49 protein-coding genes (2 of these 49 running past the window's edge) are annotated in these 57,671 nt (G+C 49.2%); 8 read left to right on the top strand and 41 right to left on the bottom strand.

What is annotated here, in order from left to right:
* The 3 genes in view from hisA to hisIE are tightly spaced (each overlapping or abutting the next) and all read left to right on the top strand, a layout consistent with a single transcriptional unit that may run on beyond the window.
* Positions 1–638, top strand: partial view of a 1-(5-phosphoribosyl)-5-[(5-phosphoribosylamino)methylideneamino]imidazole-4-carboxamide isomerase gene (gene hisA, locus ACTU3N_RS13620; protein WP_443086674.1) — the 3' portion only. Its footprint begins 100 nt before the window's first position; 638 of the gene's 738 nt are visible here — the last part of the coding sequence; its start codon lies off the left edge, out of view; the stop codon is at positions 636–638.
* Positions 620–1,396, top strand: a complete 777-nt coding sequence (gene hisF, locus ACTU3N_RS13615; RefSeq protein WP_443086673.1) for an imidazole glycerol phosphate synthase subunit HisF — start codon at positions 620–622, stop codon at positions 1,394–1,396. The genes hisA and hisF overlap by 19 nt, the downstream gene beginning before the upstream one ends.
* Positions 1,390–2,001, top strand: coding sequence for a bifunctional phosphoribosyl-AMP cyclohydrolase/phosphoribosyl-ATP diphosphatase HisIE (gene hisIE, locus ACTU3N_RS13610; RefSeq protein WP_443086672.1), 612 nt, complete (start codon positions 1,390–1,392; stop codon positions 1,999–2,001). Before hisF ends, hisIE begins: the two co-directional genes overlap by 7 nt.
* A gap of 36 nt (positions 2,002–2,037) precedes the next feature.
* Here the strand turns inward: hisIE and wzzB are convergent, their stop codons facing one another.
* From wzzB to ACTU3N_RS13425, 37 genes are all read right to left on the bottom strand, one after another.
* Positions 2,038–3,021: an LPS O-antigen chain length determinant protein WzzB gene (wzzB, locus tag ACTU3N_RS13605; RefSeq protein WP_443086671.1), complete on the bottom strand. Its 984-nt coding sequence runs from the start codon at positions 3,019–3,021 to the stop codon at positions 2,038–2,040.
* Between the two features lie 162 nt (positions 3,022–3,183).
* Positions 3,184–4,350: a UDP-glucose 6-dehydrogenase gene (gene ugd, locus ACTU3N_RS13600; RefSeq protein WP_443086670.1), complete on the bottom strand. Its 1,167-nt coding sequence runs from the start codon at positions 4,348–4,350 to the stop codon at positions 3,184–3,186.
* Between the two features lie 258 nt (positions 4,351–4,608).
* Positions 4,609–6,015: an NADP-dependent phosphogluconate dehydrogenase gene (gene gndA / locus ACTU3N_RS13595; protein ID WP_443086669.1), complete on the bottom strand. Its 1,407-nt coding sequence runs from the start codon at positions 6,013–6,015 to the stop codon at positions 4,609–4,611.
* 160 nt (positions 6,016–6,175) lie between these two features.
* Positions 6,176–7,645: a glycoside hydrolase family 1 protein gene (locus ACTU3N_RS13590; RefSeq protein ID WP_443086668.1), complete on the bottom strand. Its 1,470-nt coding sequence runs from the start codon at positions 7,643–7,645 to the stop codon at positions 6,176–6,178.
* A gap of 73 nt (positions 7,646–7,718) precedes the next feature.
* On the bottom strand, positions 7,719–8,588 hold the full coding sequence (gene rfbA, locus ACTU3N_RS13585; protein ID WP_443086667.1) for a glucose-1-phosphate thymidylyltransferase RfbA: 870 nt from the start codon (positions 8,586–8,588) through the stop codon (positions 7,719–7,721).
* 94 nt (positions 8,589–8,682) lie between these two features.
* Positions 8,683–9,675: a hypothetical protein gene (locus ACTU3N_RS13580; protein WP_443086666.1), complete on the bottom strand. Its 993-nt coding sequence runs from the start codon at positions 9,673–9,675 to the stop codon at positions 8,683–8,685.
* On the bottom strand, positions 9,672–10,211 hold the full coding sequence (locus ACTU3N_RS13575) for a serine O-acetyltransferase (protein WP_443086665.1): 540 nt from the start codon (positions 10,209–10,211) through the stop codon (positions 9,672–9,674). The genes ACTU3N_RS13580 and ACTU3N_RS13575 overlap by 4 nt, the downstream gene beginning before the upstream one ends.
* The gene (locus tag ACTU3N_RS13570; RefSeq protein WP_443086664.1) at positions 10,204–11,352 is read right to left on the bottom strand and encodes an O-antigen polymerase; all 1,149 of its coding nucleotides are present in this window, start codon (positions 11,350–11,352) and stop codon (positions 10,204–10,206) included. Before ACTU3N_RS13570 ends, ACTU3N_RS13575 begins: the two co-directional genes overlap by 8 nt.
* A 1-nt stretch (position 11,353) precedes the next feature.
* Positions 11,354–12,325 (bottom strand): glycosyltransferase, encoded by a 972-nt coding sequence (locus ACTU3N_RS13565; RefSeq protein ID WP_443086663.1) that lies wholly within the window; start codon positions 12,323–12,325, stop codon positions 11,354–11,356.
* A complete protein-coding gene (locus ACTU3N_RS13560) occupies positions 12,315–13,574 on the bottom strand; it encodes an O45 family O-antigen flippase (RefSeq protein ID WP_443086662.1) in 1,260 nt (419 codons plus the stop codon). Before ACTU3N_RS13560 ends, ACTU3N_RS13565 begins: the two co-directional genes overlap by 11 nt.
* The gene (locus ACTU3N_RS13555; protein ID WP_443086661.1) at positions 13,567–14,385 is read right to left on the bottom strand and encodes an NAD-dependent epimerase/dehydratase family protein; all 819 of its coding nucleotides are present in this window, start codon (positions 14,383–14,385) and stop codon (positions 13,567–13,569) included. Before ACTU3N_RS13555 ends, ACTU3N_RS13560 begins: the two co-directional genes overlap by 8 nt.
* Positions 14,382–14,921, bottom strand: a complete 540-nt coding sequence (rfbC, locus tag ACTU3N_RS13550) for a dTDP-4-dehydrorhamnose 3,5-epimerase (protein ID WP_443086660.1) — start codon at positions 14,919–14,921, stop codon at positions 14,382–14,384. Before rfbC ends, ACTU3N_RS13555 begins: the two co-directional genes overlap by 4 nt.
* A gap of 65 nt (positions 14,922–14,986) precedes the next feature.
* Positions 14,987–16,912: a polysaccharide biosynthesis protein gene (locus ACTU3N_RS13545; protein WP_443086659.1), complete on the bottom strand. Its 1,926-nt coding sequence runs from the start codon at positions 16,910–16,912 to the stop codon at positions 14,987–14,989.
* 217 nt (positions 16,913–17,129) lie between these two features.
* Positions 17,130–18,026, bottom strand: coding sequence for a hypothetical protein (locus ACTU3N_RS13540; RefSeq protein ID WP_443086658.1), 897 nt, complete (start codon positions 18,024–18,026; stop codon positions 17,130–17,132).
* Positions 18,027–18,172: 146 nt separating this feature from the next.
* Positions 18,173–19,117, bottom strand: a complete 945-nt coding sequence (locus tag ACTU3N_RS13535; protein ID WP_443086657.1) for an NAD-dependent epimerase/dehydratase family protein — start codon at positions 19,115–19,117, stop codon at positions 18,173–18,175.
* A gap of 78 nt (positions 19,118–19,195) precedes the next feature.
* Positions 19,196–20,278 (bottom strand): dTDP-glucose 4,6-dehydratase, encoded by a 1,083-nt coding sequence (gene rfbB, locus ACTU3N_RS13530; protein WP_443086656.1) that lies wholly within the window; start codon positions 20,276–20,278, stop codon positions 19,196–19,198.
* 395 nt (positions 20,279–20,673) lie between these two features.
* Positions 20,674–21,567, bottom strand: coding sequence for a GalU regulator GalF (galF, locus tag ACTU3N_RS13525; protein WP_443086655.1), 894 nt, complete (start codon positions 21,565–21,567; stop codon positions 20,674–20,676).
* Positions 21,568–21,747: 180 nt separating this feature from the next.
* A complete protein-coding gene (gene wcaM / locus ACTU3N_RS13520) occupies positions 21,748–23,160 on the bottom strand; it encodes a colanic acid biosynthesis protein WcaM (protein WP_443086654.1) in 1,413 nt (470 codons plus the stop codon).
* A gap of 10 nt (positions 23,161–23,170) precedes the next feature.
* A complete protein-coding gene (gene wcaL / locus ACTU3N_RS13515; protein WP_443086653.1) occupies positions 23,171–24,391 on the bottom strand; it encodes a colanic acid biosynthesis glycosyltransferase WcaL in 1,221 nt (406 codons plus the stop codon).
* Entirely contained in the window at positions 24,388–25,668 is a 1,281-nt protein-coding gene (wcaK, locus tag ACTU3N_RS13510; protein WP_443086652.1) for a colanic acid biosynthesis pyruvyl transferase WcaK, read from the bottom strand. The genes wcaL and wcaK overlap by 4 nt, the downstream gene beginning before the upstream one ends.
* 31 nt (positions 25,669–25,699) lie before the next feature.
* Positions 25,700–27,178 carry a colanic acid undecaprenyl disphosphate flippase WzxC gene (gene wzxC / locus ACTU3N_RS13505; RefSeq protein WP_443086651.1) on the bottom strand — a complete coding sequence of 493 codons (1,479 nt, stop codon included), beginning with the start codon at positions 27,176–27,178 and terminating at the stop codon, positions 25,700–25,702.
* Between the two features lie 9 nt (positions 27,179–27,187).
* Positions 27,188–28,582, bottom strand: coding sequence for an undecaprenyl-phosphate glucose phosphotransferase (gene wcaJ / locus ACTU3N_RS13500; RefSeq protein ID WP_443086650.1), 1,395 nt, complete (start codon positions 28,580–28,582; stop codon positions 27,188–27,190).
* Positions 28,583–28,639: 57 nt separating this feature from the next.
* A complete protein-coding gene (gene cpsG, locus ACTU3N_RS13495) occupies positions 28,640–30,010 on the bottom strand; it encodes a colanic acid biosynthesis phosphomannomutase CpsG (protein ID WP_443086649.1) in 1,371 nt (456 codons plus the stop codon).
* Positions 30,011–30,086: 76 nt separating this feature from the next.
* Positions 30,087–31,523: a mannose-1-phosphate guanyltransferase gene (gene cpsB / locus ACTU3N_RS13490; protein WP_443086648.1), complete on the bottom strand. Its 1,437-nt coding sequence runs from the start codon at positions 31,521–31,523 to the stop codon at positions 30,087–30,089.
* Positions 31,520–32,827, bottom strand: a complete 1,308-nt coding sequence (wcaI, locus tag ACTU3N_RS13485; RefSeq protein ID WP_443086647.1) for a colanic acid biosynthesis fucosyltransferase WcaI — start codon at positions 32,825–32,827, stop codon at positions 31,520–31,522. Before wcaI ends, cpsB begins: the two co-directional genes overlap by 4 nt.
* Entirely contained in the window at positions 32,824–33,297 is a 474-nt protein-coding gene (locus tag ACTU3N_RS13480; protein WP_443086646.1) for a GDP-mannose mannosyl hydrolase, read from the bottom strand. Before ACTU3N_RS13480 ends, wcaI begins: the two co-directional genes overlap by 4 nt.
* Before the next feature lies 1 nt (position 33,298).
* Entirely contained in the window at positions 33,299–34,264 is a 966-nt protein-coding gene (gene fcl, locus ACTU3N_RS13475) for a GDP-L-fucose synthase (protein ID WP_443086645.1), read from the bottom strand.
* A 2-nt stretch (positions 34,265–34,266) separates the two neighbouring features.
* Complete coding sequence (gmd, locus tag ACTU3N_RS13470; RefSeq protein ID WP_443086644.1) at positions 34,267–35,388, bottom strand: GDP-mannose 4,6-dehydratase; 1,122 nt, start codon at positions 35,386–35,388, stop codon at positions 34,267–34,269.
* Positions 35,389–35,413: 25 nt separating this feature from the next.
* Entirely contained in the window at positions 35,414–35,968 is a 555-nt protein-coding gene (wcaF, locus tag ACTU3N_RS13465; protein ID WP_443086643.1) for a colanic acid biosynthesis acetyltransferase WcaF, read from the bottom strand.
* A gap of 22 nt (positions 35,969–35,990) precedes the next feature.
* Positions 35,991–36,737, bottom strand: a complete 747-nt coding sequence (gene wcaE / locus ACTU3N_RS13460) for a colanic acid biosynthesis glycosyltransferase WcaE (protein ID WP_443086642.1) — start codon at positions 36,735–36,737, stop codon at positions 35,991–35,993.
* A 13-nt stretch (positions 36,738–36,750) separates the two neighbouring features.
* Positions 36,751–37,971 carry a colanic acid polymerase WcaD gene (gene wcaD, locus ACTU3N_RS13455; RefSeq protein ID WP_443086641.1) on the bottom strand — a complete coding sequence of 407 codons (1,221 nt, stop codon included), beginning with the start codon at positions 37,969–37,971 and terminating at the stop codon, positions 36,751–36,753.
* Positions 37,946–39,163, bottom strand: coding sequence for a colanic acid biosynthesis glycosyltransferase WcaC (gene wcaC / locus ACTU3N_RS13450; RefSeq protein ID WP_443086640.1), 1,218 nt, complete (start codon positions 39,161–39,163; stop codon positions 37,946–37,948). Before wcaC ends, wcaD begins: the two co-directional genes overlap by 26 nt.
* Positions 39,160–39,651 carry a colanic acid biosynthesis acetyltransferase WcaB gene (gene wcaB / locus ACTU3N_RS13445; protein WP_443086639.1) on the bottom strand — a complete coding sequence of 164 codons (492 nt, stop codon included), beginning with the start codon at positions 39,649–39,651 and terminating at the stop codon, positions 39,160–39,162. Before wcaB ends, wcaC begins: the two co-directional genes overlap by 4 nt.
* Complete coding sequence (gene wcaA, locus ACTU3N_RS13440) at positions 39,651–40,496, bottom strand: colanic acid biosynthesis glycosyltransferase WcaA (RefSeq protein ID WP_443086638.1); 846 nt, start codon at positions 40,494–40,496, stop codon at positions 39,651–39,653. The genes wcaB and wcaA overlap by 1 nt, the downstream gene beginning before the upstream one ends.
* 101 nt (positions 40,497–40,597) lie before the next feature.
* Complete coding sequence (gene wzc, locus ACTU3N_RS13435) at positions 40,598–42,766, bottom strand: tyrosine-protein kinase Wzc (protein ID WP_443086637.1); 2,169 nt, start codon at positions 42,764–42,766, stop codon at positions 40,598–40,600.
* Between the two features lie 2 nt (positions 42,767–42,768).
* On the bottom strand, positions 42,769–43,212 hold the full coding sequence (gene wzb / locus ACTU3N_RS13430; RefSeq protein ID WP_443086636.1) for a low molecular weight protein-tyrosine-phosphatase Wzb: 444 nt from the start codon (positions 43,210–43,212) through the stop codon (positions 42,769–42,771).
* A gap of 6 nt (positions 43,213–43,218) precedes the next feature.
* Positions 43,219–44,361: a polysaccharide export protein gene (locus ACTU3N_RS13425; protein ID WP_443086635.1), complete on the bottom strand. Its 1,143-nt coding sequence runs from the start codon at positions 44,359–44,361 to the stop codon at positions 43,219–43,221.
* A 689-nt stretch (positions 44,362–45,050) separates the two neighbouring features.
* Between ACTU3N_RS13425 and ACTU3N_RS13420 the strand changes: the two genes are divergently transcribed.
* Positions 45,051–46,628 carry a TerC family protein gene (locus tag ACTU3N_RS13420; RefSeq protein ID WP_443086634.1) on the top strand — a complete coding sequence of 526 codons (1,578 nt, stop codon included), beginning with the start codon at positions 45,051–45,053 and terminating at the stop codon, positions 46,626–46,628.
* Positions 46,629–46,663: 35 nt separating this feature from the next.
* Here the strand turns inward: ACTU3N_RS13420 and asmA are convergent, their stop codons facing one another.
* From asmA to udk, 3 genes are all read right to left on the bottom strand, one after another.
* Positions 46,664–48,514, bottom strand: coding sequence for an outer membrane assembly protein AsmA (asmA, locus tag ACTU3N_RS13415; RefSeq protein ID WP_443086633.1), 1,851 nt, complete (start codon positions 48,512–48,514; stop codon positions 46,664–46,666).
* Between the two features lie 26 nt (positions 48,515–48,540).
* Positions 48,541–49,122: a dCTP deaminase gene (gene dcd, locus ACTU3N_RS13410; protein WP_443086632.1), complete on the bottom strand. Its 582-nt coding sequence runs from the start codon at positions 49,120–49,122 to the stop codon at positions 48,541–48,543.
* Between the two features lie 70 nt (positions 49,123–49,192).
* Positions 49,193–49,834: a uridine kinase gene (udk, locus tag ACTU3N_RS13405; protein ID WP_443086631.1), complete on the bottom strand. Its 642-nt coding sequence runs from the start codon at positions 49,832–49,834 to the stop codon at positions 49,193–49,195.
* Positions 49,835–50,118: 284 nt separating this feature from the next.
* Between udk and ACTU3N_RS13400 the strand changes: the two genes are divergently transcribed.
* Positions 50,119–53,448 (top strand): diguanylate cyclase, encoded by a 3,330-nt coding sequence (locus ACTU3N_RS13400; RefSeq protein WP_443086630.1) that lies wholly within the window; start codon positions 50,119–50,121, stop codon positions 53,446–53,448.
* Between the two features lie 202 nt (positions 53,449–53,650).
* Here the strand turns inward: ACTU3N_RS13400 and alkA are convergent, their stop codons facing one another.
* Positions 53,651–54,499 carry a DNA-3-methyladenine glycosylase 2 gene (alkA, locus tag ACTU3N_RS13395; RefSeq protein ID WP_443086629.1) on the bottom strand — a complete coding sequence of 283 codons (849 nt, stop codon included), beginning with the start codon at positions 54,497–54,499 and terminating at the stop codon, positions 53,651–53,653.
* Between the two features lie 133 nt (positions 54,500–54,632).
* Between alkA and yegD the strand changes: the two genes are divergently transcribed.
* The 3 genes from yegD to ACTU3N_RS13380 all read left to right on the top strand — a co-directional run.
* Positions 54,633–55,985 carry a molecular chaperone gene (gene yegD / locus ACTU3N_RS13390; protein WP_443086628.1) on the top strand — a complete coding sequence of 451 codons (1,353 nt, stop codon included), beginning with the start codon at positions 54,633–54,635 and terminating at the stop codon, positions 55,983–55,985.
* A 179-nt stretch (positions 55,986–56,164) separates the two neighbouring features.
* Positions 56,165–57,394, top strand: coding sequence for an MdtA/MuxA family multidrug efflux RND transporter periplasmic adaptor subunit (locus ACTU3N_RS13385; protein ID WP_443086627.1), 1,230 nt, complete (start codon positions 56,165–56,167; stop codon positions 57,392–57,394).
* On the top strand, positions 57,394–57,671 hold the start of the coding sequence (locus ACTU3N_RS13380; protein WP_443086626.1) for an MdtB/MuxB family multidrug efflux RND transporter permease subunit. Its footprint extends 2,845 nt past the window's final position; only the first 278 of its 3,123 coding nucleotides appear in the window; it begins with the start codon at positions 57,394–57,396; the stop codon falls past the right edge of the window. Before ACTU3N_RS13385 ends, ACTU3N_RS13380 begins: the two co-directional genes overlap by 1 nt.

Here is a 57,671-nt window from a genome sequence, read left to right as displayed (position 1 = left end):
GCTTACAGGAATATGCCGCCCAGGGCGCTAATGTTTTACATCTTGTTGATCTAACCGGTGCTAAAGACCCGGCTCGTCGGCAAATAACCTTGCTACAAAAATTGATAGCCGGGGTGAATGTCCCGGTGCAGGTCGGCGGGGGGGTGCGCAGCGAAGAGGATGTCGCGGCGCTGCTACAAGCGGGTGCAGCACGGGTTGTCGTCGGTTCAACAGCGGTAAAATCACCGGAGATGGTGAAAGCGTGGTTTCGTCGCTTCGGTGCTGAAAAACTCGTGCTGGCGCTGGATGTTCGTATTGACGACCAGGGCAATAAGCAGGTGGCGGTTAGCGGCTGGCAGGAAAACTCCGGGGTCACGCTGGAAGCACTGGTGGAGACCTATCAGCAGGTTGGGTTACAGCACGTGCTTTGTACGGATATTTCGCGCGACGGTACGCTGAAAGGCTCGAATGTCAGCCTTTATCAGGAGATTTGCGCACGTTTCCCAGGCGTCGCGTTTCAGTCATCCGGCGGCATCGGCTCCCTTGATGATATCGCCGCCCTGCGCGGCACGGGCGTGCGCGGCGTGATTGTCGGTCGTGCGCTGCTGGAAGGTAAGTTCACGGTGAAGGAGGCGATTCAATGCTGGCAAAACGGATAATACCTTGTCTCGATGTGCGTGATGGCCAGGTGGTAAAAGGCGTGCAGTTTCGCAATCACGAAATTATTGGCGATATTGTCCCGCTGGCAAAACGCTATGCGCAAGAAGGCGCCGACGAGCTTGTTTTTTATGATATTACGGCTTCCAGCGATGGTCGTGTGGTGGATAAAAGCTGGGTCACGCGCGTTGCTGAAGTGATTGATATTCCCTTCTGTGTGGCGGGCGGGATTAAGTCTGTTGAGGACGCGGCCAAAATTCTCTCTTTTGGCGCAGATAAGATTTCTATTAATTCCCCGGCGCTGGCGGACCCGGAGCTGATTACCCGGCTGGCCGATCGCTTCGGGGTGCAGTGTATCGTGGTGGGTATTGATACCTGGTTTGACGAAACCACTGGTAACTATCACGTCAATCAATATACCGGCGACGAGAGCCGTACCCGTATCACCCAATGGAAAACGCTGGAGTGGGTGCAGGAGGTGCAAAAGCGCGGTGCCGGGGAGATCGTACTGAATATGATGAATCAGGACGGCGTGCGTAACGGTTACGATCTTACGCAGTTGAAAAAGGTGCGCGACGTCTGCCATGTGCCGCTGATTGCCTCCGGCGGGGCCGGGACCATGGAACATTTTCTGCAAGCTTTCCGGGATGCCAATGTCGACGGCGCGCTGGCCGCTTCGGTGTTTCACAAACAAATTATTAATATTGGTGAATTAAAAAATTACCTGGCCTGCCTGGGCGTGGAGATAAGGGTATGTTAACAGAGCAACAGTTTTCCCAACTGGACTGGGAAAAAACGGACGGGCTGCTGCCCGCCGTGGTGCAGCACGCCGTTTCCGGCGAAGTATTGATGCTTGGGTATATGAATAAAGAGGCGCTGGCAAAAACGTGCGAAAGCGGCAAGGTAACTTTTTATTCACGCACAAAAGCGCGCTTGTGGACGAAAGGCGAAACGTCCGGCCACTTTCTGAATGTTGTGAACATCGCGGTGGACTGTGATAACGATACGCTGCTGCTGCTGGTTGATCCTGTTGGTCCAACCTGCCACAAAGGCACCTCAAGCTGCTTTGGCGAGAACAGCCATCAGTGGCTTTTCTTGTACCAACTAGAAGAACTGCTGGCTGCACGCAAAACTGCCGACCCGGCAAGCTCTTACACGGCTAAACTGTATGCCAGCGGTACCAAGCGTATTGCGCAAAAAGTGGGCGAGGAAGGTGTGGAAACCGCGCTCGCCGCCACAGTGCATGACCGCGAAGAGTTAACTAACGAAGCCTCTGACCTGCTTTATCACCTGCTGGTGCTGTTGCAGGACCAGCAGCTGGATCTCACGGCAGTGATTGAGAATTTACGTAAGCGACATAAATAAAGATAAAACCGGGCGCTGGGGCCCGGTTTAAACATTTTATGCTTTGGATCTGTAATTTCTCACAGCATTTCGCGCCAGCACAACTCCTGCGCCAATCATGCCGCCAAGCAGTACGGCAAGCACCATGATTAATGCTCTCTTCGGACTGTCTTTGCGAAGCGGCAGGTCAGGCTTCATCACATAGCGATAAGCATGCACATTGGAAGCATTAGGAACGAGCGTTCTGATATCCAGCAAGTGCTGCCTGGTCTTGTAATAATCATCTGAGAAAACCAGCGGTCGGGAAGCTTCATTCTTGATCATGGCATCAAGTGCTGCACTACCAAGCAAGAAAAGCGTGTCCTGGGTGACATTCTGCGTTTGCTGTACCTGCGGAGTCTGAATATTGGCGTCTCGTGCAACAGTGAGGCCAAGAGCTATCTGCTTCAGGCGCAGCGCTTTTTGTTCTTCAGCCACTTTTTCCTGCGTTGCCAGCGACTGGGCGAGATCCTCGCTATAAGACTTAATATTCGCTCTCAGGTCATGATCAAGCTCTTTCGCCACCTGTTCATCAACTCGCTGAATGTACTGAGCGAGTTTTTGCCGGGCTTCTTTTGCCGTTTGCGCCTGATAGATAACCTTAAGCGGCAACGGCTGACCCGTGACGGAGGGATCAAGCGTCAGTTTTTCTGGCTCTTCCTGATTTTGCAGCGTAGCGGCAAGGGCAGAGAAAGCAGAACTAAAACGTCCAATTGCTTGCTGCTGGATATCGTTAATTTTGAAATCAGAATTGCCACTGAGCACACGCATGGCGTTGGTATAATCTGCAATCTGCCCGGCATCCGGCATGGTGATCACTGCTGTGGAGGTCCATTTTTCTTTAGCAACGCTAAGATATGCTCCAGCTATGATTACGCCGAGAATGATAAAAATGGCGATCGTCCATTTCCCGCGCCATAGCTGAATTAAAAGATCTATCAAATCAATCTGCTCAGGTTCACTACCTGACCGCGCGATAACATTATTGTTTTCGTATGACATGGTAACCTTGTGAAAAAGCAAAATAAAATTACAGCCAGCAACTTAAGCTGTTACGGCTATTTTTACTATAGGACAAGATGATTTTAGACATTTATTATGAAAAGAAGAACTAATTATTACTTTATTGAATAATTAAAGCGACCCTGACGAGCCGCTTTAAGGTCAATCATTACCAAACAGGTCGCGGGTATAGACTTTTTCTTCCACATCAGCCAGTTCTTTGGCCATACGATTAGAGATAATAACGTCAGATTCCTGTTTGAACGCATCAAGATCGCGTATTACGCGAGAGTGGAAAAACTCATCTTCCTGCATCACAGGCTCATAAACAATTACCGTCACGCCTTTCGCTTTGATGCGTTTCATGATCCCCTGAATCGAAGAAGCACGGAAGTTATCGGAGCCGCTCTTCATAATTAAACGGTAAATTCCGACAACTTTCGGCTTGCGTGCAAGAATTGAATCAGCAATGAAATCCTTACGCGTGCGGTTAGCATCCACGATCGCAGAGATGATATTGTTCGGCACTGATTGATAATTGGCCAGCAGCTGTTTCGTGTCTTTTGGCAGGCAGTAACCGCCATAACCAAAGGAAGGGTTGTTGTAGTGGTTGCCAATACGCGGGTCGAGGCAAACCCCTTCGATAATCTGACGCGTATTCAGGCCGAGACTTTCTGCGTAGCTATCCAGTTCGTTGAAGTAAGCCACGCGCATTGCCAGGTAGGTATTGGCAAAAAGTTTAATAGCTTCAGCTTCCGTTGAATCGGTAAACAGAACCTGAATATCTTTTTTGATAGCGCCCTGCTGCAACAGACCGGCAAAAATCTCGGCACGCTCTGAACGCTCACCGATAACGATTCGCGACGGATGCAGGTTATCGTATAGCGCCTTCCCTTCACGCAGGAATTCCGGCGAGAAAATAATGTTATCAATACCCATTTTTTCTTTGATGGACTGAGTAAAACCAACGGGAACGGTCGATTTAATGATCATCACCGCCTGCGGGTTAATCTCATGGACATCACGGATGACCGCTTCGACAGAACTGGTATTGAAGTAGTTAGTTTTAGGGTCGTAATCTGTTGGCGTGGCAATGATAACGTAACTGGCATCGCGATAGGCGTCGTTTTTGTCTGTCGTCGCGCGGAAATTAAGCGGTTTATTCTGCAGATAATCCTGGATTTCTTTATCAACGATGGGAGAAATTTTCTGATTCAGCATATCCACTTTGGATTGCACGATATCCAGCGCCACGACCTCATGATTCTGTGCAATCAGAATTCCGTTAGAGAGGCCAACGTACCCTGTTCCGGAGATGGTAATTTTCATTTGATAAGCAACTTATGTCAGTGTGATAACCGGAGATGGCGCATTAATGCCACCGCTGTATTCAATAACTGTTTGGTTTTTTACCGCTAATGTTGAGTAACGTCAAGGTGGGGAAAAATAGATACGACGAGATTAAATTTTGTTTACAGATGATTTAAAATTAAAAATCAGAATATTATTTTTAAATAGCATTACTAATCGAAAAAAAAGCCCGATTGCAGTAATCGGGCTTTATGCATCATTCAGGTGAATATCGGATTAATCCAGCCACTCGGTGTGGAAAACTCCGTCTTTATCAGTGCGTTTATACGTATGAGCACCGAAGTAATCACGCTGTGCCTGGATCAGGTTCGCAGGCAACACCGCAGAACGGTAGCTGTCGTAATAAGCAATTGCCGCAGAGAAAGTCGGCACCGGAATACCGTTTTGCACTGCGTAAGCAACTACATCACGCAGAGCTTGTTGGTAATCATCCGCGATTTTCTTGAAGTACGGCGCAAGCAGCAGGTTGGCGATTGCCGGTGTTTCAGCATACGCATCAGTAATTTTTTGCAGGAACTGCGCGCGGATAATGCACCCTGCGCGGAAGATCTTCGCAATCTCACCGTAGTTCAGATCCCAGTTGTGCTCATCTGAGGCAGCGCGCAGCTGAGAGAAGCCCTGGGCGTAAGATACGATTTTGCCAAGGTAGAGAGCACGGCGCACTTTCTCGATAAATTCAGCTTTGTCAGCCGCCGGTTTACCCTGCGGGCCGGACAGCACTTTGGATGCTGCAACGCGCTGATCTTTCAGGGAAGAGATGTAACGAGCAAACACCGACTCTGTGATCAGCGACAGCGGTTCGCCGAGATCCAGCGCGCTCTGACTGGTCCATTTACCAGTGCCTTTGTTGGCCGCTTCATCAAGAATCACATCAACCAGGTATTTACCGTCTTCATCTTTTTTAGTGAAGATATCTTTGGTGATATCGATCAGATAACTACTCAGTTCGCCCTGATTCCACTCACTGAAAGTTTTCGCCAGCTCTTCGTTAGAAAGGTTCAGACCGCCTTTCAAAAGCGCATAGGCTTCCGCAATCAGCTGCATGTCACCATATTCGATGCCGTTATGCACCATCTTCACGTAGTGGCCTGCACCGTCCGGACCAATATAGGTCACACAAGGCTCACCGTCTTCTGCTACAGCAGCAATTTTAGTCAGAATTGGTGCAACGAGTTCGTAGGCTTCTTTCTGGCCGCCAGGCATGATGGATGGGCCTTTCAGCGCGCCCTCTTCGCCACCGGAAACGCCGGTACCGATAAAGTTAAATCCATCAGCCGAGAGTTCGCGGTTACGGCGGATCGTGTCCTGGAAGAATGTATTACCACCATCAATAATGATGTCGCCTTTATCGAGGTAAGGTTTCAGTGAGTCGATGGCTGCATCGGTACCAGCACCCGCTTTAACCATCAGCAGGATGCGACGCGGGGTTTCCAGCGATTGAACAAATTCTTCAACGGTGTAGTAAGGAACCAGCTTTTTGCCCGGATTTTCGGCAATCACTTCTTCAGTTTTTTCGCGCGAGCGGTTGAAAACGGAAACGGTATAGCCACGGCTCTCGATGTTGAGCGCCAGGTTGCGCCCCATCACGGCCATACCAACAACGCCGATTTGTTGCTTGGACATTACATACTCCTGTCAGGTTTGGTCACTGTTCGTAGAAAACGATCAGCCATTGATTTAATTATATTAACTTAGTTTGCAAAGATAAAGGTAGTAGATAGAAGCGGTATTGTGGATAAAAAGCGATATATGCAGAGGATACCCACCGCTATCAAAGGCAGAATCATTTATTAGCTTTGCAGCTATTAATTTGAGAATAATTTTTTATCAACGTCTGGTATCTATAATATGACAATTTTGGCATGCGCGTTAAATTCCTATCATTAAAATCAACGCTAATTAAACCAAACTTATTATCATATCCCCATAACCACTCGAAGTTATCTAATAAACTCCAATAAAGATACCCAACAATGTTAATATTGTTCTGCCGCGCTTGCATTACAGCGTGGATATGTTTTTCCAGATACTCTGCGCGCAAGGAATCTTCAATTACTGCACCATTTCTGACTTCATCCTTGTTTCCAAACCCCGCGCCATTCTCAGTGAGAATATATGACTGTTTTCCGTATCTCTGGTCAAATTTTTTAAGCATATCAACCATGTCATTGGGAGAAACAGGCCCATTATAAGCGGGTTTAATGTCAGGATTGGGACGATTACCAACACCAAAAGGTTGATCATTATCATCTTTAACCAAAGTTGGACCATAATAATTGACTCCAATAAAATCAGGTTTGCTTGCTTTTATTAACAGCATATCCTTATTATTCACCACAAAGCTAGGCTCGGCGTTTTGATACATCTTCTGAATTGATTGTGGATACTTTCCTTTGAAAAGAGCATCTAGAATCCAATGGTTATGTAAATCATTACAAATATCTGCCGCTTTTGAATTCTTGTTTTTTGGGTCGATACATGGTGAAAGATTTAGAGCGAGGCCTATTTTCCCGGCATGGTTGCTACGACGAAATGACTTAACGGCCAAGGCATTAGCCAAAAGAACATTATGCAAAGAAATGGCTTGCCTACTACGAGATTTCACAGAAAGGACTGATTCATAAGGATGTACTTTATTTTTTACTAAATTATCAGCTAATGGTTCCAATGTGAATACATAGCCCTCAGGCTCATTAAAAGTTATGAACACTGGAACAGTGTCACCAAATTTTTTAAAAATAATTTGAGCGTATTTATCAAACCAGAAAGGAGAATCCGGGTTTGCCCAACCGCCCCGATTATATAATGCTAATGGCATATCCCAGTGATAAAGAGTAACTATAGGTTTTATACCATTTTCTTTAAGATCAGCAATAAGTTTAGCATAGTATGCAATGCCCTGAGGATTAAGCACCTCACCATCAGGCATAACTCTGGACCATGATATAGAAAAGCGATAAGAATTAACCCCAAGCTCTTTCATCAACTTGATATCTTTCAAATAAACTTCTCTCGAGATCTGGTTAGTCGCTATATCACCATTTTCAGATTTCCCAATAGTATATTTAGTGACATTGTTATGAGTAAAGTAATCCCAATTCGATGGACCTTTCCCTTCAGCATTCCAGCCACCTTCAACTTGATAAGATGAAGATGCAGTACCCCAAAGAAAATCACACTTTTTATCTTTACCATAAGTCTGATTAGTTGCAAATAATGCTATTACACAAAAAGACAAGTAAACATTAGTCATAGAAGAAGCTCATGAAATAGTTTTTATCATGCTCAAAAAGCAGAAAAGAACTAAAAATTAAAAGAATGAATAATTAAAAGTCCTTAACAAGATTAAGTAGATATTGGCCATAATTTGTTTTGGACATTGCCTCTCCTTCAGTAAGAACTTCTGCGGCAGTTAGCCATCCCTTACGGTAAGCAATCTCTTCCAGGCAAGCAATTTTAAAGCCTTGTCTTTTTTCAATAGTATGAATAAATTGAGCAGCTTCAATCAAACTGTCATGGGTTCCTGTATCCAACCAAGCAAAGCCACGTCCCAGTAATTCTACCTGTAATTTACCTTGTTCAAGATACATCTGATTTAACGTAGTGATCTCTAATTCACCACGACTAGAAGGTTTAACCTGCTTAGCCATTTCAACAACTTTTTCGTCATAGAAATATAAACCAGTAACAGCCCAAGGTGATTTTGGTTTTAACGGTTTTTCTTCAATACTGAGAGCGCGGAACTGATCATCGAACTCAACTACACCAAAGCGCTCAGGGTCCATGACCTGATAACCAAATACAGTAGCCCCCTCTTCCATCGCGGCGACAGATTCTAATTTTCGACCGAAGCTTTGTCCGAAAAATATATTATCACCCAAAACTAGAGCGCATTTATCGCCATCAATAAAATTTTCACCAATAATGAAAGCCTGAGCCAGCCCATCTGGAGAGAGTTGAACAGCGTAAGTTAAGTTGATACCAAAACGCTGCCCATCGCCCAGAAGTCGTTGAAAAGCACTAAGATCCTCCGGCGTAGTAATTACCAAGATGTCACTAATACCTGCCAACATTAATACTGATAATGGATAGTATACCATTGGCTTGTCATAAATAGGTAACAACTGTTTTGATACACCCCGAGTAATGGGGTGAAGACGTGTACCCGAACCACCAGCAAGAATAATACCTTTCATTTTTTACCCTTTAAATATCATTTAGTTGTAGCTTCAAATGAACTCACCTATCCTTTAGAGAAAGTGCAGCTATTATTTATTAAATATAGATAATTCATGAGCAAATAGCTCTGACCCAGGCGTCTATACTGTATTTTTCGATAACCGTATTATCAACCTTCTTAAATGGAACGTTAAAAAAATCTTCATCGATAAATTTAGTGGTTCGGTCCAAAAAAAAGAAATTCTCAGGGCAATAAAAGGCGTAACATGACACACTATTATTAGTTGTTATCATTTTTCTTTCCAGAGGTAAGCATTCGATTGTGCGCATCGTCAGACCGGTTTGCCCCGGATGCTGAATATCCAGAATTGCATCTGCGCTCCTGAAAAAATCAGCAACCTCATTTTTGCTTCTGGACTTAAGAGTAAAAGAATAAAGCTTGTATTTTTTTATATTAGATATATTTTTAAAAATAAATCCGGCAAGTATAATCAAGGAGGGGAAGTATAATATAAAATCAAGACGATATTTGTCTTTATATCTACTATAAATTTCCCCCAGTAGCTGATATCTATCACTATGCACTGAGCCAAGAAAAGCTATTTTAGGTTTACCTTTTCTGCCTGCTAGCTGCGATTCAGCAGCTGAATTGCTAAACTCAGGTGAGAAAAAAAGCGGTAGATGCGTCATCGAAGAAAAGTTCTTTGCATCCTGATCATCAAAAGTATAAACCTTATCAAATAAATATAGATATTGCTGTATATGCGCATAATTACGAATAGAATCCCAAGCGTAATAGACAAATTTTGCTCTTGTATATTTTTTTTTAAGTTTTAATAAAAGCCTCTGAGTTAGTGACTCACCTTTAAGGACAAAAACGTAATCATAATCATCCAATGTCTGCGATAAAATGATATCGATATGCTTATTTATTGTCCATCGAACAAATCTGCTTTTTTTCCAAAGACGGAGAATCATTTTAAAGAAAACATTATTGAACGGCTTTTCATCAAAGTAATCCACGGTTGCGCCAATCCTTTTTAAAGCATCCGTAATCTCATTTTCATAATTAAAAAAACGGGGGCAAATAAATAGCACTTTCATTTAGAAACTCTTTTGATAACCGCAGGTACTCCTGCGAGTAAGACATTATCTTCACATGATTTCGTCACAACAGCATTTGCCGCAATAATAACATTATTGCCGATATGAATTCCTCCCAATACTTTGGCACCAGACGCAACTAATACATCATTCCCTAACACAGGTCGATTTGCCGGATTGAATGGGATATCAATATTTTTGGCACCCAATGTCACATTCTGGTATATCGTAGCGTTACAACCAATTTTTGCCGCACCTATAACTATCCCTTGTGAATGAGGGATGAAAAGACCACCACCTATTTCACAATTTGGCGCAATTTCAATGCCAAAAATAATGAAATTCATTAACGAAAATAATTTGGAGAAAAAAGGTATTTTTTTTCTATAACAAAAACTACTCATGCGATAAAGTATTACAGGTGTAAGTCGCATACAAAAAAAACTCACCACAAGGTCAATAATTAATGCCCGGGAGTCGATTTTCCTTGTTAGAGTATTATATCTTTTAATATCGGATTTAATAAACTCAAACATTTACTTCGCTCTTTGTTTTGATCTTTATTCTTATAAGAAAAAGGGTAAGGATAAAGAGTAGAAAATAGGTTTGTATAAAAAAAATATTATAAAACCCACTAAAGATAACACACTGGATGGCTATCGTATAAGGATAGATGCTATATCGATATGATTTCAGAATATTATTATAAGCAATATTGAATAAGCATAGCATGGTGAATACAATACAAATTGAGCCAGCTATGCCTAAGTCCGGAACGAGTTTTTCAAACATTGTTGACACATTAGCATTGGCATCAACAAGTATCATAGAATCATGGAAACCCAAATCTGAATATATCAAATTCCTTATAACACTCGGAAACAAGTCTTGGAAACTAGTGAAATCATATGCTGGGATAATGTGTGGGAGGTTATATGTTAGGTTCGCCAACCCTGCGGTAATATATACATAAAACCAAGTAAAACCTGACGGGAGAAGAGTAAGAATTGCACCATCTGAAGATAACATATAGTTGTAAGGATTTTCAGCACCACGAATATCACCAACAACACCAAATAATAATACTACCGTGATTACGAGCGAAAAAACCGCGATTAAAACCCTGATAGTTATTCTTTTATATATGAAGTAAAGAAAAAAAACTTCTACTAAACCCGACATTAATATCCCTCTACGGAATACTAACATTTCCCAGATACACATTAGGAGTAAAACCATGAGTAATATTTTTTTTCGGCTTAACAGGAAATGATAAAAAATGGAAGGAAAGACAAACAAAAAAATCATGTTAACGATGCCATGATAGGTCGGTATTCCAAATTCTGTATAATTATATCCATCTTTTAATTGTAATAACATTGGGATACCACCTGCTACTATAGCATCGGGAATAATAGCCAAGCACCATATAAAAAACCATCGCTTAGTAACTTTATAAGACGGCATAACTTCTTTAAGTCGTACCGAATTTATAGTCCTAAAGCGTAAAAAAGGTAACGCAAAAATAAAGCCAAGAACTATATTTATTAATAAGAAGAGTACTACATCGCTACTCATCGGAGTGATATTGGTAGTAAGTCCAAGAGAATAAAGAATAATAGTAAATAACCAAATTACTGCATAGATAAATCCAGGCGATAGTAAAAAAATACTCATATTATTTTCCCCTAATCCTAATGCGTCCCCCTTCTATATACGAAAGCGCTAAAATTGCTTTGTAAAAGAAATCCGGAATGCAAATTTTACTTTTGTCCATGCGTTCACAGAATTTAAGCATTATACGTTTAAAGCTAACTACAGGAAAGTAATGTATGCCTGAAACGATTAATTTATGGGCAACTCTCTTATCCGCCAGCAATAACTCAAATGATGAAAATAAGCAATCACCAATACATTCAGGATGTTTTTTAATCAACAAGGGAAAAGAACATGATGCATAAGTGACCATACGTTCCGAAGCCCGGCGGATAGTCGGAATATCACTATCTTCAGCAAGTACAGTTGGTAAAAAATAAAAAGGGTAACCTGCCTTAGAGATGCGAATACCCAATTCTTCATCTTCGCACCCATAATGTCGAAAATCTTCGTCAAAAGCACCAATCTCTTCCAGAATATCTCTAGTAATAAGAATACCATCACTCGCAAAATATCGTGTACTAATACGCTCCTCCTGAACCCCTCTAGCCCCCAGATACCGACTGTCAAAATATCTAATATAATTACTTTCAGTAACCCTTTGAGGTGATATCCGTATATTTATACGAGCACAAACAAAATCCTTACCTCGAAAAAAAGACATTGCATTCTTGATGGCATTTTTTTCCAGAATATTATCAACATCAAGAAACATAATTACGCGAGCTGTAGCTAGTAAGTAGCCAATATTTCTTGAAAAGGCTCTTCCAGAGTTTTGCGAATTTCTGTGAAAGATCAAATTGGTTGAACCTGCAAATTTATGCATATAACTTTCCACAACATTTGCAAGTGAAACGGGGCTGCAATCATCAATAAGGATAACTTCAACATTCTGGTCTGGATAATCATTTTCTAACAAACCATCCAAGAATCGAGCCACTTTTTCAGGCGCACAGTATGCTGGGACTACAATTGAAATTTTTTCATCGTGCATTTTTTATACATCTCACAGAGAATAAAATATTAACACCATAAATAATAAACAGACTCCAGAATATATTTCTGACGCCATAAAAATGATAAATAACTGGTATAAATATTAATACATACAGAAATGAGCATAACCACTTTAAAATCAGTTTTTTAAGTTGCTTAGTTCGTATCAAAACCATACTTAAGACCTGATCTATTGCCAGGACGGGTGTCAACCAGATAAACAATGACAGATAGCCACTGGAATGCAGTAATTTACTCCCATAAAAAACATTGATAATCAAGTCAGCAAACAAAGTCGAAGCCAACGCACCAATACTTGTGACAACTAAAGTAGCAAATATGCAGAATTTTAGATTTTCTTTTATTTCCCTGATATTACTATATTTAAAAATAAATATAGGCGCTATTGCCTGCACGAATAAAATACAAATAGCATACCAATTATCTACCAGCTGTAATGCCGCTGTATAATTAGAATACATCTCACCTGTAATTTTCCCCTCGAGAAATACCCGGTCAAACTTCATTGTTAACTGCTGCATGCATAAACAGAACCATACAGCCAAGCCTAATTTTAGTAACTCGAATATACTGGAATCAACTTTAACTAATTTCCAATTCGTAGCTTTTTTAAAAAAATAAAAGATAAAACAACATGGCAGCAAGGATTCTATAACCCACGCAATCCATAAATAGTCAATAGGCAAGTGTATCTTTACACCAATATACACGACCAGTAACTTTAAGAGAGAAGCAAGGATTAGAATTTGACATGGTAGTTTTAAACGAGCAAGACTCTGATACCATGTTAAACCAACAATCATGACCTCACGAAACGCAACAGAGACTGCCAAGCCTATAATAAATACCCTGTTAAGACCATTTGCAGTTACTATCGCCCATATAATCATAGCGAAGGCCACAAAAATACCCGCACCCAACCTCAAAAAGATCACATTACTGATTATTTTATCAATTCTATCTGGATAATCTAGTAGCTTAGGTATAACGACCTCAGAACCGCAAATCCACGTACCTGTCATGAAAATAGCGAAAATTACAAGCGCATATTGCCAACTACTAAAATCACCAAAGCTATAGTTATTAATTAAGAGTTTGTTTATGATAACAATGACTAAAAGCTGGGTTAACCGCTCTAATCCCAGAAAGAAAAAATTGAAGAACGTTTTTTTCTTATTTTCATCGTTCAGCAGCTTAGTGATAATTGAAAGTACCGAGCTAACCATTAGACAAAATCTTTTTAAAATTATTTATCATAGTTTCGATATCAGTTAAAATATGCGCATATTCATAATTGAACTCATTAACCGTTCTACTAATATTCGTAACAGGAAAATATTCGCCTTTATAACCTTCATGCCAAGTAACGGTACAATGAGTTTTTTCCTTAATAATATCAGCAATTTCAGCGGCAGTTGTGTTAGTACCTGAGGCAATATTGTATACATTATGCTGGTTATTTTTACTTATTAGATAGACTAATTTTGCGACATCAGATACCGCGACATAATCTTTAGCATAATTCGGGGTTACAAACATATCGATATGACCATTAGTGATTGCATTACGTATTATACTTGGTAGAAAAAGATTACTTTTTAAAGCTAGTCCATAAACGTTAGAAGGCCGAACAACGATCGTTTCGCGGCCACTCCGCAGGCATAATTCCTCACTAACTAATTTTGTCAGATTGAATAATCTACGGTTGTCGTTCGTGCAAATTTTTAGATCATTGTTTTCTGAAGAGCCTTCCTGCTCCATGTATAGCCGCGTTGAAGATATATAAATTAATTTATTGAAGATGGCCTTTTCTAATAATTGTGCAAGCAGTGTTGTATTGGACTCCAGAACTGCGAATGGTTCCTTTCCACAGTCTCCATTACCCGCGGCATAAATAACTATTCCTAAGTCTTCTTTAAAAAGCATTTCATCGCCGCGGGCAGGTATAACAACCTCTTCCCCGGCCCCCCTTAGCTGCGACACAATTTCACTACCGATAAAACCTTTACCACCAATTACTGTATAATGTGTACTCATAATGTATTCCGGTATTGTGCCAATGAGATCAATTTCATGTCTTTCTCAGATAATAGTGGTGCAGTTATAGGCCATTCAATACCAATATCAGGATCGTTCCAAATAATCCCTGTTTCATCGCTCGGATCATAGAATTCTGTACATTTATAATGAAAATCCGCAAAATCACTAAGCACACAAAAACCATGAGCAAAGCCAGGGGGTATATAAATTTGATTGTTTTTTTCTGCAGAAAGCACTATCCCCATATGTTGCCCAAAGGTAGTTGAATCAGGACGCAAATCGACCGCCACATCATATACAACACCGGTTATTACGCTAACCAATTTGCCTTGCGGTTTAGTTCGCTGAAAATGTAAGCCTCGTAAAACATTTCGGGAAGAGCGAGAACGATTATCCTGTACAAAGTCTTCTTTTATACCGGCCTGTTGATATTTCTGTTTATGCCATGTTTCCAGAAAAAAACCTCTTGAATCACCAAATACTTTGGGCTCGATAATAACACAACCATCAAGTGGCGTTTTTATAACGTTCATTATAACTTCCTAGATTTTATAATAGACACTTCAATCAAACTTTAGAATGGAATTATTATCTCATTCTAAATAGTTAACTGATTGGCTGTACTATTTTTTGCCTCATGAATTTCTATTTCAGACCACAGTAAGTCACATATGTCATCAACTGGTGTGAATGACGTTGGCGCATTTAATAAAATTTCACGAATTTTTTTGTAGTCATAAGAATCACTGGCACTTTTCAAATTATCAAGAATTTTTGACATATCGTCCCAGGGCACCATGATTTCGTTTGCAGTTTTTATTCTGGGATGTATTGTTGTTGTGACGTTATGCCCTATTAATAACTCTTCATAGAGTTTTTCACCGGGTCTTAATCCAGTGGTAAATATAGCAATGTCCCCGTAAGGGTTCGATTCGTCACGCACTGAAAGCCCATTTAATGCAACCATCCTATGCGCAAGATCTATTATCTTAACAGGCTCTCCCATATCCAGTACAAAAACATCGCCCCCATTTCCCATAGCTCCCGCTTGTATAACTAACTGTGCAGCTTCAGGGATGGTCATAAAATATCTGGTTATTTCCGGATGCGTTAATGTAATGGGACCACCTGCTGCTATTTGTTTTTCAAAAAGAGGGACAACCGAACCTGATGAACCCAATACATTGCCAAAACGCACCATACTAAAACATGTTTTAGACGTTTGAGAGGCTAAAGCTTGCAGAATAAGCTCAGCCATTCTTTTTGTTGCGCCCATTGTATTTGTCGGACGAACAGCCTTATCCGTTGAAATAAGAACGAAGCTCTCAACATCACATGATAGAGCTGCTTGGGCACATGCCAAAGTGCCAAATATATTATTACGAACACCAGCAACAACATTGAACTCGACCAAGGGCACATGCTTATACGCCGCTGCATGATAAATAGTTTGGACATTGAATTTCTTGATTACTTTTTCAAGATGATTTTTATCTTGAACATTTCCTAAAATTGGAGTTATTTCGACAGAGTAATTTTTTTTGGCATTTAACTGCCTTAGTTCTGCTTCAATTGTATATAATGAAAATTCAGACAATTCGAAAAGAATTAATTGTGTGGGCTTATTTTGCAAAATCTGCCTACATAATTCCGAGCCTATAGAACCGCCAGCTCCGGTCACCATAACTATTTTTCCGCTAATATTCCGTGTAATCAAGTCGGGGATTGGTAAAACCGGGTCGCGGCCCAAGAGATCAGTTATTAAAACTTTGCGAAGAGAATCAATTCTTGCCTTACCCTCAACCAAGTCAACCATACCCGGTATAGAGAGAACTTCACAGGGCAGACGTTCTAATTTTTTAATTACTTCATTTTTCTTTACGCGATCAATACTCGGCATAGCGAGTAATATTTTTTTTACTTCATACTTCTCAATTAACCATGGCAGTTTTTCCGGAGAGAAAACTGTAACACCATGTATCACTTGTCCATGCAGACGATAATTATCATCTACGAATGCCACAGGAAAGTATTCATCCATTTGGCTTAATGCCGGTAGTAGTTGTCGTCCTGATGCACCTGCGCCATATATTATTACACGTGTACCCACTCTAAATTTCCGCGTGACCAACATTCTCAAAAACAATCGAGAACCGGCGATTAGCAATACCCCAAAAGAAAAATAAATAAAAGGTATTGTTCTGGGTAAATATAAATTTGTATAAAACGCTGCAATGATTAAAAATACAGACGACACAGCCATTCCTGACGCTACAGCGACTAATATCTTAGCAGTGATATAGCGAATTACTGCGCGATATAATCCTAGTTTTATAAATAACATCAGAGTAATGCATATGATCGACCCAATAAGAAACCAATGGGGTACACTTTTCAGCGGAGTCATTGAATCAATGCGTACCCAGAATGAAAACCAAAAAGCAGCCATTAATAATATTATATCAACAGCTAAAGCAATCGACCTTTTTACTGGTCTCGGTAAAGAGATTAAGTAAGTCAACATAGAGATAACAAATAGCCTCTTTGAATCTTATTATTCGACCTTAAAAATTATACTCCAAAGGGAGATACAGGCTCCCTATGGACCGTACAATCACCAGATAACCGAAATCAAGTAAACATGTCCGCATAGTCCCTCTCTATTAAATAACAAATCCCTTCTGAAGGAAAAAATGCCCAGATTCATTTTATTCGCTGCGTATAAATCGAACGTGTTTTTTTCACTTTTGGCCAATAGTATCTTTATCTTTTATTCCCGCGCCACATTTAAGTGAAATGAGAATGAGCGGTGTCCATGCAATAACAATGCCGATGATGCCATCGATTATTCCTGATGCGATTAAAAGAGCAATAGGTAGAAGCCATACTACATTTATCATTGTTACTGCTATCGTTACTGGCTTATGGTCATTGTACTTTCTCGCCAGTATTTGATAACAATGGCTTGCGTGAGCTTCGTAAAATTTTTTACCTTTTAATACCCTGCAGATTAAAGTGACCGTCGCGTCCACGATGAATACACCTAGAATACAAATTTCGGCAAAGAAGAATTGGCTATTAAGGTTTGCTATATGTAAGACAAACAAGCCTATGAAAATACCTAAGAAACCACTCCCTGCATCCCCCATAAATATTCTTGCTTTTGGAAAGTTCCATAACATGAATCCAAATACAGCACCACCTAGCAATATACTTAGAATAAACTCATCTGTAGAAAAGAAATTCGGAATATTCAAGTACAATATTAATGCAGATGAAATTGCAAACGTTATAGCTTCCGCACTGGCCAATCCGTTGATGCCATCCATGAAATTATATAAGTTAAGCATCCATACAAGATATATTAACCCAATAATCATTCCGATAGTATTAAGGGAGACATCGTGCTGAAATATGTTTATTAATGGGAAATGATTTAAAAATGCCAAGCCGATCGCCGCAGCAGCAAAATGTGCTAATAACCGCCATCTAGCAGCAATGTGTCCATGATCGTCGAGAAATCCTGTTATTGCAACGATTAGTCCTGCACAAAAGAAACTCAACACCGTAAACAGAGAAAGGATATGACTTAAAAAAAGTGCAATCATGATAATTAAAATAGTTGCAACAATCGCCACTCCACCACCTCGCGGAGTCGGTATTGCATGAGAGCTGCGATGGTTGGGTAAATCTATAACATTGTGTTTTATTGCATATAGTCTGAGATAGCACGTTAGAGAAAAAGAACTTACCGACGCGAGACAAAATATCACTAATTCAAACATTAACGGTTACCCTTATTATAATACTCAGCGGTTTTGCGCATCGTTTCATTGAGTGTCACCGTTGGTGTCCAGCCGAGTTGTTCACAAGCTTTGCTGGCATTGACCTCTAAATCACCAAATAGTTGCTCATAGATAGAGCCTTTCCCAATCACTGATAAACATAATTTCATTATACTTTTGGGGAAGGTGATTAACATTGGTGACTTACCCATACCCGAGGAAAATACCTGAATTATCTCTTCAGTAGAAGGATTTCCCTTATCCGCTAAAAGATACAATTGATCTTTCGCTTTGGCATTATTAATACACTCAATGATGAAACTAACTACATTATCTAAGGAAACCATCGCTCGTTTATTTTGAACTCCTTTAAAAGGTAATGGTATGTTCTTAGATACTAGATTCAATAATCTCTGAATATTTCCAGGTGCATTTATTCCACAAATTAACGCGGGGCGAATAATGGTGATAGACATGTTGCCACCAATGAAATATTGCATAAGCTTTTCTTCAGCTTCATATTTCGAAATAGCATATTCAGAAACAGGATTTGGGGCAGAATTCTCAGTGAAAGGAACACCATTAGTTAAATTTCCATTAACGCCAATTGAACTAACAAAAATAAAATGCTTAACATTACATTCCGCTGCATCTTGTGCCAGCTTGAGCGTTGCATCACGATTGACTCCCCTAAACTCTGCTAGTTTATCAGCTACAGTGTCCTTTAAAATATGAGCACGACCCGCAGTGTGTATAACAATATCGCAGCCTTGCAGAATATGCTTCCAGTCTGTCTCTGAAGATATATCACCTAAATTAAAAATACCCTCATCGACGTTTTCACACTGCCGTGTTGAAATAATAACCTCATGGTCCATTGTTTTAAGTTCTCTAACCAGATTACTGCCAAGAAAGCCCGTGCCTCCAGTAACTAAAATTTTCACACCATTTCCCTCTTTTTGGTTAGATTTTGGTTAGAGCATTACTTAGTAGTTTGAAGATGATAATTTCTCACTTCGCTGTTAGCGTTCCTGATAATTTTGTTCAATCCAGCTTTTATATGCGCCGCTTTTTACATTTTCCACCCAGCGCTGGTTATCTAAATACCATTGCACTGTTTTGTGAATCCCCGATTCAAAAGTTTCCTGCGGTTTCCATCCTAATTCGCGGCTAATTTTTTCAGCGTCTATGGCATAGCGGCGGTCATGACCTGGACGGTCGGTCACATAGATTATCTGCTCCCGGTAAGAGTTTGCTTTCGGCATAATTTCATCTAACAAATCGCAGATTGTATGAACCACATCGATATTTTTCTTTTCATTATGACCACCGATGTTATAGGTTTCCCCCACTACACCTTTTGTTACTACGGTATAAAGCGCTCGCGCATGGTCTTCAACATATAACCAGTCACGAATCTGATCGCCTTTACCATAGATGGGCAATGGTTTACCATCGAGAGCATTTAAAATAACCAGTGGTATTAACTTTTCAGGGAAATGATATGGCCCATAGTTATTAGAGCAATTCGTTACAATAGTTGGTAAGCCGTAAGTGCGCAACCACGCGCGCACTAAATGATCGCTGGAGGCTTTCGATGCAGAGTAAGGGCTGCTTGGCGAATAAGGCGTTTTCTCAGTGAATAGTGGCAGAGCCTTCTCGTCAGACACTTCATCAGGATGGGGCAAATCACCGTAGACTTCATCCGTAGAAATATGGTGGAAGCGGAACGCAGCTTTACGCGCTTCATCCAGTTCAGCCCAATATTTACGTGCCGCTTCCAGCAACACATAGGTCCCGACAATATTTGTTTCTATAAAATCAGCAGGGCCGGTGATGGAACGGTCAACGTGGCTTTCAGCCGCCAGATGCATAACCGCATCTGGTTGATGTTGCGCGAATATGCGCGCCATTTTTGCCGCATCACAAATATCTGCATGCTCAAAAGAATAACGAGCATCGCCAGAAATCTCGCTCAATGATTCCAGATTACCGGCATAGGTTAATTTATCAACATTGACCACAGAATCCTGGGTGTTATTAATGATATGACGAACTACAGCAGAACCAATAAAGCCTGCACCACCAGTGACCAGAATTTTCACGTGACTTTTCCGCTTTTAACGTATGAAATTTTAACTAATTAGAGGCGAAGAGAAAGATGATGCCATCAATTAAAGACACGCTACCGCCCCAGGCTTTCAGCTACCAGTAGACTGCAAGACACCACCAGCAATTTTGAACGCAATACACCCAGAAAGGGCTTGATTTAGCCCTGTCCAGGCACGTTTTGCTAAAGGGCTATTCTCCACGTAAACGTACCTGGAAACAAGGGATAATCTTATTGTCGAAACGACAATAAGCATTTGGCGTCTCAATTTTACTACTTGATTTTCAAGCAAAATAAAAGGGACAGTAAGAATTAGCTTACGCGTCGCAACGCTTATAGCCACTCTTTACTGCCCCTGGAATAATTTCAGCAAAAAACTATTAAAATGCTTTATTGCGCGAGCATTTTCTGAATGCTCTGGCGGAATTTTTGCCCTTCTTTGAGGTTACGCAGTCCGTAGTTTACGAATGCCTGCATATAACCCATTTTCTTTCCGCAATCATAGCTCTCGCCGGTCATTAACATAGCATCGACGGATTGTTTATTCGCCAGTTGCGCAATAGCGTCAGTTAATTGAATACGTCCCCAGGCACCGGGTTCTGTTTTTTCCAGCTCGGCCCAGATATCCGCAGAAAGCACATAACGCCCAACAGCCATCAAATCGGAATCCAGCGTCTGCGGTTGATCGGGTTTTTCAATAAACTGTACGATACGGCTTACTTTACCTTCATTATCCAGCGGTTCTTTGGTCTGGATCACAGAGTATTCGGAGAGGTCACCTTTCATACGTTTTGCCAGCACCTGGCTGCGACCGGTCTCGTTAAAACGCGCTAACATTGCCGCTAAATTATAGCGCAGAGGATCGGCAGTTGCCGTGTCCAGAATAATATCCGGCAGAACAACAACAAACGGGTTATCACCAACGATTGGGCGCGCGCAAAGAATCGAATGCCCCAACCCCAAAGGTTGTGCCTGGCGCACGTTCATGATGGTTACGCCCGGCGGGCAAATAGATTGTACTTCCGCCAGAAGCTGGCGCTTAACACGCTGTTCCAGCAATGATTCGAGCTCATAGGAGGTGTCGAAGTGGTTCTCGACCGCATTTTTCGACGCGTGCGTTACCAGAACGATTTCTTTGATCCCTGCAGCAACAACTTCATCGACAATATACTGAATCATCGGCTTGTCGACGATAGGTAGCATCTCTTTAGGAATCGCCTTAGTGGCTGGAAGCATACGCATTCCAAGACCCGCTACCGGAATAACTGCTTTCAAATTAACCATTATTTCTTCCACCTATAAATAATTGGATGAATTATAAACCTTTAACTTATTTTCGCCAGTGCGTTTGCAATGAGAGTCAGTGAAAGATATTACGCCGAACGTCACAACATGACTGTAGATGTAATCCTAAGCCCAGCACCAAATCACCAGGATTTATCGTAAAAGCCGCAACAAAGCGGCTTACAAGCGTTTTTCAGGCAAAGTGAAGTTCAAATTATCAACATGCACCACATGCTGATCGACCCGGTCGATATCCACCGAACTCTGCCCTTTTTCATTTACCGCATGGATATTAGCCAGCGACAATAACGTATCCTGTTTCGCCATAAAGCGGCCACGCACGTCTTTACGTAAGTCAAACTTAATTTTCAAAGCCGGTCCCGTGGCAGCTTCCTGCATCACGTTGATATTACGCAAGAAAAGATGCTGCGGTTTGTTATGGAACTCAAGCGTAGCGCGCTGCATTTTCAGGTTAGTGATGGCCACAAACGAGGTGGCGTTACCGGACGAGATCTGGATGCCGCGCAGCTTGTATTTACTGTCGCTATTGTCCATGCGTATATCGTTGAGCTTGAAATTTTGCGGTATGGATAAATAATTGCCTTTGATAACCCCATAGCCAATCAGCATGCCTGCGCTGTTTTCCATCGTAACATCGTCAATTACGAAATTATCACAGCCGTAAATGGCTACCGTGGCATTATCGATTCCCGCTTTTTTACTGAAATCCGGGGTGATATTTTTTGCTTTAACATTGCGAATTACAAAGTGCTTACCGTTCTCCACATGTACCAGTTGGCGACAGTTGCTGCCGGTAATATTCGCAACGACAAAGTTTTTGACGGCTTGATCTTCCGGGTAATCGTTATCGTAGGTGCTTCCCGCCAGCCCGATACCGATGCCCCAGTTTATTTTGCCATTGGTGCAATCAATATTATCGATAACATGGTCAGAAATAAGGATGTTACGGTCATTGATCGCCACGTTCCATTCGATAGCATCCCCCTGCAAGTGGCTAAAGTGGCAATGGGTGATACGCGCACCGTCGAGCTGGTTATGAAACCCCTGGCGCAGGATAGCGTAGTTCGCTTTGGTCACGGTGAGCTTATCAATCAGCAGGTTGCGCATCACGCGCTTCTCCTTACCACCGATATAGATTTGCGTAACCGGACCGTAACCGCTCATGGTGAGGCCCTGAATGGTGCAGTCGGAACCGCGCACATCAAGCGTGATATTATAAAGGCTACCGCCCTCTTCACCGATAACCCGGCTGCCGTTTTGCAACACCAGCCGCCCGCGACCGCTACCTTTAAGCGCACCGCGAACCAGCAACGTTTTCCCTTCAGGAATAAAAATCCCGGTATTGATATTTTCACAAACCAACCCGGCGGGAACAACAACCGTTTCGCCGTCCGTGAAAGCTTCTTTAAGCGCCGCAGGCCAGTCGTTGCGGTTGTAATTTGTCAGGTCAACGGTTTCGTTGCGCCCCAGCGCGCGTGCAGCAGAGGTATGCAGCAGGGGTAGCGCCGCCAGCGCAGAGCCAGCGGCGAGGAAAGAACGTCGGGTCAGCGCTGTGATTTTCTTTGCGGTCATAACACCTCTGTCAAAGGGTTTGCAACAGGCTTGCCAGTTGTTGATTGATAATTTGCTGATTGAAGTCGCTCTCGACTTTTTCCCGCGCGCGGGTGACAATAGGCGCAAGATCGTTCTTTTCCATTACGCCAAACGATGCCAGGCGCTGAGCCAGCGCTTCGGCGTCATTTTCCGGCACCAGCCAGCCAGAATGCCCGGCATCGATAAGCTCCGGAATGCCGCTATGTACCGTCGATACCACCGGGATGCCCACCGCCATCGCTTCCATCAGCGCAACCGGGATCCCTTCCATATCACCGTCGGCACCGGTTATCGAAGGCAGCAGAAACACATCCGCTTCATCCAGCATCGCTTTCACTTCATGACTTGGCTTAAAGCCAGGCATTTCAATCACATCTTCAAGCTGAAACTGCTCAATAAGCGTACGCAAGCGCCGCTCCCACGGGCCAATGCCGAGGATGCGGTATTTAAAATCGACGCCGCCCTGTTTTAACAAACGGCACGCTTCAATGGCGACATGCAGCCCTTTTTTCTCCGTCAGACGTGCCACCGAAATAATTTGCAGCGGCGAACCGGGCGCTTTTACCGGACGCAGGCTAAAACGCGCCATATCCACGCCCATGCGCGAGACGGCAATTTTCTGCTCCGGGCAGCCCATGTTTTTCAGCCTGCCCGCCCATAAATCGCTTATCGGCAGCATCAAATCGCCACGCTGAAACAACTGTTGATACTCTGGCGTATAGTGATTGAGCACTTCACGGTGCGACACATCAATCCCGTGAAAGACTGTCGCGATTTTCCCTTTCAGCACGCCCAGCTCGCGCAGCTTGGCAGCCGTAACGCCTGCCGGGCCAAAATGCGCGATAAACACGTCGGCATGAAACGCTTGCGGCGCCAGGCCACAAATTGCCGGCAGGATCAGGTTGCGCGCTTCGTCACCGTAGCGCGATGTATTCAGCGCCTTCCAGGTAGAAGCTTTCCACATACCGCGCGCCATCGCCTGCGCACGGTAGCTCAGTTTCCCCATCCGTCCCTGCGGTTCGGCCAGCAGCCAGTGCGTTTTTTCTGCCAGTTTGTACTCGGTATAGGCCGCGTGGGTGTTATTCATATCGCCCTTATGCAGGGCAACAATTTCCACCTCAAAACCCATATTGATAAACGCAACAATCTGGTTGAGCACAAAGGTTTCGGACGATAAGGGGAATTTCAGCAAAAAGAAGCCGACTTTCATTTCTCCCCCCGCACGCGATCCAGTACGGATTTCACCATAGTCATTCCTTGCTCACGCTCCGCTGCCACAGCAATGGCCAGGCGTTGGTTAATCGCAGGAAGCTGGCCCAATGTGTCAGCTGCCATCGCGGCGAGCGAACCATCCAGCAGATGGCGAATATCGACCGCCATTTCCGGCATGCCCAGCTGTTGCATGATGCCTGCGGATTTGTGTTCATAATTGATGGCAATCGCTGGCGTGCCAAAATTCATTGAAATGATGGCAGAGTGCAGACGTGTACCGACGGTTAAATCACAGGCGGCGAGGATTTTCCCCATCTCTAAATCATTCAGCTCATCCATAACGACGTGATAGCGTGAAGGATCGCTGACGTACTGGCGCAGATTGAGCGCGACCATCCGGTCATCTTTGTTATAGCTGTCGATACCGGTACAGGTAGAGAGCGCAATCACTTGATAACCCGCGTCTATGATTCGATCAACCACACCGGCGAACGCTTGCTCATACGCCTGCTGCGTGGTGTTAAGACGCTTATCAAACGGTGCCAGTTCACGCAGCGTAATCGCCACGGTCTTCTCTTTTTCCGCCAGCGTCAGCCAGTGCTGCACCGCGTAACTGGGAACAAAATCCGCCTGATGATGATCAACCAGCCAGGCGGTATCGACGCCTTTTTCCACTTTATCCGTGGTGATGTTGCTCTGTTTCATTAAATTCAGGCTGACGCTTTCACGCAGGATCAGCGCATTACAGTGACCGAAGACATAATTGGCCAGCTGATTAAATTGCTCGTTCTGGAAGGGGCCAACGCTGTGGCCAATCATATAGATCGGTTTTTTCGCCATAAACGTACAGAGCGCGTGCTCAAATTGCGGCACACCGTACAAGTCAACGAAAAACGAACCGCCGACCTGGATAATGGCGTCGTAGCCGGAAAGCAGGCGGACAAAATCGGTAAACCCTTGTGCGATAGCGATATTACGCAGCTTACCTGAGTCGGTTACGCGTGAGAGCAGCACCTGGTGCTGATAGCGGCGGCGTAACACTTTTTTTACCCGCCCCATCAGTCCGGCCGCGTTATTGTGCGCTTTCATCTGCTGGTAGAGCGGATCGCCCATCACCGGGCGATTTAATAACCACGACGAGCTCACCGGAAAGCGGCTCATCACATCAACTTCTGCGTCAGGCTCCATCAGGGCAATGGCATCGAGCAACCCGCGCAAGATTGCGCTGTCGCCACGGTTGCCGCAAGTGTGATTGCCAAGGATCAATAATTTCATAGCGACCTCTTAAAGGGGTTCAATAACGTGCTTATCCTGCGCGAAGCAGTGTTTTAAGTTTTTCGTTGCGGCAAAACTGACGCTTCATTTCCACCACCAGCGCATTGCGCGAGATGATCAACATCAGCGCAAAGGCGACGACACCCGCAGCAACCTGCACGGCCAGCATCGCGGCAAGCGACAGCTGCCCGTCCAGCGCCAGGCCAAGACCGTAGCTGACCACAAGCGTCGGCATCGACAGGTAGAACGGCAGCCACAGGCTGAGGATGTACTGACGATAGCTGGAGCCAAGCACCGGTTTTATCATCACAAAGTAGCTCAGGACGGTGTTGATGATTTGCACTAACAGGAAGCCCAGCGTAACGCCCAGCGCACCGCCCATATGCCCACCGATGATGATGGCGGGAATGAAGAGAAATGTTTTGAATACATTGAATTTAAAGCTGATATCCACGCGCGCTTTCGCCATCAACAGCGAGCCGATAGGGTTCCCTACCGCGCGCAGCAGTCCCACGATGCACAACAGTTGCAGCACAGGAATAATGCTGTTCCATTTTTCACCAAAGACCAGCGGCACGAAATTGTTCGCCACCACCATCAGACCGAGCAGAATAGGAAAGTTAATAATCCCTACCACCGAGAGCAGTTTGTAGAAGTTAACGCGCAGCTTTTCTGTGTCGTCCTGAATTTTGGCAAAGGCCGGGAACAGCACACGCGTGATGATAGGGTTCAGCTTCATCGGCGGCACCACCGCCACGTTATAAGCCAGGTTGTATCCCCCGGCGACGCTCGCGCCAAGAATACGCGCCAGCACCAGCGTTGAGAGGTTAGTATTGACATAGTTGATGATACTGTCTGCCGTCAGCCATGCGCCAAAACGCAGGTTAGAGCTGACCGAGGCCAGTGAAAAATGCAGGCCAGGGCGATAGATTTTGCGCCCGAAGTAGCCAAACAAGAGCGTGCGCACGGCGCTGTTGACCAGGTAACCTAAAATCGCGGTCATCGCCAGCGGCCAGAAGAAGGCGCTGATAACGGTAAAGCTAAAGCCCGCCATCACCGACAGGGTTTCAATCGCGCCGATTTTGTTGAACTCCAGCTCCTTTTGCATCAACGCACGAAACTGCTGGCCGTGCGGGATAACAACAAAGGCCAGCGACAGCGTTTTAATCAGCGGCGCCAGGTCCGGGTTATTCAGCACATCGGCGATAAAATCGCTCAGCGCAAACACCGCCACGCAGACCACAATCCCTAAGCCGACATTGAGCCAGTAGAGCGTGGTCAGCTCGAGATGGCTTATTTCTTTGCGCTGGATAATGGAGTTCGCAATGCCAAAGTCCGACAGCGTATCCGCCAGCGCGATAATCACCAGCGAAACGGTCAGCAGACCAAACTGGTGGTTATCGATAATGCGCGCCAGCACCGTCATCTGCACCAGCCCCAGACCAATAATGGTCAGCGTGGCCATTGCTGACCACTTCGCGCCGCTGATGGTTTTCTCTCTCAGGCTCATGACCGTTCCTTAATACGCCGCTTTGTTCACAAAGCCTTTAAAGATGGTCAGAAAAACGATTTTGATATCGAACCACAGACTCCACTCGCGGATGTACTCCAGGTCGAATTCGATACGTTTTTCCATTTTCTCCAGCGTGTCTGTCTCGCCGCGCCAGCCGTTGATCTGCGCCCAGCCAGTGATGCCAGGCTTCACTTTGTGACGCAGCATGTAGCCTTCTATCAGTGAACGGTACTGTTCGTTGTGCGCAACGGCATGCGGGCGCGGGCCGACAATCGACATTTCGCCTAATAGCACGTTGAAAAATTGCGGCAGCTCATCAAGCGAGGTACGGCGCAGAAAGCTCCCGACTTTGGTGACACGCGGATCGTTTTGCGTGGCCTGGGTGACGACTTTGTCGTTTTCCATCACTTTCATCGAGCGGAATTTCCACACCTTGATCGGCTTACCGTCCATGCCATAACGCGTCTGGCGGAAAAGGATTGGCCCTGGCGAGCTCATTTTGACCGCCACGGAAATCGCCAGCAGTACCGGGGAAATCAGCAGCAAAATCAGCGATGCGAGCACAATATCTTCAAGACGCTTGAGGATGCGGTTAATGCCGGAGAGCGGCGTGTCATACAGCGGCACGACCGGGACACCATTAACTTCATCAATGCGTGAATGCAGAATATTAAAGGTAAACACGTCAGGAATAAGGATCACCGAACAGGTGGTATCGGCGAGCTGGTGCACCAGTTTTTTAATGCAGCCACCGTCGCTCATCGACATTGCAATATAGACGTTGTGGATTTTGCCCGCCTTAGCATCCTCAACTAACTGTTCAAGATTGCCTGCCCAGTCGGTTGTGACGCCACCGGGTTGCGGATCGTGATAAACCCCCACCACATCAAACCCAAGCCAGGGTTCTTTACGAAAGCCTTCCAGCAGTTCCTGGCCCATCGGCATATCGCCCGCTACCGCCACACGGCGCGTGTTATAGCCCAGGTTACGCAGCCAGCCCGCACCAAAGCGAATGACCGCACGGCTTAACATCAGCCCCATACTGGTCAGCAAATACCAGGAGACATAGATATTAAAGGTGTTATCAAAATCGTTACTGAATGCCAGCAAACCGGCGCTGAAAACCAGACTGAGCGTCCAGTTTTGTAGCAGCAGAGTGAGTTCTGTCATCATGCGAACGCCCCGCCACGAGCGATAGAAATCCGTCATTCCACCAATCATCTGGAAAACAACCAGCGTAATGAGTGCCATGAGCAGATGCATGTAGAAAAAGGGCAACGCATTCAATTTGCACACCAGCCACAGTCCGGCAAACATGATGGTGATGTCTGAAAATCGCTGCACGATAGAGATTAACGATGCATTCGTTTTGGCCCGGTCGCGCTTTTTTAGATTCGTCATCGTTGTACCTGCCTGTCTATTCACTCTCCCCCACCGGAGGAGAGGAATGCTTCATAGTTACTGATTCAACAGCGCCAGAATTTCCTGCGTTCGCGCTTCCATCAATGCCACGTCATGACGCGACTCCACGTTCAGGCGCACCACCGGCTCGGTGTTGGATGAGCGCAGATTAAAGCGCCAGTCGGCAAAAGCGATGCTGATGCCGTCGGTGCGATCAATTTCCAGCGCGCCGGGGGTGAAGTGCTGCTCAACGCGCGCAATCGCGGTTGCAGGGTCGGCGAGTTTGCTGTTGATCTCGCCGCTTGCCGGAAACGCCGCCATACGATCGCGCACCAGCTCGGAGAGGGTTTTACCTTTCAGGCACAACAGCTCAGTGACCAACAGCCACGGGATCATGCCGCTGTCGCAGTAGGCGAAGTCGCGGAAGTAGTGGTGTGCGCTCATCTCACCGCCGTAGATGGCGTCTTCGCTGCGCATACGCTCCTTAATAAAGGCATGGCCCGTTTTCGACATCACCGGCGTGCCGCCCGCGCGGGTCACCACGTCAACCGTGTTCCAGGACAGGCGCGGGTCGTGAATAATCTTCGCGCCAGGGTGTTTTTCGAGGAAGGCTTCCGCCAGCAAACCTACGATGTAGTAGCCTTCGATAAACTGCCCTTCCCCGTCGAACAGGAAGCAGCGGTCGAAGTCGCCGTCAAAAGCAATCCCCATATCGGCGTTATGTTCAATCACCGCGTTGCGGGTATCCGCGCGGCATTCCGGCAGCAGCGGGTTAGGGATACCGTTCGGGAAGGTGCCGTCTGGCTGGTTGTGCACCTTAATAAAGGTCACCGGCACATTTAGCGCTTTAAAACGTGCTTCGATGGCGTCCACCACTGGCCCTGCCGCGCCGTTACCGGAGTTGATAACCAGTTTCAGCGGTTTCAGGTTTGCCGTGTCGATATAACCCAACAGATGGTCGATATAGGCATCGCGCAAATTGATTTGCTCATAAGTGCCGCGTTTTTCCGCGTTAACCGGTGGGAAATCGTTGGCTTCGGCCAGACGCTGAACATCGCGCAGGCCAGTGTCGCCGCTGATAGGGCGCGCGCCCTTGCGCACCAGTTTCATGCCGTTGTAGTCCATCGGGTTATGGCTGGCGGTCACTTCAATACCGCCATCCACACCCAGGTGGAACGTAGCAAAATAGACCTCTTCGGTGCCCGTCAGCCCGATATCCAGAACGTTCACGCCTGCGTCCTGCAACCCCTTTGCCAGCGCCAGTTTCAGCGCTTCGCTGGTCTGGCGCACATCGCCGCCCAGCACAATGGTCTGCGGTTTCAGGTACTCGCCGTAAGCACGGCCAATACGCCAGGCAATGTCTTCATTGAGTTCTTCGCCCAGCTTTCCCCGGATATCGTAAGCTTTAAAACAGGTTAATTTTTCCATTATTACCTCTTTATCAGGCAACAGTCAGCCTTGACCTTATGGGTCTTGTTATTTGTTAATGCTCGGCAAACGCGTGCTACACACGTCCATAGCGATCTTTAAAACGGATAATGTCGTCTTCTTCGAGGTAAGAGCCGGAGCGCACCTCAATCAAGTCGAGCGGAATTTTCCCCGGGTTTTCCAGGCAATGTCGCGCGCCCAGCGGGATATAGATTGATTCGTTCTCGCCCAGCAGTTTGACGTCACTGTCGATAGTGACCTTCGCGGTGCCCGCCACCACCACCCAGTGCTCAGCACGGTGGTGATGCATCTGCTCGGAAAGCCCTTCGCCAGGCTTCACGGTAATGCGTTTTACCTGATAGCGATCGCCTGCATCAATGGAGTCATATTTGCCCCACGGGCGGTAAACTTCGCGGTGAATATGGTGTTCGTGGCGGCCCTCTTTTTTGATTTGCTCGACCACTTTTTTCACATCCTGCACCTGATTACGGTCGGCAATCAGCACGGCATCTTTTGTCTGGACGACCACCAGATCTTTTACGCCGACGGTCGTCACCAGCCCTGACTCCGCATAAACGAAGCTGTTTTCGGTGTTATGGGTGATGACGTCGCCGTGATGGACGTTTCCCTCCGGCGTGTGCTGGCTGATTTCCCACAGCGAGGACCAGGAGCCGACATCGCTCCAGCCTGCATCCATCGGCACTACCACGGCATCCGCCGTGCGTTCCATGACGGCGTAGTCGATGGACTCTTCCGGGCAGGCGAGGAAGGCTTCTTCATCAACACGGATAAAGTCCATATCCGGGTCGGTGGCTTCCATTGCTTGTTCACACGCGCTCAGAATGTCCGGGCGATATTTACGCAACTCGTCGAGGTAACGACCGGCGCTAAACAGAAACATCCCGCTGTTCCAGTAATATTCTCCGCTCGCCACATAACCCTGCGCCGTTTCCAGGTTCGGTTTTTCAACAAACTGGGCGACTTCAAACGCCACGGCGTCAGTGGTGCCGGGGCTGACTTCGCCACGACGAATATAGCCATAACCCGTTTCCGGTAGGTCCGGCACGATGCCGAACGTCACCAGCTTGCCGCTCTCGGCATAGGGCATCGCGTTACGAACTGACGTGCGAAACGCCTCTTCGTTTTGAATCACGTGGTCGGCGGCCAGCACCAGCATCAGCGGGTCGCTGTCCGGGTTGTGGCGTTTTACCGCCAGCGCCGCCAGCGCGATAGCCGGTGCCGTGTTACGGCCTGCCGGTTCAAGAATAATGTTTTCAGTCAGCTTGTTTAGCTGGCGAAGCTGCTCGGCAACGATAAAGCGATGCTGTTCATTACAAATAACCACCGGGCTTTCACATTCCACCCCATCCAGGCGGCAAACGGTGGTTTGCAGCATGGTGAGATCGCCTTTCAGGCAGAGAAATTGTTTAGGGTAAAGCACGCGGGACAGTGGCCACAGACGGCTGCCAGAGCCTCCGGCCATCACTACCGGATACAATTGTGTTTGACTCATGATTTATCCCCATTGCCGTCGAAATTCAGGCGGCCTTCGTGCTGCGCGCTCTCGCGTGCGGGCGCAGGCTTCGCGGAACTCTCCGGGCTGATATCAGCAATAAATTGGCGTAACACGTTCTCTTTTTCGAGCGTGCGTTCGGCATATTCACGTGCCACCGTGTTGTTTTTGGGCAGCGCTAACGCGCGTTCAATGCCCGTGGTCAGCGCATCAACCGATTCCGGTTCCACGCAGACCGCAATTCCTGGCTCGGTCAGGCATAACTGACCCAGCTCCGTGCTCTCTTCTGCGGTAATCACCGCGTTGCCGCCGACGGCCAGAATGTTGGTCAGCTTAGAAGGCAGCACCGCATCCGCCGCGCCGCGCTTCTGGATAACCAGATGGCAATCGCCCATACGCAAAAGCGCGGGCAGTGCGTCATAAGGCTGCAACGGGAAGAATTTCACATTGGCAAGGCCGCGCTCGCTGACCATTTTTTCCAGCCGCGCTTTGCCCCCGCCCTGGCCGACAATCACAAACAGCCACGGGTGGTTTTGCAGGCGCTCTGCGGCGGCGATAACATTTTCCAGCCCCTGTTTTTCACCGATGTTGCCGGAATAAAGAATGATTTTTTTGTCATCCGGCAGGCCTAAGTCACGACGCAACTGCGCGACGCGTTGTGCGTCAACATCGCGAAAACGCGCCACTTCAGACCAGTTCGGGAAAAAGATAATCTTGTCTGCCGCCACCCCTTTCTCGCACGCTTTGTTCATCATCGAGCGGGAAATGGTGGAAACGTTGTCGACATGAAGCAGATTGCTGCGCTCAAACGCCGTCGCCAGGCGCGCCACGCGGCTGTTTTTGCCGTTGCCCGCCATGCCGAGACCGAGCATGGCATCCACTTCATAATCCTGAATATGCAAAAGCGTGCGCGCGCCGCTCAGTTTTGCCAGCAGGCGCATGCCCGGCGTGCAAAACAGCGTCGGCACCACGCCGATAATGCGATCCGGCTTCCAGCGGCGTTGCGCCATCAGCGGGAAGAAGCTGCTCAGGGCAAAGCTGCCCAGATGCAGTAACCGTTTTAGCGTTGAGGGCCGGGAAGGCACATACAGCGGGCAGCGCCAGATGGTGGCGTTGCCCTGCTCTTTGCGCCAGCGCCAGGCGCTGTAGTGCTCGCCGACTTTCCACTCGGGATAGTACGGCGGCGCGGTGATGACCCGCACCTCATGGCCCTGGCGGGCCATCCACTCGACCATTTCGCCCGTATACTTCCCGATCCCGGTCAGTTCCGGCGAATAGTTGATGCCATAGACCAGGATTTTCATAAGCCTGGTACTCCTTGCGCATCGAGAAAGTAGGCGCGGCTGTTGTCATGCACCAGCGGGTCGGCAATCAGCGACTCCGGGGTTCCCCAGCGGTAATCGTTGTGCTGATCCGTCGGTAGCGCGAGGGTTCCCTCATCCACACGCAGGCGAAAGCCCAGCACAATGTAGTGCGTGGTGAAATCCGGGCCGGAGAAATTGTCGTCATAGAAGTGCTGCCAGACGCCGTAAAACTCGCCCGCCGACATCGGCAGGCGCAGTCCCAGTTCAGCCTGAGTCAGGCGCTCAAACGCGACGGACAGCGGCTCATCCTTTTGCACGCGTCCGCCCGGCACGAACCAATATCCCTGGGCCGGGCGGTTAGTACGTTTACCGAGTAAAAACTCGCCGCGTGAATTTTCCACGATAAGATCGATAGAAATCAGCGGAGTGGAACGCACAACCGTGGCAAAATCTTCTTGACTTAAAAACATACTACCCCCGGAACCGGTGCTGGTTTTCAAGGAACCACTGGTAGGTGCTGGCAAGCCCTGCTTCCAGTGAGATCTCGTGATACCAGCCAAGCTGATGCAGACGCGTTACGTCGAGTAACTTACGCGGCGTACCGTCCGGTTTGCTGGCGTCAAACACCACGCGGCCTTTGTAGCCGGTCACGCTGGCGATGGTCTGCGCCAGCTCGCGGATAGTGCAGTCAATGCCGGTACCGACGTTGATATGCGACAGCATCGGTTCGGTATTTTCCTGCCACACTTCGCTTGCCAGCTCCTGAACATGGATGCTGGCTGCGGCCATATCATCCACATGCAGGAATTCGCGCATCGGCGTGCCGCTGCCCCACACCACCACATCCGGCGCATTTTCGGCAGTCGCTTCATGGAAACGACGCAGCAATGCCGGGATAACGTGTGAGTTGCTCGGGTGGAAATTGTCATGCGGGCCGTACAGATTCGTCGGCATCACCGAGCGATAATCACGCCCGTACTGACGGTTGTAAGACTCGCACAGCTTGATCCCGGCAATTTTGGCAATCGCGTAAGGTTCGTTAGTCGGCTCCAGCGTCCCCTGTAACAGTTCGCTTTCTGCCATCGGCTGTTTGGCCAGTTTCGGGTAGATACAGGACGAACCGAGGAACAACAGCTTGTTCACATCATGCTTATGCGCTGAGTGAATGATGTTGCTCTCAATCATCATATTTTCGTAGATGAAGTCCGCCGGGTAGGTATTGTTCGCCACAATACCGCCCACCTTCGCCGCCGCCAGATAGACCTGATCGATACGCTCTTTGGCAAAAAATGCGTCAACCGCAGCGCTATCAAGCAGATTCAGTTCTTCGCGGGTACGCAGCACCAGTTCAACGTCTGCACGTTGTTCAAGCTGCCTTACGATGGCTGACCCCACCATCCCGCGATGGCCAGCCACAAAAATACGTTGTTTGGTCATGCTCAGGACTCCAGCGCGATGGCAACCTCGTAACCGTTAGCCTTAAGCAGGGAGTATTTTTTCGCTGCTTCCAGATCCTTGGCCACCATTTCAGAAACCATTTCCTGCAAGGTGATTTCCGGCTTCCAGCCCAGTTTTTCGTGTGCTTTGCTCGGGTCGCCCAGCAGGGTTTCAACTTCAGCAGGACGGAAGTAACGCGGGTCAACTGCAATAATCACATCGCCCGGTTTTACGCCCGGCGCGTCGTGACCGGTAACGGAAACCACGATGCCCTTCTCATCCACGCCGGTGCCTTCAAAGCGCAGTTTGATACCCAGTTGCGCGGCGGCCATTTCCACAAACTGACGCACGGAGTACTGCACGCCGGTGGCGATAACGAAATCTTCTGGTTGCTCTTGTTGCAGCATCATCCACTGCATTTTTACGTAATCTTTGGCATGCCCCCAGTCACGCAGGGAGTCCATGTTGCCGAGATAGAGGCAGGATTCCAGGCCCTGAGCGATGTTGGCGATGGCGCGGGTGATTTTGCGGGTCACAAAGGTTTCGCCACGGCGCGGTGATTCGTGGTTAAACAGAATGCCGTTGCAGGCATACATGCCGTAGGATTCACGGTAGTTAACGGTAATCCAGTACGCATACAGTTTGGCGACAGCATACGGAGAACGCGGGTAGAACGGCGTCGTCTCTTTCTGCGGAATTTCCTGTACCAGGCCATACAGCTCAGAAGTGGACGCCTGGTAAAAACGCGTTTTCTTCTCAAGACCGAGGAAACGAATCGCTTCGAGCAGACGCAGCGTACCCATTGCATCCACATCGGCGGTGTATTCCGGGGATTCAAACGAAACGGCCACGTGGCTCATCGCGCCCAGGTTGTACACTTCATCCGGCTGCACTTCCTGCAAAATACGGGTCAGGTTAGACGTATCAGTCAGATCGCCGTAGTGCAGGTGAAATTTCGGGTCGCTGGTGTGCGGATCCTGGTAAATGTGATCCACACGCTCAGTGTTGAATGATGAGGCGCGGCGCTTGATGCCGTGAACTTCGTAACCCTTTTCCAGAAGCAGTTCTGCCAGATAAGAGCCATCTTGCCCGGTAACGCCGGTGATGAGAGCGACTTTAGACATAATTTATTTTCCTCAATATTCCCTGTTAGGGAGTTACCTTTTCAACGCGTTCGCGCGTCACCACTGCGGGATTGCCACGGCAAATCACATTTGCCGGTAGCGATTTAAAAACACTGCTGCGTGCGCCCACCACCGTTCCATCGCCGATGGTGACGCCCGGTGCAACAAACACATCCGTCGCCAGCCAGCATTTCTCGCCAATCACGATAGGCGTCGCGTTAATATCAAAATGCGCGCTCATATAATCGTGACTGCCGGTACACAGATAACATTTCTGTGAAACGACCGAATTTGCACCGATAGAAATATCACCCAGGGTGTATAACACGGCGTCATCTCCGACCCAGCTGTAATCGCCTAAGGTTAATTTCCACGGGTAGGTAATTTTCACCGAAGGGCGAATTACCACCCCTTTCCCAACCTTTGCGCCAAATAAGCGTAATAAAAAAGCACGCCAGCGATAAAGCACCTGCGGTGACCATGCAAATAATGTTGCCTGTACCGCCCACCACAGTTGAACCTTAATAGGGTGACCGCCCCGAAAGCCTTTCGGCACGGAGAAACCTTGTAAATCCTGCATATAATTTCCTTATATTTTAGCGTTATGCTTTGTTATATAAGGCTTTGGCTTTGCCTGTTGTGCGTAAACGCAGCATATAAGATAATTGCGCCCAAAAACCCGGCACGCGTAATATCATGCGCTGAACTTTGCGAGCATCCTGACATAATTCAAGATTATTCGAAGTGGATACGCCGCCCATAGAAAATTCAGACACCAACCCATTTAATTTTTTAAACGGGAAGCCTGCTTTATACATTCTGGCTGCTAACGCGTAATCGGAAGAGACTTTAAATTGCAGATCGTAGGGGTAAGTTTTCAGACCATTTACCGGGAAAAATATTGCCTGATGACTGGCCGGCAGGCTGTGATAAATATACCAACCGCTTTTCGCATTGCGACGAATTTTAGTGCCGTCGCCGAAATCCAGCATCGCGTCGCCAATATACATCGCTTTTTCTGTTTCCTGATCCAACTGGCGTACCACATCCACTATTTCAGGATGAAAAATATCGCCGGAATTAAGAAACAGCGCATAGCGGCCATTGGCGAGGTCGATGCCTTTATTCATCGCATCGTAAATGCCTTTATCGCGTTCGCTGAGGTAGCGCAAGTTGTACTGCCCATTGAGGTTTTTCAGAAATTCCTCAGTGCCATCCTGCGAGCCGCCATCAACCACAATCCATTCGAATTCGATATCCTGCGCTTTCGCCAGATGAGCCAGCGACTGCCAGGTTTTCACCACACCTTCATAATTTCGAAACGCGACAGTAATAACGCTAAGCAGCATGTGACCCACCTCTTTATGCCTTCGTTATATTCAGTGCTTTACGCAGAATAAACGGGCAAACAATTAAAAATGCATATTCAGGGCTAAAGATAGACCCTGTGAAAAACAACGATATCGGAGTAAAGAGGAAAAGTTGTACGCGATAATTCTGATTATTGCCGAAAGCATTCAGCATCATCTTGCCTACTTTGCCCAGATACCATCCGGTTAGTATTACTGCGAACCATGAAAAATAAATGATTAGCAGATACAACCCATTGTCTATTGTTTTCCCGACGTCTGCACCGTTAAAGATTCCGAATGATGCAACATATTCGTAAAGTGAGCCGAATCTTACTACCCCATCAATATTGGTCAGCGAATACCCAACCATCACCAGCGGACCGATAATACGATAATAAGAAGAGGAGCCTTCTGTTCCTAAATCACCGATACGCCCTGCGATATACGGGAAGGCAAATACTACCCCGACAATGAACACCGCCAGTGAAATAATTGCCAACGGTAACTTTTTCCGTATCGCTTCTTTATTGAGATATTGAAATGCCCATTCCAGCAGGTAAAACAGGATAAATGTCATTACCCCTGAAAACGATCCCGAAAGTACTATCCCTGCCAAAATCATAGCATCGGTCTTCGGGGTTTTGATACCAAACTGTTTGATGCTGAGCCAAATTGAGATTAACGCCAGAGCGAAGAATGCCGGTTCGAAATATAACGCAGTCGTACGCTTGCCGCCGAACTTGATAAAATTCAGCACGTAGCTGTTGCTGTAAATAAGATATTTCGAAATTGTCTCCATCAAACTGCTGCCGCCAGTAAGAATGATCTGAGCCATCTCCAGCGCCGCCAGCCCAACTACAACTGTCACCACAAGGTAAAAAAAGCGTAATATCTTGCGATAGTTATGCGGCGATATGGTTTTAAACCGAATGCTCCACACCATGCCGATAATGATGACGATATAAACAAACAACATCGTCGAGGTGACATATTTTCCCGCGTTCAGCGACTGACCAAAAAGATAGTTAAACAGCGTTAATCCCGCCCCCAGGCCCAGCGCAATCATTAACTTTTTCAGGTTAATTTTGTCGACATAAAGCAGTAGCATCAACGGCAAAAACGTCACGATAGTTATCGGGAAGCTTTCGCCCAGCGAGATGATTTTGACGTTGACCAGCAAATAGATCAGCGGTAGCAGCAGATAGCTACAGATTCTGATAGAACGAGACATATTCCTCCAGCATCTGTTGCCCACTGTAGGCCTGGCGGCTGCGCGCACGGAACGCTTCCAGGCTCTCGCCAAACACCGCTTGCGCGATGTCTGCTTTATGGCACTGCACCAGCGGCAGCACCTCCTGCTCGCTAAACGTTTTGCCGCCGGATTTTTGCAGCACTTCGCGCGCGGCATCGCTATGGGTGGCAATCACCGGCACGCCAATGGAAAGCGCCTCGCAAAGAATAAGCGGGTAATTATCCACCCGTGATGTGAACAGCAGCGCATCCAGCTCATTGAGTTCACTCATCAATTTTCGCTTATCCGTCAGAAAACCGTGGTTGACGACATTCGCGCCTTCAAAGGGAGAAAACTTGCCGAAGGTATGCAGCTCCACGCTATCGCCGAGCGCCATAATATCGCGCACCAGCTGCTGGTTGGTTTTGCCGTCGTAGCGTAAATCATGAGCAACCACGGCGATTTTCGGTTTGCCCTGCGTAACGGTTATCGGTGACAACTCAGCAAGAATGGCCTCTGTCGCCACATCGATACCATTATTGATAATGCGGCAGCGCCCGGCACCGTACAGGCTGTTAAACGCCTCGGCAACGTGCTGGCTTGGGGAGATAAACTGGCATCCCAGCGCCAGCATCTCTTTGAATAACTGACGTTTACTGCCTACCAGCGTATGTGCGCGATCCACTTTTACCGGCGGGTAGTTTGCCAGCGTCGGGCATTTTTTGCAGTTATCTTTCCAGCCCTCGCACCCGTCGGTAAAGGCGCAGCGCCCGGTCACGCTCCAGTGATCGTGTAACGTCCACACCAGCGTCACATCGGGTTTATGCGCCTTCACCTTCTGGCAAAAAGTCACCAGGCTATCCAGGTTAAGCCAGTAGCTGTGCATCACGTGAAAATGCAACACCACCGGCCCTTCGGTGCGGGTGACCGTGCGGTAAAGATTGTTAAGATTGCCAAAAACGTCGCGGTTAAACAGGCGGAACAGCGCCAGGTTGGCGATGGACGTCAGGCGCGGCGTCTGCTTATAAACCTGCGTGTAATCATCATGGCTGACGCTTTTTTTGCCGCCTTTACCGTAGCCATAAATAAAGCGCGAGCGCAGCCCTTTTTGCAGCGCGCGCTGATGCAAGTCCAGCGCCACGCCAGCGGCACCGCCTTCGGCGAGGCGAACGTTAAATTGTAAAATATTCATTTGATCACCTTCACGCGCGCTTTTTCACCCACCACCAGCGCGTTATCAGGCATGCTGTCCAGCACCACGCTGCCTGCGCCGATGGTGACATTATTACCGATGGTGATATTGCCAATGATGACGACGTTAGCGCCCAGCTCGACACCGTTACCAATGACCGGGCAGGCGAGGTCATCAGGCCCACGGTTGCCAATGGTGACGCCGTGACGGATGGTGAAATCATCGCCTGCCACGGTGAATTTATTGATGACCACGGCATAACCATGATGAATGGTGAAGCGGCGACCAATCGTTGCTGCCGCCTGGATTTCATAGCCAAACAGGCATTCTGTAACAAAGCGGTACAGCACCAGCACGGGTGCCGCCCAGATATTGTTCAGCACATTTTTTTTGCGCCAGACGGAGCAAAAATGAGCGATGCGGTATGCCGCGACCATGCAGCACGGGCGCAAACTCCAGTGATTCGCGCGAAAATCTTCCAGTAACATTATTTCCCCCGCAGACCGTCGGCCAGACGCTTACCGTTACGCAGAGAAAAGAGCGTCATCAACGTGCGCCAGTTCATGCGTTTGTTGCGGATTTGGTACAGGGTGAAAAGCTGATACTTTTTGCTCGCCCGGTCGAATTTATTCTTGTGCTTGCGATAGAAGTGGAAATAGCCGGAAAATTTCTTCGGCGAAGAAGTAATCTGCATTTCACCATGATTAATATGAAGAATTTGCGTCGCTTCGTCGATTTTCCACGGCTCGCCATACTCCTCCACCATGCGCAGGAAAATGTCGTAATCCTGTGCCGCTTTGAGCTGCGTATCGAACAGGCTCTCTTTAAAACGCCAGGCCCAGGTAAACACCTGGTTGCCGATAATATTGCGCTTGTAGAACAGCTTGCGTGAAAAAGGTGATTTCGGGTAGAGCGGTAAACTGGTCGGCTGGGCGTACACTTCGCCCTGGCAGACATAATCGTTGGCATAAAGAAAAGCGCGGGTATTCAGCTTGTCTTTGTTTGCCAGAAAAACCGTCAGCCGGTTCGGCGTCCATTCATCATCATCATCAATACCGGTGATGTAATGACCTTTGGCCTGCAAAATCGCCTGGTTACGCACCGCGCATGCGCCAGAGTTGAAAGCGTTACGCGTGTAGCTCACGCGCGGGTCGCCCAGTTCCTCAACAAATTGTTGCAACTGCTCATAAGAGGACGAGCAGTCGTCGACGATGATCATTTCCCAGTGCGGATAATCCTGGCGCAGCACCGATTTAATGGCGCGAACAGCCAGCTGCTGCCGGTTCCAGGTTGGCATATAAATTGAAATTAATGGATTTGCTGTTGTGCTCATAATGCGATCCCTATGCGTTCAACATGCCGCTTTTGCCCTCGCCCCGCCCTCTCCCGGTTAAAGGAGAGAGAGGAGCACGGAGGGTAGAGGTGAGGGTCTTGTTATTTCGAATCGGACTTGTATTCGTACTCGTAGTAACCGTAATCCTGGTAACCGGATGCGCGGCGGAAAATAGAGTTGAGGATCACGCCTTTCACCTCGATACCATTCTGTTCGAAACGGCTCAGGCTGGTCTGGATCTCCTTCAACGTGTTCACCGCGTAACGGGCCACCATCAGCGTGGTGCCTGCGTGGCGGCCAACGACCGCCGCATCCGTTACCGCAAGAATCGGTGGCGTATCAATAAGCACCAGGTCATAGCGGCTGCTCGCCCACTGGATAAGCTGCGTGAAGCGCTCGCTCATTAACAGTTCCGACGGGTTCGGCGGCACCTGACCGCGCGGCACGAGGTCAAAGTTGCTGATGGAAGTCGGTTTAGCGCTGTTTTCAATCGCGCCCTTCCCGGCCAGGATGTCCGATAAACCATTGACGTTATCCGTTCCCAGCAGTTCGTGGGTGTAACCTTTACGCATATCGCAGTCGATTAACAGCACGCGCTTATTGGTCTGGCTGATAACGGCGGCCAGGTTGGCACAAACAAATGTTTTACCGATAGAGGGGCTGACACCGGTCATCATCAACACATTGTTTTTCGCCTGCATCATGGCGAAATGTAAGCTGGTCCGCAGGCTGCGCACCGCTTCGATAGCCAGATCGGTCGGGTTACCCACTGCCAGCAGCTGGCTCTGTTTGTAGCGTTTGCTTCCTTTGACGGTTTTAACGGTGTCACGCTCTTTTTGCCACTCGGAGAGCGGAATGCTGGCATAAACGCTGATGCCATGCTCTTCGAGAACCTGCGGGCTTTCCACGCCACGGTTAAACAGTGAACGCAGCAACACGCCAACGACCGAAACAATCAGACCGAGAATAATGCTGCCCAGAACGATCAGGCTTTTTTTCGGTTTCAGCACGCCAGGCTGGGTAATTGCCGGGTCAACAATGCGTACATCGCCAACCGTGCTGGCCTCGGTTATCCGCAGCTCCTGCTGTTTATTAAGCAGCTGCATATAAACCTGCTGACCAGATTCAACATCACGCGTAAGACGCACAATTTCCTGCTGCGTTTTCGGCATCGCCGTCACGCGGTTATTCAGCTTCGCCTTTTCATTTTCCAGCGCCTGGCGTTTTTCCAGCAGCGTGCGGTACGCCGGGTGCACTTTGGTGTACAGCTTGGAGATTTCCGCTTCTTTAAAAGTCAGCTCGTTTAACTGGGCGTCAATATTGACCATTGAGTCGAGCACAGACTTCGCTTCCAGCGGCAGGTCGACGGAGTCTTTTTGCTGACGATAGGCGTTAAGTTTGTTCTCCGCCGCGTCCAGATTTTTGCGCACTTCCGGCAACTGGTTGGCGAGGAAGACAAGACTTTTCGCCGCTTCTGCTGATTTACGCTCGACATTCTGTTCGAGGTAATTACGCGTGATGCTATTAAGGATATCGCGGATCTGCTCGCGATCTTCACCGGTAAAGCTCAGGCTCAGTACGCCGGTATCTTTGCCCGTTTCCGTCACCGTCAGGTTGTTTTGCAGATTGTTTATCATCCCGAGCGTGGAGAATTTGGTGACGGTAAATTCACTGTCCGTGGACGCCTGAATAGCGCTCACCATCATGGTTACGCCATCTTTATTCAGCAGCTTGCCTACTTCGCCACGTGCTTCAAAACCGGCATCGCTGCTCAGTAAATACTGCTGCGGGCTGAGAACTTTAACGGTAAAAACTTGATCACCGGCACCTTTTGGCAGCGTAAATGTGGTGACCTTAACCGTCTCGTTTTGACGACCCATCAGACGATCCCAGCCGGAACCAAACAGCGGGAACGTATTTTTCGTTACCGAGATATCTAAATCGAGATCGTCAACGGTTTTGCCCAGCACCAAGCGGGAGCGGATAAGCTGAATCTCCGCTTCCGACGCCGGTGGCTTGTTCGATAAAGCGCTGTTGATGTCCTGCACCAGCGAGTTGCCGGTATTTTGTTCGATTTGTACCAGCGCATCGGCGCTATAGATAGGTGTGGCGAATAAACAGTAAATCACCGCGAAGAGGGCGAACACCGTCGTGATGCCCAGCACCCACCAGCGCGCTTCAATGACTGTGCCGACCAGGCGGCCAATATCGATTTCGTCATTGCCAACCGCCGGGGCGGCAGAATGAGAATGGTGTGTTTTCTCTGTCATTATTATCCCTGCTGAGCTTGCAATGTCTGCGCCCAACTGCGCGCAGACTGGTCAAGTAAGGTGTAAACGGCTTCAAAGGCTTCACGGCTTTTGCGATACGGATCGGGAATTTCCCGCTCGTTATCCCAGTGACCAAACAGCATCACCTTGCCTCGCATCTCCGGCGCAATTTCACACAGTTTGGCGATGTGGCGCTTCTCCATGACCAGAATCAGGTCGTATTCGCGGCACATTTGTCCGGAGATTTGCCGGGCGTTATGCCCGTCCAGAGAAAGTTGATAATCTGCGGCCACACTCGCGGCCACGCTATCCGCGCCACGCCCTACCAGCGCACCCAGACCTGCCGACGCGACGGTTATCGAGGGCAGGTATTTTTTCAACAGCCGCTCTGCCGTTGGGGAACGACAGATGTTCCCCACGCAAACCACCAGAATTTTGTTAAACATCGCGCATCACCAGTTATGTACGTCGCTCGCCGTATCGGTCATGTAGCGAAGGCCACTGATTGTCGGCAGCAACTGAGAGATGAGACGGTTCCAGCGCGCCACCGGTGCAGTCGTTACATACACCACGTCATACGGCTGGAGTCGGAAGTTCGTCGCCATCACCAACGAGGTGGCGTCAGACATATCGAGCTGGTAAATGTTCGCCATCTTACCGGTACGACCGCCCTGGTCGCCTTTAAGCGGACGGATAACAAACACACCGCTGGCGTTCGACGTAGTCAGGTCGATGCCTTCCGCCTGGCCCAGTGCTTCTGTCAGCGTCATACCGCTGAAGTCCATCTTGAGGGTGCTCTGTTTTTTCACTTCACCCATCACAAACACTTTCAGGTCATCATTGCGCGGTACGAAAAGGATGTCGCCTGGGTAGAGCAGACGGTTCTGGCTGAGATCGCCGTTTTGCATCAGCGCCTGCAAGGAGATGCGTTGCTCCTGCCCATTGTGTGTCAGCACCACGTTGCGCCAGTCGGCATTTTCCGTCAGGCCGCCTGCGGCATTGATGGCATCCAGCACGGTCAGCGGTACGTTGGTAATTGCCTGCTGGCCGGATTTGTTGACCTGGCCGGAAACATAGGCTTTTTGCGAGCGGAAGGCGGCGATATTAACGTCCACCTGCGGGTCAGCAATGTACGTCGCTAAACGGCCGGTAATATCACTACGAATTTCGCTAAGCGTTTTGCCGACAACATGAATGCGGCCAACATACGGGTAAAACATGGTGCCATCAGGCTGTACCCAGTTACCGGTGTCGCTGGAGCTGCGATACTGACCGGCAGGGGTGGTTAATTCAGGATGATCCCAGACCGTCACGTTCAGCACATCGCCAGGACCTACGCGGTACTGGTAGGCTGAGATTTCCTGGTCCAGTGACATATTCGGTTGGGCGATATTCGGACGCGGGCGGAGTTGTTCAATCAAGCGCGGCGTCAGGGGATAAACGTTCACCATCTGGTCTAAATCAAAGTCTGCATCCTGCTGTTTAATCACATCCTTTCCCAAGGTCGACATATTACTGCCGGGAAAAACTGTGCAGCCACTCATCAAGCTTATGGACACCAATAATGGCATCAATTTCGTTTTAGATTTCATCATTGATTAATTATCACTTTGGCAGAGTAATTATCCTGTGCGATTTAAATAAGCGCGCAAGCTGTACACAGATTCAGAATGCAGTTAATCGAAGCGAAATATAACTGGCATCAGTCCTAAAAAACGCGTATTCAACCCAGGTGCTTACAGAATAACCTGGTAGAAGTGTTGCATCTGCGCGCACGCTACCGCCATGGGCTTTTTGTTAGTAACCCATTTCATTGCCTTTAACGTATTGCCATACATCCCTTTTCCTCTTCTGCTTACTACATAGAGACGGTCAGAAAAAAATACTGCGGGTATAAGTTTTCGCATTGATGGACAATGCATAAAATAACATCGGTGGTATATTTGAATGATGCTGAAAGAATTGTTGCAGCTATGCGAATAGCAGGCAAGGTAACATCCAGAGTTAAACATCTTTTTAAGATTAATATTAAAGCCATATTTTTAAATTTTTAGGATTTTATGTATGTTGACAAATTAATCATATGCATATAGACATGCGATTAATCCTAAAAAATATTTTAACTGGCCTATTTAAACACCATAATAATATTGCGCCAGCAGACAATATATTTTCGGTCATATATGAAATAAGATAAATCGCAGGCTGGCATTGCATTTTGGCCCAGCTTTATCCATGATCTTGCTGTGACAATTATCAATTTACTTAAGGTATTACATTAACGATGGAATGGATTGCCGATCCATCAATCTGGGCCGGACTGGTCACGCTGGTCGTGATCGAGCTGGTTCTTGGGATTGATAACCTGGTTTTTATCGCAATTCTTGCGGAAAAACTTCCTCCGGCGCAGCGTGACCGCGCGCGCGTAACCGGCCTGATACTTGCTATGTTAATGCGCCTGCTGCTGCTGGCGTCAATTTCCTGGCTGGTCACCCTCACAACCCCTCTCTTTACCGTACGCGATTTAAGTTTCAGCGCAAGGGATCTGATAATGCTTATCGGCGGGCTGTTCTTGCTGTTTAAAGCGACGGTAGAGCTTAACGAGCGACTTGAGGGGAAAGACAGCGACAACCCAACGCAGCGCCGGGGGGCGAAGTTCTGGGCCGTGGTGACCCAGATTGTGGTGCTGGATGCCGTCTTCTCTCTCGACTCGGTGATAACCGCCGTCGGCATGGTTGATCACCTGGCGGTAATGATGGCCGCGGTGATTATTGCTATTTCGCTGATGCTTCTGGCAAGCAAATCCCTGACGCGTTTCGTCAACAGCCACCCGACCATCGTAATCCTGTGCTTAAGCTTCCTGCTGATGATCGGTTTTAGCCTGGTGGCCGAAGGCTTCGGGTTCCATATCCCGAAAGGCTATCTGTATGCCGCGATTGGCTTCTCGGTGATGATTGAAGCGCTGAACCAGCTGGCTATCTTTAACCGCCGCCGCTTCCTGTTCGCTAACCGTACCCTGCGCCAGAGCACCACCGAAGCGGTGATGCGCCTGCTTAGCGGGCGTAAAGAGGACGCGGATATGGATACCGATACGGCGTCGATGATGCGCAATGACGAAGCGGAGATTTTCAACCCGCAGGAGCGGCGCATGATTGAACGCGTGCTGAATCTTAACCAGCGCACGGTCAGCAGTATTATGACCTCACGCCATGATATTGAGCATATCGATTTGAGCGCGCCGGAAAGCGAGATCCGTGCCTTGCTGGATAGAAATCAACACACTCGCCTGGTCGTTACCGGGGGAGAGGATGAAGAAGATATGCTCGGCGTGGTGCATGTTATCGACCTGCTACAGCAGTCGCTGCACGGTGAACCTTTGGATCTGAAAGTGCTGGTACGCCAGCCGCTGGTGTTCCCGGAAACGCTGCCGCTGTTGCAGGCGCTGGAGCAGTTTCGTAACGCGCGCACCCACTTTGCCTTCGTGGTGGATGAGTTCGGTTCGGTCGAAGGGGTGGTCACCCTGAGCGACGTGATGGAAACCATCGCCGGTAATCTGCCCAATGAAGTGGAAGAGATAGACGCCCGCCACGACATTCAGAAAAACAGCGACGGTAGCTGGACAGCCAACGGCCATATGCCGCTGGAAGATCTGGTGCAGTATGTGCCGCTGCCGCTTGATGAGAAGCGCGAGTATCACACCATTGCCGGGCTGCTGATGGAGTATCTGCAGCGGGTGCCGAAGCCGGGCGAAGTGGTTCAGGTGGGTGATTTTCTGCTAAAAACGCTGGAAGTTGAGAGCCACCGCGTGCAAAAAGTGCAGGTCATCCCGCTACATAAAGAAGAGCTCAACTACGAAGTGTAAAAAAAGCCGGATGGCGCATCCCATCCGGCTTAGTATTACCTGTTCTCCAGCTGCTTTTTCAGTTCGTTGCCGCTCTGGCTATCCTGATTACGATCCGCCCACTCTTTCAGCCGACGTTTGGCTTCATCCTGAAGCTGCTTACGCAGTAGCTGATCAACCTGCAAATTGTATTTCAGTGATTGCCAGTTGCCGTAAACGCGCAGAGGGATCGGCGTCTTTTTCAGGAAATCGATTATCGGGCCATCCCCTTTCCAGCCCTCCAGCACACGAACGTTAAAGCGCGTATCCGCCGTCTCTTCCACCAGGTCCATCTTCCCGTCGCCGGTCAGCGCCAGCAGAGGCGATGCGCCTTGCATATCGCTGAAGGTCATCAGACCGTGATCCAGCGCCAGGTTCGCAGAGAAGCTTTCCAGACGCGTCGCGTTGTCGTAATTCTGCTGGATCTCAACATCACTGTTGCGCGCCACCGCCTGCTGAATAAGCTGCTGGAAGTTCAGCCCTTCCATACGGCTATTTTTCAGCTCGACATGCGCTTCGCCCTGCCATTGGTGGCGGAAGTTGTTGGCATCAATGCGCGGCCCGGAGAAATCCCCCGCCATTGTCAGATTACCCGTCAGGGCAATCGGGTAGTTGAAAGCGTTAAGAATATCGCCGATTTCAACGTTATCCAGCCGCGGCTGAAAGCGGGCGCTGGATGCGTCAGTGCGGACATCCAGGCTGCCGGGCAGTGAAACCAGCCCGCCGCCCAGTTTGCCCTCAAGCTGAGGGATAACCAGCATACCGGCGGTGTTATTAAGCTGACCGGTCACATCCATAAACTGCATACCGCGCCAGCGCACGTTTTTTGCCGTTATGCCAATCTGTGCGGTAAAGTCGCGCAGCCCGTTGAACTGTGTCACCGGCTCACCGTTAGCAATCACCGGCGGCGGCAAGCGGTTGACGGCCTGCCCCTGCTGGCCTGCTTCCGTGCTCGTCGCGGCGGTTTGCTGCGCGGGCAACAGATTATCAAGGTTGAGATTATCGGACTGCAGATCGAGCGCCCACACCGGCTGCTGGCCGAACGTCACGCTGCCTTTACCGTCCAGCACGCTGTCGTTTGCCGTCAGGTGAAGCGCGTTGAGCGTCAGACGCTGCCCGGAGCTTTGCCACTGCGCCTGCAGGCGCCCTTCCCCGCTGATACCCTGCGCGGTGATGTCACCGCCCTGCAATTGCCACTGCAAAGAGTCAATGATGGCGCTGAGATTGTGCGGGTAGTCGCGGGCATCGACCTGAGCGCTCAGTGAAAGCGCCAGCGCGCGCTGGTTGCGGGTGACGCGCCCGGAAAAATCAAGCGACGCCTGATGGTGCTCATCCTGTTCCATTTTCAGACGGATATCGCGCACCGTCACCTGGTCGTCGTTTTCATGCTGTATCACCAGCACGCTGTCTGCCACCCGCAGGCTGTGAATATCCCACGACCAGCCGCGATCTTCCTCTTCCTGCGGCAGCGAATTCTGACCGGGGCCTACCGGCGCATCTTTTTGCGCGACCGGCGCGCTTTGCGGCGTCAGCTGAATAACCGCGCCTTTGAGCATCACCTGTTTTACCCGTAGCTGATGCGAGAGCAGCGGCCACAGGTTGACATCCAGACGCATATTGTCGGCTTGCACCACCGGGGTTTGCGCCCCTGGCGCTATGAGCGTCATGCGCCCGGTGAGAATGCTCAGCTGCGGCCAGACGTGCCAGCGCAGCGGGCCGTCAAGCTGGAGCTGATAGCCGCTACGCGCCTCGACCTGGCGCACCATATAAGCACGAAAATCGTTGGGATTTACCAGCAGTACCAACGCCGAAAGGCCGGCAACCAGCACGACCAATAGTATCATCAGCGTGGTTAACACTCTTCTCATGGCATCCTCAGTGGGCGTCGGTCAACTCAGTCTTTATCAATACGGCTCGCTACCGCACCTTGCTGATCGCGGTACTTGGCATCTTCGCGGCGATTATAGGGGCGTTCTGCCGGGCCGGAGAGCGGCTCAAAGCTCAACGCGCCAATCAGCATGCCTGGGCGCAGCGCCAGCGGCAGTTTTCCTGAGTTGTAAAACTCCAGCACGATACAGCCTGACCAGCCCGGATCGATACGGTGCGCGGTAACGTGCACCATCAACCCAAGACGTGCCAGCGAAGAGCGGCCATCCAGCCAGCCCACCAGATCGGCAGGCAGGGTAACGGACTCATAGGTGACCGCCAGCGCGAGTTCGCCGGGATGCAGGTAAAACGCTTCGCCATCGGCCAGCACTATCTCATCGCTCATCACGCGATCGAGCGCGGCGCTGACTTCATGTTTTGGCCCGCTTAAATCGATAAAGGCAGCCGTATGCCCACTGAATGTGCGGAATTTGTTACCCAGACGAACATCCACTGTCGCGCCATTGATACGTTCAACCGGGGGGCGCGGGGTTATAGCAAGTCGGCCATCGTTAAGCCAGGCTTCGATATCACGGTCACAAAGACGCATGGCACATTCTCCTTTTAGTGCGACGCGCCCCTGACGTCTCATCAGGGGCGAAAACTACAGCCTATCATTATTATTCAAAAAATTGGCTGATTTTGGCTTTCAGAATATCAATAGCAATACGGTTTTTGCCGCCGCGGGGAACAATGATGTCTGCATACTGCTTGGAAGGCTCAATAAATTGCAGGAACATCGGACGCACGGTTTTCTGATACTGGGCCATCACGGAGTCCATAGAACGACCACGCTCATTCACGTCGCGCTTGATGCGGCGCATCAGGCAAATATCCAGCGGTGTATCAACGAAAATCGAAAAGTTCATCTCTCCGCGCAGGCGAGAATCGGTCAGCAGCAGGATCCCTTCCAGAATGATGACTTTTTTTGGTTCGATATGAATGGTTTCCTGCGTACGGGTATGCTCAACGTAGCTGTACACCGGCAGTTCAATGGCTTCGCCGCGCTTAAGCGACTGTAAATGCTGAAATAACAGACTGTGATCCATCGCGCTTGGATGGTCATAGTTGGTTTTCACACGTTCTTCCATCGACAGATGGGTTTGATCTTTATAGTAGCTGTCTTCTGGAATAACACCGATGTGTTCATCACCAACCTGCTCGCGTAGCTCGCGATAGAGCGTACTGGCGATAAGACTTTTACCTGAAGCCGATGCGCCGGCGATGCCGATAATGACGCATTGATGGGACTTATCAGTCATAAATTTAGCGACCTGATTAACCTGGATGTAAAGGAAGGAAGACGCCCTGGCGTCAAACGCGGCAATTATAGGGATTTCACCGTCCCGATACCAGTCGAATACATACGAGAAGCAGATGATTAACGCAGCGGATGCAGCAGGCTTAAGTAATTAATAACACTATCGTGTCAAATTATGCGCGCCCGGCATAGGAATTGTAAAATGTTTGTACTAGCATGATCCAAAATTCAAAACATTCGTTCGGACCCGAATCCGGACGCCACGGGCTTCGCGGATCGGTGGCAATGAAAGAACAATACCAACGCGTTTTGGTGACGACATCACATCCAGGACTGCGGCTCATCAGTTTAGGGTTGCTTTCTTTTATATTTACCCTGTTTTCGCTGCAGCTGATTCGATTTGGCACCATTATCGCGCCGCTGTGGTTCCCCACCGCCATCATGATGGTGGCGTTTTACCGGCACGCCGGAAAGATGTGGCCAGGCATCGCGCTCGCCTGCGCGCTGGGCAACGTCGCCGCAACGGTACTGATCTTTTCGCCTGAGTATGTAAACCTGCGGTATACCTTTATTAATATCGTAGAAGCGGCCGTCGGCGCGTTGCTGCTGCGTAAACTGTTGCCCTGGTATAACCCGTTACAGAATCTTACCGACTGGGTGCGTCTGGCGATGGGCAGCGCCGTGATCCCGCCGCTCATTGGCGGTCTGTTAACCGTCCTGCTGGTGCCTTCAGATGCGCCATTGCGAACCTTCCTGACCTGGGTTTTATCAGAAGCCGTCGGCGCGATGGCGCTGGTACCGATCGGGCTGTTATTTAAAACACGCTATCTGTTGCGCCATCGCAAACCCGGGCTGCTGTTCGAAACGCTGGCCACCCTGGCCGTGACCCTGGCGTTTAGCTGGATAGCCCTGCACTACCTGCCCTGGCCCTTTACCGCAGTGATCGTCCTTTTGATGTGGAGCGCAGTGCGCCTGCCGCGCATGGAAGCATTTTTAATCTTTCTGGCCACGGTCATGATGGTGTCATTAATCATTGCTGAAGAACCGGGGCTGGTCTCAGCGCAGAAAGCCGGTGCGATGCTGAATGCGCCCTGGCTGCCGTTTTTGATGATGCTGCTTCCCGCCAACATCATGACGATGGTGATGTACGCTTTTCGCGCCGAGCGTAAGCATATTGCCGAGAGCGAGGAGCGCTTTCGTAACGCCATGGAGTATTCGGCCATTGGTATGGCGCTGGTTGGCACCCAGGGCGAGTGGCTACAGGCCAACAAAGCGCTGTGTAAATTCCTCGGTTACAGCCAGGAGGAGCTGCGCTTAATGACCTTCCAGCAGTTGACCTGGCCGGAAGATCTTAATACGGATTTAGAGCAGCTTAAGCAGCTGGAGCGCGGCGACATTCCCAGCTATTCGCTCGAAAAGCGTTACTACACCCGCGACGGGGATTTAGTCTGGGCATTGCTGGCGGTCTCGGTGGTGCGTCATACCGACGGGACGCCGCTCTACTTTATTGCGCAGATAGAAGATATTAACGATCTGAAGCAGAGCGAAAGAGTAAATAAACGGCTGATGGAACGTATTACGCTTGCCAACGAAGCGGGCGGAATAGGCATCTGGGAGTGGGAACTGGAGCCGGATATCATCAGCTGGGATAAGCGCATGTTTGAGATGTACGAAGTCCCGGCGCAGATGAAACCGACCTGGCATTTATGGTTTGAGCGCATTGTGCCGGAAGACCGGGAGGAAACAGAGCGCATCATTCGCGACTCGCTGGCCGCGCGCCGGGCCTTTAAGCTTGAGTTTCGCATCACCGTAAAAGAGGGCATACGCCACATCCGCGCCCTTGCTAACCGGGTTCTCAATAAAAACGGCGAGGTGGAACGGCTGCTCGGTATCAACATGGATATGACCGAGGTGAAGCTGCTGAATGACGCGTTATTTCAGGAAAAAGAGCGGCTACATATTACGCTCGACTCCATCGGTGAAGCGGTACTGTGCACCGACGTAGAAATGAATGTCACCTTTATGAACCCGGTGGCTGAAAAAATGAGCGGCTGGACGCAGGAGCAGGCAATGGGCCAGCCGTTGCTGGCGGTGCTGCGCATCACCTTTGGTGATAATGGCCCGACGATGGAAAACATTCATAGCGGAGATATGTCCCGCACCGCCATTGAGCAGGATGTGGTGTTGCATTGCCGTACCGGCGGCAGTTTCGATATCCATTACACGGTGACACCGCTCAGTACGCTGGATGGGCAAACTATCGGCTCGGTGCTGGTCATTCAGGATGTTACCGAGTCACGTAAAATGCTGCGCCAACTCAGTTATAGCGCATCGCACGATGCCCTCACCCATCTGGCCAATCGCGTAAGTTTTGAAAACCATCTCAAACGGTTACTGCAAACCGTGCAGGAGTACCACCAGCAACACGCTTTGGTGTTTATCGATCTTGATCGTTTTAAAGCGGTGAATGATACCGCCGGGCACGCGGCTGGCGATGCGCTGCTGCGTGAAATCGCCTCCCTGATGCTCAGTATGTTGCGCTCAACGGATATCCTGGCCCGTCTCGGCGGTGATGAGTTTGGTCTGCTTCTGCCTGACTGTAATGTCGAGAGCGCACGCTATCTTGCCGGGCGAATTATCGAAGCCATCAATGGTTATCACTTTATGTGGGAAGGCCGTTTGCACCGTATTGGTGCCAGCGCCGGGATCACGGTTATTGATGAAAACAATGCGCTGGCGTCAGAAGTGATGTCGCAGGCTGATATCGCCTGTTATGCCTCGAAAAATAGCGGGCGAGGCATTGTCACTGTTTATGAATCGCAGCAGGCAGAGGTGCAGCATGAGCGAAAAACGATGTCGCTGGAAGAGCAGTGGCATGTCATCAAAGATAATCATCTGATGCTGATTGCCTGCGGCGTGGCGTCTCCGCGCGTGCCGGAAGCGTGTAATTTCTGGCTGCTCTCTTTGCGGTTGTGGACCAGCGAAGGCGAGGCAATAGAGGAGCATGCTTTCCGTAAAGGGTTAAGCGATCCGGAGCTGTTCCGCGCACTTGATAGACGTGTGTTTGATACGTTTTTCCGTAACCATGCAGCTCAGGTTGCCGGTAAAGGGCTTGGCGTGGCGCTGCCGCTCTCCATTGCGGGTCTGGCGAGTCAGGCGCTGGTCGATGAGCTGCTTGGCCTGCTGGAGCAAGGCCCGATGCCGGGGCGCTTGCTGCATCTGGTTATCCATGCCGATGCTATTTTGCGCGAAGAGAAAATTATCAGCGATAACCTGAAGCGGCTGCGCCACGCGGGCTGTCGCATAATCCTTAGCCATATTGGTCACGATCTCGAAGTCTTTAACCATCTCAGCGCGCAGATGGCGGATTATCTGTTGCTGGACGCGGCGCTGGTGGCAAATATGCACGGCAACCTGCTCGATGAGATGATGGTAACGATTATTCAGGGGCACGCCCAGCGCCTCGGCATGAAAAGCATTGCCGGGCCAACCCATCAGCCGGTGATGATGGATACTCTTTCCGGCATCGGTATTGATTTGATCTACGGGGATATAATTTCCCAGCCGCAGCCGCTGGATTTAATGCTCAGCAGTAGTTATTTCGCGATTAATTAACGTTGCCCGACCGGTTGAGCACTGCCCGGGGGAAATGGCGAGATTAATTAGCCTTTGCTCATGACTTCGCTGCAAAGTTGATAAATAAGGCGTTATTGGCGAAGGCAGTTTGCCCCCGCCCAGCGCGGAAAAACCGGAGCGTACACGTAGTACGTGAGGATTTTGAGCACTGCCCGGGGACAAAATGGCGAGTAAAATAGCCTTATTTATTAACGGGCGCCCAGTCCGCGCAATACCATATATGCAACAACGCATACGACCGCCACGGCTGCCAGCGCTCGGCATAGCGCCGCGTCTCGGCGGGCGTCATTCCAGCAAAGCGCTGCTTGATAGCATAATCATCCGGCAGAAAAATATCTTTTGCCTGCCAGCCGCGCATGGCGAAATAACTGGCGGTCCAGCGCCCGATACCCGGCCAGGTTTGCAGCATTTTTATGCCCTGCTCCACATCTTCTGGCAACGTCAGCGGAAACACGCCCTCGCAGGTGCTTTTGGCAAGAAAAACCAGCGCCTGCGCGCGTTTAAGCGGCATCCCGAGGGCTTTCAGGTCGTCCGGGTTAGCCTGCGCCAGCTGATCCGCTCGGGGAAAACAGACAAAACCCGGTGCTGCGTTAAGCGGGCTGCCATAGCGGCTGGCGACTTTTGCCGTCAGCTTCGCCGCCATCGCCACGCTCACCAGTTGCCCCAGAATCGCGCGCACGCCCTGCTCAAAGGGATCGACACAACCTGGCAGGCGAATGCCCGGGCGCATTGCGCCCAGCGAACCGAGCGCCTCGTTCACCAGCTGCGGGGAGCAGTCCAAATCAAACAGCGCGCGGATGCGCGCCAGGCAGTGATCGGCTACCGGTAGCAGCCCGTCGCTGAGCGTGACGTTAAGCGTCGCGCACGCCTCATCAGGCTCGGCGGTTATCAGCCCCTGATAGCCATTGAACGCATACGAGCGCACATAGCGCGAGGCGCTGACCTCTTCGATACCTGCCACGGCACGCGCCGCCAGAAAACCCAACATCCACTCCCAGTCATAAGGCGGCTGCCAGTGCAGTTTGAACATAGTGACTCCTTGATTGCTAAGCTAATAGCATAAACGGCTTAGCCATTTTCTGCCTTGCTAACATATTCCGGTTGTCGGGTTGCGCGCATTCGGCTAAAGTCGCCCCCCTTCTTCACGGCCAGGGGATAATAACGTGTTTGCAGGTTTTGACTACGGTACGGCGAACTGCTCGGTCGCGGTAATGCGCGATGGCATGCCGCAGCTTCTGATGATGGAAAACGACAGCACCCTGCTGCCATCTATGTTATGCGCGCCCACGCGCGAAGCGGTCAGCGAGTGGCTCTACCGCCATCATCAGGTTCCGGCCACTGGCAACGAAACCCAGGCGCTGTTACGCCGGGCGATAAGCTATAACCGCGAGGAAGATATCGATGTTCATGCCACCAGCGTGCAGTTCGGCCTCGCGTCACTGCGCCAGTACGTTATCGACCCGCAGGAAGTGTACTTTGTAAAATCGCCCAAATCTTTTCTCGGTGCCAGCGGGCTGAAACCGCAGCAGATTGCGCTGTTTGAAGACCTGGTGTGCGCGATGATGCTGCACATTCGCCAGCAGGCCGAATCCCAGCTGCCGGAAAGCATCGACCAGGCGGTGATTGGCCGACCCATTAACTTCCAGGGGCTGGGCGGTGATGAGGCCAATGCCCAGGCACAAGGTATCCTTGAGCGGGCCGCTCACCGCGCCGGTTTTCGCGACGTGGTGTTTCAGTTTGAACCGGTTGCGGCCGGGCTGGATTTTGAAGCCACCCTGCGCGAAGAGAAGCGGGTACTGGTGGTGGATATCGGCGGCGGTACCACCGACTGCTCGCTGTTGCTGATGGGCCCGCAGTGGCACGCCAGGCAGGATCGCGCCGCCAGCCTGCTCGGTCACAGCGGGTGTCGCGTGGGCGGAAACGATCTGGACATCGCGCTGGCGTTTAAAAACCTGATGCCGCTGCTCGGCATGGGCGGACAGACGGAAAAAGGGATCGCGCTGCCGATTTTGCCCTGGTGGAACGCGGTCGCCATCAACGATGTTCCGGCGCAGGCAGATTTTTACAGCGCGGCCAATGGCCGTTTGCTCAACGATTTGCTGCGCGATGCGCGCGAGGCAGACAAAGTCGCGCTATTGTTAAAAGTGTGGCAGCAACGGCTGAGCTACCGGCTGGTGCGCAGCGCCGAAGAGTGCAAAATTGCGCTCTCGCAGCACCCAAGCGTGACGGCGCAACTGCCCTTTATCAGCGACGAACTTGCCACAGCTATCGACCAGCAAGGGCTGGAAGCCGCCCTCAATCAGCCGCTTGTGCGTATTCTTGAGCAGGTTCAGCTGGCGCTGGAGAACAGTCACGAGACACCGGAGGTTATCTACCTCACCGGCGGCAGCGCGCGTTCACCGATTATCAAAAAAGCGCTGGCACAGGCGCTGCCTGGTATCCCGATTGCAGGCGGCGACGATTTTGGCTCCGTTACCGCCGGTCTGGCGCGCTGGGCGCAGGTCTTGTTCCGTTGATTTTCTGCCGGGTGCGCGTCGCCCGGCAATGATTACGCTAAAATAGCGCCATAACGCAAATCATTATCCTCGCCAGACGTTTCCAGACAGTGTTTCATATTTCCTCCATTTTTCTGCGTGGTGAGCTTACTAAACTAGTATTATTCCGGCATAGTTTTCTGGGTGAGAAACGCAATACGATGAAAGGCAAAAAATTATTCCGCCGTGCGGCGATTGCAGTCATTATCGCCGCGCTGGCTGGTAGCGCATGGTACTTCTTCGCTCATAAAGAGAGCGCCCCGGCGGCTACCGGGCAAACGCAGCGGCCTGCAGGCGCTGGCCGCCACGGTATGCGCGGCGGTGCGCTGCCGCCGGTGCAGGCCGCCACCGCCACACGTGAATCCGTACCGCGTTATCTCTCCGGTCTTGGCACCATCACGGCAGCCAATACCGTCACCGTACGCAGCCGCGTTTCCGGTCAGCTACAGGCCATCCATTTCCAGGAAGGTCAGCAAGTCAAAGCTGGCGATTTGCTGGCGGAAATCGACCCCAGCGAATTTAAGGTGGCGCTGGCGCAAGCCGAAGGCCAGCTGGCGCGCGATAAAGCCACGCTTGCCAACGCCCGGCGCGATCTTGCGCGCTATCAACAGCTGGTTAAAACCAACCTCGTCTCCCGCCAGGAGCTGGATGCGCAGCAGGCGCTGGTCAGCGAATCGCAAGGCACGGTGAAAGCCGACGAAGCAGCGGTTGCCAGCGCGCAGTTGCAGCTTGACTGGAGCCGCATCACCGCCCCCATCTCTGGCCGCGTCGGCCTTAAACAGGTGGATATTGGCAACCAGATAAGCAGCAGCGACACGGCGGGCATCGTGGTGCTGACGCAAACGCACCCGATTGATCTTGTTTTCACGCTGCCGGAAAGCGATATCGCCACCGTCGTGAAGGCGCAGAAAGCAGGCCAGGCGCTGGCGGTGGAAGCCTGGGACCGCACCAATAAACAGAAACTCAGCACCGGCACGCTGCTCAGCCTCGATAATCAGATAGACACCACCACCGGCACCATCAAGCTGAAGGCGCGCTTTGATAACCAGGACGACGCCCTCTTCCCGAACCAGTTCGTGAACGCGCGCATGCTGGTCTCCACCCAACAAGATGCGGTAGTTATTCCGGCGGCAGCGCTGCAAATGGGCAACGAAGGGAACTTCGTCTGGGTGCTTAATGATAAAAACCAGGTCAGCAAGCATACCGTCACGCCGGGCATTCAGGACAGCCAGAAAGTGGTGATCACCGCCGGACTGTCGGCAGGCGATCGCGTAGTGACCGACGGTATCGACCGCCTCACCGAAGGGGCGAAAGTTGAAGTGGTGGATGCGCAAAACGCGCAGGAGATGCCAGCCAAACGTGAACGCCCGGCTAAAGGAGCGCAATCCTGATGCAGTTGCTTCCGCCAGGCAGGACGGGTGGCCCTTCCCGTCTGTTTATTTTGCGCCCGGTCGCCACCACGCTTCTGATGGTGGCAATTTTGCTCGCCGGTATTATTGGCTACCGCTTCCTGCCCGTGTCGGCACTGCCGGAAGTGGATTACCCCACCATTCAGGTAGTGACGCTCTACCCTGGCGCCAGCCCGGATGTGGTGACATCGGCTATCACCGCCCCGCTGGAGCGCCAGTTCGGCCAGATGTCCGGCCTCAAACAGATGTCATCGCAAAG

This window comes from Vagococcus sp. WN89Y (assembly GCF_052220145.1).
Lineage (GTDB): Bacteria > Pseudomonadota > Gammaproteobacteria > Enterobacterales > Enterobacteriaceae > Kosakonia.
Note: the sequence above shows the minus strand (reverse complement) of the source record. Positions and strands in the feature narration are given on the sequence as shown.

What these genes read in the sequence shown, in the direction of transcription:
- wzzB (WP_443086671.1), bottom strand. Translation starts at nt 3,021, where the DNA reads ATGTCATACGAAAACAATAATGTTATCGCGCGGTCAGGTAGTGAACCT.
- wcaM (WP_443086654.1), bottom strand. Translation starts at nt 23,160, where the DNA reads ATGACCGCAAAGAAAATCACAGCGCTGACCCGACGTTCTTTCCTCGCC.
- galF (WP_443086655.1), bottom strand. Translation starts at nt 21,567, where the DNA reads ATGGTTAATTTGAAAGCAGTTATTCCGGTAGCGGGTCTTGGAATGCGT.
- wcaF (WP_443086643.1), bottom strand. Translation starts at nt 35,968, where the DNA reads ATGCAGGATTTACAAGGTTTCTCCGTGCCGAAAGGCTTTCGGGGCGGT.
- wzc (WP_443086637.1), bottom strand. Translation starts at nt 42,766, where the DNA reads ATGACAGAGAAAACACACCATTCTCATTCTGCCGCCCCGGCGGTTGGC.
- wcaL (WP_443086653.1), bottom strand. Translation starts at nt 24,391, where the DNA reads ATGAAAGTCGGCTTCTTTTTGCTGAAATTCCCCTTATCGTCCGAAACC.
- ACTU3N_RS13590 (WP_443086668.1), bottom strand. Translation starts at nt 7,645, where the DNA reads ATGACTAATGTTTACTTGTCTTTTTGTGTAATAGCATTATTTGCAACT.
- ACTU3N_RS13575 (WP_443086665.1), bottom strand. Translation starts at nt 10,211, where the DNA reads ATGTTTGAGTTTATTAAATCCGATATTAAAAGATATAATACTCTAACA.
- wzb (WP_443086636.1), bottom strand. Translation starts at nt 43,212, where the DNA reads ATGTTTAACAAAATTCTGGTGGTTTGCGTGGGGAACATCTGTCGTTCC.
- hisIE (WP_443086672.1), top strand. Translation starts at nt 1,390, where the DNA reads ATGTTAACAGAGCAACAGTTTTCCCAACTGGACTGGGAAAAAACGGAC.
- cpsB (WP_443086648.1), bottom strand. Translation starts at nt 31,523, where the DNA reads ATGAGTCAAACACAATTGTATCCGGTAGTGATGGCCGGAGGCTCTGGC.
- ACTU3N_RS13565 (WP_443086663.1), bottom strand. Translation starts at nt 12,325, where the DNA reads ATGCACGATGAAAAAATTTCAATTGTAGTCCCAGCATACTGTGCGCCT.
- ACTU3N_RS13420 (WP_443086634.1), top strand. Translation starts at nt 45,051, where the DNA reads ATGGAATGGATTGCCGATCCATCAATCTGGGCCGGACTGGTCACGCTG.
- ACTU3N_RS13570 (WP_443086664.1), bottom strand. Translation starts at nt 11,352, where the DNA reads ATGAGTATTTTTTTACTATCGCCTGGATTTATCTATGCAGTAATTTGG.
- wcaE (WP_443086642.1), bottom strand. Translation starts at nt 36,737, where the DNA reads ATGCTGCTTAGCGTTATTACTGTCGCGTTTCGAAATTATGAAGGTGTG.
- wcaI (WP_443086647.1), bottom strand. Translation starts at nt 32,827, where the DNA reads ATGAAAATCCTGGTCTATGGCATCAACTATTCGCCGGAACTGACCGGG.
- ACTU3N_RS13400 (WP_443086630.1), top strand. Translation starts at nt 50,119, where the DNA reads ATGAAAGAACAATACCAACGCGTTTTGGTGACGACATCACATCCAGGA.
- ACTU3N_RS13560 (WP_443086662.1), bottom strand. Translation starts at nt 13,574, where the DNA reads ATGGTTAGCTCGGTACTTTCAATTATCACTAAGCTGCTGAACGATGAA.
- gmd (WP_443086644.1), bottom strand. Translation starts at nt 35,388, where the DNA reads ATGTCTAAAGTCGCTCTCATCACCGGCGTTACCGGGCAAGATGGCTCT.
- wcaK (WP_443086652.1), bottom strand. Translation starts at nt 25,668, where the DNA reads ATGAAATTATTGATCCTTGGCAATCACACTTGCGGCAACCGTGGCGAC.
- wcaC (WP_443086640.1), bottom strand. Translation starts at nt 39,163, where the DNA reads ATGAATATTTTACAATTTAACGTTCGCCTCGCCGAAGGCGGTGCCGCT.
- rfbC (WP_443086660.1), bottom strand. Translation starts at nt 14,921, where the DNA reads ATGAACGTTATAAAAACGCCACTTGATGGTTGTGTTATTATCGAGCCC.
- wcaB (WP_443086639.1), bottom strand. Translation starts at nt 39,651, where the DNA reads ATGTTACTGGAAGATTTTCGCGCGAATCACTGGAGTTTGCGCCCGTGC.
- ugd (WP_443086670.1), bottom strand. Translation starts at nt 4,350, where the DNA reads ATGAAAATTACCATCTCCGGAACAGGGTACGTTGGCCTCTCTAACGGA.
- alkA (WP_443086629.1), bottom strand. Translation starts at nt 54,499, where the DNA reads ATGTTCAAACTGCACTGGCAGCCGCCTTATGACTGGGAGTGGATGTTG.
- udk (WP_443086631.1), bottom strand. Translation starts at nt 49,834, where the DNA reads ATGACTGATAAGTCCCATCAATGCGTCATTATCGGCATCGCCGGCGCA.
- ACTU3N_RS13385 (WP_443086627.1), top strand. Translation starts at nt 56,165, where the DNA reads ATGAAAGGCAAAAAATTATTCCGCCGTGCGGCGATTGCAGTCATTATC.
- wcaA (WP_443086638.1), bottom strand. Translation starts at nt 40,496, where the DNA reads ATGAGCACAACAGCAAATCCATTAATTTCAATTTATATGCCAACCTGG.
- ACTU3N_RS13545 (WP_443086659.1), bottom strand. Translation starts at nt 16,912, where the DNA reads ATGTTGACTTACTTAATCTCTTTACCGAGACCAGTAAAAAGGTCGATT.
- wzxC (WP_443086651.1), bottom strand. Translation starts at nt 27,178, where the DNA reads ATGAGCCTGAGAGAGAAAACCATCAGCGGCGCGAAGTGGTCAGCAATG.
- ACTU3N_RS13580 (WP_443086666.1), bottom strand. Translation starts at nt 9,675, where the DNA reads ATGAAAGTGCTATTTATTTGCCCCCGTTTTTTTAATTATGAAAATGAG.
- cpsG (WP_443086649.1), bottom strand. Translation starts at nt 30,010, where the DNA reads ATGGAAAAATTAACCTGTTTTAAAGCTTACGATATCCGGGGAAAGCTG.
- rfbA (WP_443086667.1), bottom strand. Translation starts at nt 8,588, where the DNA reads ATGAAAGGTATTATTCTTGCTGGTGGTTCGGGTACACGTCTTCACCCC.
- gndA (WP_443086669.1), bottom strand. Translation starts at nt 6,015, where the DNA reads ATGTCCAAGCAACAAATCGGCGTTGTTGGTATGGCCGTGATGGGGCGC.
- hisF (WP_443086673.1), top strand. Translation starts at nt 620, where the DNA reads ATGCTGGCAAAACGGATAATACCTTGTCTCGATGTGCGTGATGGCCAG.
- ACTU3N_RS13555 (WP_443086661.1), bottom strand. Translation starts at nt 14,385, where the DNA reads ATGAGTACACATTATACAGTAATTGGTGGTAAAGGTTTTATCGGTAGT.
- asmA (WP_443086633.1), bottom strand. Translation starts at nt 48,514, where the DNA reads ATGAGAAGAGTGTTAACCACGCTGATGATACTATTGGTCGTGCTGGTT.
- fcl (WP_443086645.1), bottom strand. Translation starts at nt 34,264, where the DNA reads ATGACCAAACAACGTATTTTTGTGGCTGGCCATCGCGGGATGGTGGGG.
- ACTU3N_RS13425 (WP_443086635.1), bottom strand. Translation starts at nt 44,361, where the DNA reads ATGATGAAATCTAAAACGAAATTGATGCCATTATTGGTGTCCATAAGC.
- wcaJ (WP_443086650.1), bottom strand. Translation starts at nt 28,582, where the DNA reads ATGACGAATCTAAAAAAGCGCGACCGGGCCAAAACGAATGCATCGTTA.
- dcd (WP_443086632.1), bottom strand. Translation starts at nt 49,122, where the DNA reads ATGCGTCTTTGTGACCGTGATATCGAAGCCTGGCTTAACGATGGCCGA.
- ACTU3N_RS13480 (WP_443086646.1), bottom strand. Translation starts at nt 33,297, where the DNA reads ATGTTTTTAAGTCAAGAAGATTTTGCCACGGTTGTGCGTTCCACTCCG.
- wcaD (WP_443086641.1), bottom strand. Translation starts at nt 37,971, where the DNA reads ATGTCTCGTTCTATCAGAATCTGTAGCTATCTGCTGCTACCGCTGATC.